This window comes from Shewanella sp. S1-49-MNA-CIBAN-0167, from assembly GCF_040310145.1.
Lineage (GTDB): Bacteria > Pseudomonadota > Gammaproteobacteria > Enterobacterales > Shewanellaceae > Shewanella > Shewanella psychromarinicola.
In genome coordinates this window covers 115,344-173,014 of the sequence record NZ_JBEOPO010000001.1, presented here as the reverse complement: position 1 = coordinate 173,014, position 57,671 = coordinate 115,344, and the positions used below count along the sequence as shown (strand labels likewise).

General features: G+C 43.0%; 50 protein-coding genes (2 of these 50 cut by a window edge). 26 read left to right on the top strand and 24 right to left on the bottom strand.

The annotated features are described in order from the left end of the window. Positions 1-326 carry the 5' portion of a type II secretion system protein gene (locus AAEZ00_RS00775; protein WP_124013177.1) on the bottom strand. It extends 211 nt beyond the left edge of the window, so the window shows 326 of its 537 coding nt (coding positions 1-326); the start codon lies at positions 324-326; its stop codon lies off the left edge, out of view. A gap of 288 nt (positions 327-614) precedes the next feature. Further along, on the bottom strand, positions 615-2,024 hold the full coding sequence (gene glnA, locus AAEZ00_RS00770) for a glutamate--ammonia ligase (RefSeq protein WP_101033104.1): 1,410 nt from the start codon (positions 2,022-2,024) through the stop codon (positions 615-617). Positions 2,025-2,503: 479 nt separating this feature from the next. Here glnA and typA point away from each other — a divergent pair, with 479 nt between their 5' ends. From typA to AAEZ00_RS00740, 6 genes are all read left to right on the top strand, one after another. Continuing rightward, positions 2,504-4,315 carry a translational GTPase TypA gene (gene typA, locus AAEZ00_RS00765; RefSeq protein WP_101033105.1) on the top strand — a complete coding sequence of 604 codons (1,812 nt, stop codon included), beginning with the start codon at positions 2,504-2,506 and terminating at the stop codon, positions 4,313-4,315. Between the two features lie 466 nt (positions 4,316-4,781). Further along, positions 4,782-5,093 (top strand): pyrimidine/purine nucleoside phosphorylase, encoded by a 312-nt coding sequence (ppnP, locus tag AAEZ00_RS00760; protein WP_351088043.1) that lies wholly within the window; start codon positions 4,782-4,784, stop codon positions 5,091-5,093. 132 nt (positions 5,094-5,225) lie between these two features. Continuing rightward, positions 5,226-5,750: a DUF4124 domain-containing protein gene (locus AAEZ00_RS00755; RefSeq protein WP_351088041.1), complete on the top strand. Its 525-nt coding sequence runs from the start codon at positions 5,226-5,228 to the stop codon at positions 5,748-5,750. 139 nt (positions 5,751-5,889) lie between these two features. Beyond that, positions 5,890-6,927, top strand: coding sequence for a nitrogen regulation protein NR(II) (glnL, locus tag AAEZ00_RS00750; protein WP_351088039.1), 1,038 nt, complete (start codon positions 5,890-5,892; stop codon positions 6,925-6,927). A gap of 36 nt (positions 6,928-6,963) precedes the next feature. After that, positions 6,964-8,376 carry a nitrogen regulation protein NR(I) gene (glnG, locus tag AAEZ00_RS00745; RefSeq protein ID WP_101033109.1) on the top strand — a complete coding sequence of 471 codons (1,413 nt, stop codon included), beginning with the start codon at positions 6,964-6,966 and terminating at the stop codon, positions 8,374-8,376. A gap of 135 nt (positions 8,377-8,511) precedes the next feature. After that, positions 8,512-9,741 (top strand): sensor domain-containing diguanylate cyclase, encoded by a 1,230-nt coding sequence (locus AAEZ00_RS00740; RefSeq protein WP_124013174.1) that lies wholly within the window; start codon positions 8,512-8,514, stop codon positions 9,739-9,741. Positions 9,742-9,899: 158 nt separating this feature from the next. Here the strand turns inward: AAEZ00_RS00740 and fieF are convergent, their stop codons facing one another. Continuing rightward, positions 9,900-10,769, bottom strand: a complete 870-nt coding sequence (gene fieF, locus AAEZ00_RS00735; protein WP_124013173.1) for a cation efflux pump FieF — start codon at positions 10,767-10,769, stop codon at positions 9,900-9,902. 203 nt (positions 10,770-10,972) lie between these two features. Further along, a complete protein-coding gene (locus tag AAEZ00_RS00730) occupies positions 10,973-11,467 on the bottom strand; it encodes a Spy/CpxP family protein refolding chaperone (RefSeq protein WP_101033112.1) in 495 nt (164 codons plus the stop codon). 295 nt (positions 11,468-11,762) lie between these two features. Here AAEZ00_RS00730 and AAEZ00_RS00725 point away from each other — a divergent pair, with 295 nt between their 5' ends. The 5 genes from AAEZ00_RS00725 (at position 11,763) to AAEZ00_RS00705 (ending at position 16,677) form a co-directional block, all read left to right on the top strand. Next, complete coding sequence (locus AAEZ00_RS00725) at positions 11,763-13,229, top strand: cytochrome C biosynthesis protein (RefSeq protein WP_101033113.1); 1,467 nt, start codon at positions 11,763-11,765, stop codon at positions 13,227-13,229. 116 nt (positions 13,230-13,345) lie between these two features. Next, complete coding sequence (locus tag AAEZ00_RS00720) at positions 13,346-14,032, top strand: response regulator (protein WP_101033114.1); 687 nt, start codon at positions 13,346-13,348, stop codon at positions 14,030-14,032. Next, positions 14,032-15,420, top strand: coding sequence for an ATP-binding protein (locus AAEZ00_RS00715; RefSeq protein ID WP_351088037.1), 1,389 nt, complete (start codon positions 14,032-14,034; stop codon positions 15,418-15,420). Before AAEZ00_RS00720 ends, AAEZ00_RS00715 begins: the two co-directional genes overlap by 1 nt. Positions 15,421-15,877: 457 nt before the next feature. Then, positions 15,878-16,342, top strand: coding sequence for a tRNA (uridine(34)/cytosine(34)/5-carboxymethylaminomethyluridine(34)-2'-O)-methyltransferase TrmL (gene trmL / locus AAEZ00_RS00710; RefSeq protein WP_101033116.1), 465 nt, complete (start codon positions 15,878-15,880; stop codon positions 16,340-16,342). Then, positions 16,342-16,677, top strand: a complete 336-nt coding sequence (locus tag AAEZ00_RS00705) for a DUF2956 domain-containing protein (RefSeq protein ID WP_351088035.1) — start codon at positions 16,342-16,344, stop codon at positions 16,675-16,677. The genes trmL and AAEZ00_RS00705 overlap by 1 nt, the downstream gene beginning before the upstream one ends. 23 nt (positions 16,678-16,700) lie before the next feature. Here AAEZ00_RS00705 and AAEZ00_RS00700 read toward each other — a convergent pair whose 3' ends face one another. The 6 genes from AAEZ00_RS00700 to AAEZ00_RS00675 form a co-directional block, all read right to left on the bottom strand. Then, positions 16,701-17,315 carry a hypothetical protein gene (locus AAEZ00_RS00700; RefSeq protein WP_351088033.1) on the bottom strand — a complete coding sequence of 205 codons (615 nt, stop codon included), beginning with the start codon at positions 17,313-17,315 and terminating at the stop codon, positions 16,701-16,703. A 163-nt stretch (positions 17,316-17,478) separates the two neighbouring features. Then, positions 17,479-18,930: a M16 family metallopeptidase gene (locus AAEZ00_RS00695; protein WP_351088031.1), complete on the bottom strand. Its 1,452-nt coding sequence runs from the start codon at positions 18,928-18,930 to the stop codon at positions 17,479-17,481. Then, positions 18,927-20,255 carry a M16 family metallopeptidase gene (locus AAEZ00_RS00690; RefSeq protein WP_101033120.1) on the bottom strand — a complete coding sequence of 443 codons (1,329 nt, stop codon included), beginning with the start codon at positions 20,253-20,255 and terminating at the stop codon, positions 18,927-18,929. Before AAEZ00_RS00690 ends, AAEZ00_RS00695 begins: the two co-directional genes overlap by 4 nt. A gap of 462 nt (positions 20,256-20,717) precedes the next feature. After that, complete coding sequence (locus AAEZ00_RS00685; RefSeq protein ID WP_101033121.1) at positions 20,718-21,359, bottom strand: class I SAM-dependent methyltransferase; 642 nt, start codon at positions 21,357-21,359, stop codon at positions 20,718-20,720. 48 nt (positions 21,360-21,407) lie between these two features. After that, the gene (locus AAEZ00_RS00680; RefSeq protein WP_351078956.1) at positions 21,408-21,806 is read right to left on the bottom strand and encodes a hypothetical protein; all 399 of its coding nucleotides are present in this window, start codon (positions 21,804-21,806) and stop codon (positions 21,408-21,410) included. 5 nt (positions 21,807-21,811) lie between these two features. Continuing rightward, positions 21,812-22,423, bottom strand: coding sequence for a tRNA-uridine aminocarboxypropyltransferase (locus AAEZ00_RS00675; protein WP_351078959.1), 612 nt, complete (start codon positions 22,421-22,423; stop codon positions 21,812-21,814). A gap of 88 nt (positions 22,424-22,511) precedes the next feature. Between AAEZ00_RS00675 and AAEZ00_RS00670 the strand changes: the two genes are divergently transcribed. Next, positions 22,512-23,522: a hypothetical protein gene (locus AAEZ00_RS00670; protein WP_351088029.1), complete on the top strand. Its 1,011-nt coding sequence runs from the start codon at positions 22,512-22,514 to the stop codon at positions 23,520-23,522. Positions 23,523-23,602: 80 nt separating this feature from the next. Here the strand turns inward: AAEZ00_RS00670 and AAEZ00_RS00665 are convergent, their stop codons facing one another. Then, positions 23,603-24,808 carry a multidrug effflux MFS transporter gene (locus tag AAEZ00_RS00665; RefSeq protein ID WP_351088027.1) on the bottom strand — a complete coding sequence of 402 codons (1,206 nt, stop codon included), beginning with the start codon at positions 24,806-24,808 and terminating at the stop codon, positions 23,603-23,605. 125 nt (positions 24,809-24,933) lie between these two features. On the opposite strand from AAEZ00_RS00665, the gene AAEZ00_RS00660 reads away from it, so the two are divergent. The 4 genes from AAEZ00_RS00660 (at position 24,934) to AAEZ00_RS00645 (ending at position 30,472) form a co-directional block, all read left to right on the top strand. Then, positions 24,934-25,917 carry a LysR family transcriptional regulator gene (locus tag AAEZ00_RS00660; RefSeq protein ID WP_101033126.1) on the top strand — a complete coding sequence of 328 codons (984 nt, stop codon included), beginning with the start codon at positions 24,934-24,936 and terminating at the stop codon, positions 25,915-25,917. 1,043 nt (positions 25,918-26,960) lie between these two features. Continuing rightward, positions 26,961-28,814: a multiheme c-type cytochrome gene (locus tag AAEZ00_RS00655; RefSeq protein WP_124013165.1), complete on the top strand. Its 1,854-nt coding sequence runs from the start codon at positions 26,961-26,963 to the stop codon at positions 28,812-28,814. Positions 28,815-29,149: 335 nt separating this feature from the next. Further along, a complete protein-coding gene (locus AAEZ00_RS00650) occupies positions 29,150-29,488 on the top strand; it encodes a hypothetical protein (protein WP_101033129.1) in 339 nt (112 codons plus the stop codon). 345 nt (positions 29,489-29,833) lie between these two features. Beyond that, on the top strand, positions 29,834-30,472 hold the full coding sequence (locus AAEZ00_RS00645; RefSeq protein ID WP_124013164.1) for an SDR family oxidoreductase: 639 nt from the start codon (positions 29,834-29,836) through the stop codon (positions 30,470-30,472). A 737-nt stretch (positions 30,473-31,209) separates the two neighbouring features. Here AAEZ00_RS00645 and AAEZ00_RS00640 read toward each other — a convergent pair. The 4 genes from AAEZ00_RS00640 to AAEZ00_RS00625 form a co-directional block, all read right to left on the bottom strand. Continuing rightward, a complete protein-coding gene (locus AAEZ00_RS00640; protein ID WP_351078973.1) occupies positions 31,210-31,905 on the bottom strand; it encodes an AbiU2 domain-containing protein in 696 nt (231 codons plus the stop codon). A 91-nt stretch (positions 31,906-31,996) separates the two neighbouring features. After that, a complete protein-coding gene (locus AAEZ00_RS00635; RefSeq protein WP_351078975.1) occupies positions 31,997-32,509 on the bottom strand; it encodes a hypothetical protein in 513 nt (170 codons plus the stop codon). Between the two features lie 18 nt (positions 32,510-32,527). After that, positions 32,528-32,899, bottom strand: a complete 372-nt coding sequence (locus AAEZ00_RS00630; protein WP_351088024.1) for a hypothetical protein — start codon at positions 32,897-32,899, stop codon at positions 32,528-32,530. Between the two features lie 996 nt (positions 32,900-33,895). Continuing rightward, a complete protein-coding gene (locus tag AAEZ00_RS00625) occupies positions 33,896-35,743 on the bottom strand; it encodes an SLC13 family permease (protein WP_233768586.1) in 1,848 nt (615 codons plus the stop codon). Between the two features lie 577 nt (positions 35,744-36,320). Here AAEZ00_RS00625 and AAEZ00_RS00620 point away from each other — a divergent pair. Together AAEZ00_RS00620 and AAEZ00_RS00615 are read left to right on the top strand one after the other, a co-directional pair. Continuing rightward, a complete protein-coding gene (locus AAEZ00_RS00620; protein WP_351088022.1) occupies positions 36,321-37,331 on the top strand; it encodes a DUF4382 domain-containing protein in 1,011 nt (336 codons plus the stop codon). A gap of 680 nt (positions 37,332-38,011) precedes the next feature. Then, positions 38,012-39,034 carry a DUF4382 domain-containing protein gene (locus AAEZ00_RS00615; RefSeq protein ID WP_351088020.1) on the top strand — a complete coding sequence of 341 codons (1,023 nt, stop codon included), beginning with the start codon at positions 38,012-38,014 and terminating at the stop codon, positions 39,032-39,034. 767 nt (positions 39,035-39,801) lie between these two features. Here the strand turns inward: AAEZ00_RS00615 and AAEZ00_RS00610 are convergent. Further along, complete coding sequence (locus AAEZ00_RS00610; RefSeq protein WP_351088018.1) at positions 39,802-41,241, bottom strand: DUF4145 domain-containing protein; 1,440 nt, start codon at positions 41,239-41,241, stop codon at positions 39,802-39,804. 32 nt (positions 41,242-41,273) lie between these two features. After that, positions 41,274-41,996, bottom strand: a complete 723-nt coding sequence (locus tag AAEZ00_RS00605) for a hypothetical protein (RefSeq protein WP_124012701.1) — start codon at positions 41,994-41,996, stop codon at positions 41,274-41,276. 170 nt (positions 41,997-42,166) lie between these two features. Here AAEZ00_RS00605 and AAEZ00_RS00600 point away from each other — a divergent pair, with 170 nt between their 5' ends. After that, a complete protein-coding gene (locus AAEZ00_RS00600) occupies positions 42,167-42,712 on the top strand; it encodes a DUF2780 domain-containing protein (RefSeq protein ID WP_124012702.1) in 546 nt (181 codons plus the stop codon). A 126-nt stretch (positions 42,713-42,838) separates the two neighbouring features. Continuing rightward, the gene (locus AAEZ00_RS00595; RefSeq protein WP_124012703.1) at positions 42,839-43,288 is read left to right on the top strand and encodes a tellurite resistance TerB family protein; all 450 of its coding nucleotides are present in this window, start codon (positions 42,839-42,841) and stop codon (positions 43,286-43,288) included. A 16-nt stretch (positions 43,289-43,304) separates the two neighbouring features. Here the strand turns inward: AAEZ00_RS00595 and yjeH are convergent, their stop codons facing one another. Further along, positions 43,305-44,582: an L-methionine/branched-chain amino acid transporter gene (gene yjeH / locus AAEZ00_RS00590; RefSeq protein WP_335686724.1), complete on the bottom strand. Its 1,278-nt coding sequence runs from the start codon at positions 44,580-44,582 to the stop codon at positions 43,305-43,307. A 712-nt stretch (positions 44,583-45,294) separates the two neighbouring features. Here yjeH and menD point away from each other — a divergent pair. Genes menD through menE form a run of 4 tightly spaced genes read left to right on the top strand, consistent with a single transcriptional unit; the run spans position 45,295 to position 50,469 of the window. Next, a complete protein-coding gene (menD, locus tag AAEZ00_RS00585; RefSeq protein WP_351088016.1) occupies positions 45,295-47,034 on the top strand; it encodes a 2-succinyl-5-enolpyruvyl-6-hydroxy-3-cyclohexene-1-carboxylic-acid synthase in 1,740 nt (579 codons plus the stop codon). Continuing rightward, positions 47,034-47,840, top strand: a complete 807-nt coding sequence (gene menH / locus AAEZ00_RS00580; RefSeq protein ID WP_351088014.1) for a 2-succinyl-6-hydroxy-2,4-cyclohexadiene-1-carboxylate synthase — start codon at positions 47,034-47,036, stop codon at positions 47,838-47,840. Before menD ends, menH begins: the two co-directional genes overlap by 1 nt. A 2-nt stretch (positions 47,841-47,842) precedes the next feature. Then, positions 47,843-48,937: an o-succinylbenzoate synthase gene (gene menC / locus AAEZ00_RS00575; RefSeq protein ID WP_124012707.1), complete on the top strand. Its 1,095-nt coding sequence runs from the start codon at positions 47,843-47,845 to the stop codon at positions 48,935-48,937. Between the two features lie 2 nt (positions 48,938-48,939). Beyond that, the gene (gene menE / locus AAEZ00_RS00570; RefSeq protein ID WP_124012708.1) at positions 48,940-50,469 is read left to right on the top strand and encodes an o-succinylbenzoate--CoA ligase; all 1,530 of its coding nucleotides are present in this window, start codon (positions 48,940-48,942) and stop codon (positions 50,467-50,469) included. A gap of 216 nt (positions 50,470-50,685) precedes the next feature. Here menE and rpoH read toward each other — a convergent pair whose 3' ends face one another. The 4 genes from rpoH to ftsY all read right to left on the bottom strand — a co-directional run bounded on the left by rpoH (position 50,686) and on the right by ftsY (position 55,048). Then, a complete protein-coding gene (gene rpoH, locus AAEZ00_RS00565; protein WP_101033144.1) occupies positions 50,686-51,543 on the bottom strand; it encodes an RNA polymerase sigma factor RpoH in 858 nt (285 codons plus the stop codon). Positions 51,544-51,773: 230 nt separating this feature from the next. Continuing rightward, positions 51,774-52,739: a permease-like cell division protein FtsX gene (gene ftsX, locus AAEZ00_RS00560; RefSeq protein ID WP_124012709.1), complete on the bottom strand. Its 966-nt coding sequence runs from the start codon at positions 52,737-52,739 to the stop codon at positions 51,774-51,776. Beyond that, on the bottom strand, positions 52,736-53,425 hold the full coding sequence (ftsE, locus tag AAEZ00_RS00555; RefSeq protein WP_124012710.1) for a cell division ATP-binding protein FtsE: 690 nt from the start codon (positions 53,423-53,425) through the stop codon (positions 52,736-52,738). Before ftsE ends, ftsX begins: the two co-directional genes overlap by 4 nt. Positions 53,426-53,428: 3 nt before the next feature. After that, a complete protein-coding gene (gene ftsY, locus AAEZ00_RS00550) occupies positions 53,429-55,048 on the bottom strand; it encodes a signal recognition particle-docking protein FtsY (RefSeq protein ID WP_124012711.1) in 1,620 nt (539 codons plus the stop codon). Between the two features lie 180 nt (positions 55,049-55,228). On the opposite strand from ftsY, the gene rsmD reads away from it, so the two are divergent. Both rsmD and AAEZ00_RS00540 read left to right on the top strand, forming a co-directional pair. Beyond that, on the top strand, positions 55,229-55,846 hold the full coding sequence (gene rsmD / locus AAEZ00_RS00545) for a 16S rRNA (guanine(966)-N(2))-methyltransferase RsmD (RefSeq protein WP_351088012.1): 618 nt from the start codon (positions 55,229-55,231) through the stop codon (positions 55,844-55,846). Further along, entirely contained in the window at positions 55,815-56,144 is a 330-nt protein-coding gene (locus tag AAEZ00_RS00540) for a DUF1145 domain-containing protein (RefSeq protein ID WP_351088010.1), read from the top strand. Before rsmD ends, AAEZ00_RS00540 begins: the two co-directional genes overlap by 32 nt. Positions 56,145-56,258: 114 nt before the next feature. On the opposite strand, the gene AAEZ00_RS00535 is transcribed toward AAEZ00_RS00540, so the two are convergent. Both AAEZ00_RS00535 and AAEZ00_RS00530 read right to left on the bottom strand, forming a co-directional pair. Beyond that, positions 56,259-56,822 carry a NapC/NirT family cytochrome c gene (locus AAEZ00_RS00535; protein WP_351088008.1) on the bottom strand — a complete coding sequence of 188 codons (564 nt, stop codon included), beginning with the start codon at positions 56,820-56,822 and terminating at the stop codon, positions 56,259-56,261. Positions 56,823-57,219: 397 nt separating this feature from the next. Continuing rightward, positions 57,220-57,671 carry the 3' portion of a CueP family metal-binding protein gene (locus AAEZ00_RS00530; protein WP_351088006.1) on the bottom strand. Its footprint extends 145 nt past the window's final position, so only the last 452 of its 597 coding nucleotides appear in the window; the start codon falls outside the window, past its right edge — the gene reads right to left on this strand; it ends in the stop codon at positions 57,220-57,222.

Here is a 57,671-nt window from a genome sequence, read left to right as displayed (position 1 = left end):
TGGCGCGGATATCCATAAGCTAAGGTGATTGATTGGCCCAGTACAATCAGACTGTTACCAAGGCCATTACCCGTACCTGCTGCCGCCGTTTCATCACAATCAGTACTGATTGTGCAAGCTGAATAAACCAATGTTTTACTGCTGTTAATTGCACCAGCTACGCCTTGCATCGTGCTCGCATAAGCATTGCTTTTTAACCCTATAAATTGGGGCGCGACCATAACAGCAAGAATGCCTAAAATAATAATTACCACAACAAGTTCTATTAAGGTAAAACCTTGCTGTTTACGCCACGAAAAATGCCCATGGTTTACTACGCTTGTCACCCTCAACCCAAATTTCCTTAAGCCAAATAGGATACTGTCTCTATATCCCTTTTATAACGTTAGTTAACCTCAACTCGGATTAGTAGGCGAGCTAAGTCGATTAATTAGGTGAATAAAAGGAGCTTATTTTCTATCGGCAATACATTATGCACATCTGTCTATAAATGCAACCGCCGCCACAACAACTTAATAAACTTGTTATCTTTTTTAGCTCAGAAACAAAAAAACCCGATAATCAATTACCGGGTTTTTCTATTACTTGCTTGCCTATGCAATTCGATTCAAGAATTACAAGCTGTAGTACATTTCAAACTCAAGCGGATGAGTCGTACGCGCTACACGTTCAGATTCTGCTGTTTTAAGCTGAATATAAGACTGGATAAAGTCTTCGCTGAACACGCCACCTTTAGTCAAGAACTCATGGTCCGCTTGTAAATTTTCAAGTGCGTTTTCTAATGAAGTCGCAACCTGTGGGATCTCAGCCGCTTCTTCAGCAGGCAAGTCATACAGATCTTTGTCCATTGCTTCACCTGGGTGGATCTTGTTTTGAATACCGTCAAGACCGGCCATTAGCAATGCCGAAAACGCTAAGTATGGGTTGGCATGTGGATCAGGGAAACGCGCTTCGATACGACGACCTTTAGGGCTTGGTACCACTGGAATACGAATTGACGCGCTGCGGTTACGTGCAGAATATGCAAGCATCACAGGCGCTTCAAAATGCGGTACCAAACGCTTGTAAGAGTTTGTGCTTGGGTTAGTGAATGCATTCAATGCACGAGCATGCTTAATGATGCCGCCAATGTAGTAAAGCGCAAGGTCACTCAAACCAGCATACTTATCACCAGCGAATAAGTTTACCCCGTCTTTAGCTAAAGACTGATGCACGTGCATGCCACTGCCGTTGTCACCCACGATTGGTTTTGGCATAAATGTCGCTGTCTTGCCATAAGCATGAGCCATGTTATGAACAACATACTTAAGGATTTGAATTTCGTCAGCTTTCTTAGTCAATGTATTGAATCGTGTTGCGATTTCATTTTGACCAGCTGTGGCCACTTCGTGGTGATGCGCTTCAACCACTTGACCCATTTCTTCAAGTACTAAACACATTGCAGAGCGTAAGTCTTGTGACGAATCAACTGGCGCAACTGGGAAGTAACCCCCCTTCACCATTGGACGATGACCGGTGTTGCCTTCTTCATAGCTTTTAGCTGAGTTCCATGAAGCTTCTTTAGCGTCAATCTTCACGAAACAACCTGACATATCAGTACCAAAACGGACATCGTCAAATATGAAGAATTCAGGCTCTGGACCAATCAATACGGTATCAGCAATGCCAGTAGAAATAAGATACTGTTCGGCTTTTTTGGCAATAGAACGAGGATCGCGATCATAACCTGTCATGGTACCCGGTTCTAAAATATCACAACGAATAAGTGCGGTCGTTTCTTCCGTGAAAGGGTCTAACACAAAAGTCGTTGGATCTGGCATTAACACCATGTCAGATTCATTAATGCCTTTCCAACCTACAATTGAAGAACCGTCAAACATTTTGCCGTCTTCAAAGAAATCTTCATTTACTTGGTGAGATGGGATAGAAACGTGCTGCTCTTTACCTTTAGTGTCGGTAAAGCGTAAGTCTACAAACTTAACTTCTAACTCTTCTAGTTGTTTTAAAACTGATTCAACTGACATTCTCAAGCCTCCGGTAGGGTAAAGGGTTGTCCCTTAATATAATCTTGGTATTCGCCAGATGATGCATCTGCAAAACGAATATTTACATAATAACAGCAGTGAAGCGATATTCATGCCAGTTCGTTAACTAGTTGATTTTATGAAGATGAGAACGTTCCCTCATCTTCTAAATTATGATTTTGCACCAATGACGTGCATTACTATGTTTCATCATAGTGCAAAAGTCCATAATAGTGCGTCATGTTAATGCTGGTGTTTTAATCATGCCACATTTTGCATCACACCTCGATTATGTTTAATATATAAACGTTTTATACTGTTTTTTGAGGCTTAGTAAACGAAAGATTTACATGTGTTCAAAAATAATCCTATCTACAAAAGCTGCTGTGAAGTAGAATGGCACGCTTTTTTACAGTAGCTGTAATAATAAATAGCTTCTGTTAGCTCCCTTTTTTTTTTGATGGTTTAGAGGTTTATCCGTGCTAGAGAATTTACGTAACATCGCCATTATTGCCCACGTTGACCATGGCAAAACAACCCTGGTAGACAAAATGTTGGCGCAGTCAGGAACCCTTGCATCTCGTGGAGAAGCTACTGAGCGGGTTATGGATTCTAACGATCTTGAAAAAGAACGTGGGATCACCATTCTGGCAAAGAATACTGCCATCCAGTGGAACGACTACCGTATTAACATCGTAGATACTCCTGGCCACGCCGATTTCGGTGGCGAAGTAGAACGTGTTCTATCTATGGTCGATTCAGTATTATTGTTGGTTGACGCAGTTGATGGTCCAATGCCACAAACTCGCTTTGTAACCAAGAAAGCCTTCGCTCAAGGCCTTAAGCCAATTGTTGTTATCAACAAAATTGACCGTCCAAGTGCTCGTCCAGATTGGGTTATTGACCAAGTATTCGATTTATTCGTTAACTTAGGTGCCACTGACGAACAATTAGATTTCCCAATCGTTTATGCTTCTGCATTAAATGGTTTTGCAACGTTAGATCCAGATGTAGCTAGCGATGATATGACGCCGCTGTTTCAAACTATCGTTGAGAAAGTAGCTTTCCCTGACGCGGATGCGGAAGCGCCGTTCCAAATGCAAATTTCTCAAATCGATTATAACTCATACGTGGGTGTTATCGGTATTGGCCGTATTACCCGTGGTAACGTTAAGACTAACCAACAAGTGACTATTATTGGCGCTGACGGTAAGACTCGTAACGGTAAAATGGGCCAAGTATTAGGTTATATGGGTCTAGAACGTAATGAAGTTGCCATTGCCAATGCGGGTGACATCGTTGCGATTACCGGTTTAGGCGAGCTTAAGATCTCTGACACTATCTGTGCAGTGGGTGCCGTAGAGGCAATGCCGCCGTTAACTGTTGATGAACCTACACTAACAATGACGTTCCAAGTAAACACTTCTCCGTTCGCGGGTAAAGAAGGTAAGTATGTGACTTCACGTAACATTCTTGAGCGTTTACAGACTGAATTAGTTCACAACGTCGCACTTCGTGTTGAAGAAACTGACAGTCCAGATCGTTTCCGTGTATCAGGTCGTGGTGAATTACACTTATCGATTTTAATTGAAAACATGCGTCGTGAAGGCTACGAATTAGCTGTATCGCGTCCAGAAGTTATTCTGAAAACCGTCGATGGTGAGCTACATGAACCCTACGAAACAGTAACGGTTGACGTTGAAGAAGGTCATCAAGGTACCGTAATTGAAAAATTAGGTATTCGTAAAGCTGAAATGAAAGATATGCAGCTTGATGGTAAAGGTCGTGTTCGTATTGACTTTATTATCCCAAGCCGTGGTTTGATTGGTTTCCAAACTGAGTTCTTAACCTCAACATCGGGTACTGGTCTAATTTATCATTCATTTGATCACTACGGTCCACACAAAGGTGGCGATATTGGTCAACGTGCTAACGGCGTAATGATTTCAAACGGAACAGGTAAGTCACTAACGTTCGCACTCTTTACTTTACAAGACCGTGGTCGTTTGTTTATTGGCCACGCGGCTGAAGTGTATGAAGGTCAAGTAGTTGGTATCCATGCTCGCTCTAACGATTTGACAATAAACTGTCTCAAAGGTAAGCAGCTAACTAACATGCGCGCATCAGGTACTGATGAAGCGCAAGTATTGACGACTCCGATTACACTGACTCTTGAGCAGGCTCTTGAGTTCATCGATGATGATGAATTAGTTGAAGTGACTCCTAAGAATATTCGTGTTCGTAAGAGATACTTAACTGAAAACGAACGTAAGCGTCATAACCGCAGTTAATCAGTATTAAACTGTAGCAGATTACATTTGCTACTCTTGATACCTAAAAAGCCCAGATGCCTGCATCTGGGCTTTTTGTTGCCTAGTATATACAGGCTAAAAGCGAAAGAGCCTAGAACGCTGCGCTGCTAGTACGCTTCGCGGCTAGAGGCTATAAAGTCAACAGCCTAGCAGCTAAGCAACTCTAGCAGTGACAAAGTCACGCCCTAACAGCGAAGCGACAACACTAACAGTGACGAAGTCACGCCCTAACCGCGAAGCGACACTAGCAGTGACGAAGTCACGCCCTAACCGCGAAGCGACACTAGCAGTGACGAAGTCACGCCCTAGCAGCGAAGCGACTCTAGCAGGACGCAGTCCGCCCTAGCAGCGAAGCGACTCTAGCGATACAAGATGAAAATATTTAACTAGATATTTTACGTAAACGCAGATAGATTGAAATCAATATCATTTTTAGGGAGAACATATGAGTATGTTGCAACAGGTAAGCGTCGCTAAAAAAGCCAATGTACATTTTAACGGTAAAGTGATCAGTAGAAGCGTAGTGTTAGCAGATGGAAGTAAACAAACTCTGGGTGTTGTATTGCCTGGTGAATATGAGTTCTCCACTGCTCAAGGCGAAATAATGCAGGTCATTTCTGGCGAGTTTGACGTGTTATTACCGGGTCAAACTGAGTGGGCCACTTACGCTACAGGCAGCCAGTTTGAACTTGCACCAAACGTGAGCTTCAGTCTCCGTACGGCACAAATTTCAGAATACTGCTGCCAATACATCTAGTGTTGTTGCACCTAAATAAACAATAGCGGCTTAATATTGCCCGCTTATATTCAGCTTAATCAAAACAGTTTAAGCTGATTTTTTCTTTAAAAACGTCTACTCTATTGAAACTATCGTTTTATGGAGTGCATCATGCGCCTTATCATACTTATTGGTTTACTATTATTGAGTGCCCAAAGCCTTGCGACGGTATACCGTTGGGTAGATGAAAATGGCAAAGTGCATTACTCAGATGAACCCAAAAATAATGCTGAAGCTATTGATCTAAATGAAAACACGCAAAATAATATAACGATTAATATACCTAAAAAACTCAATGTAACGCCTACAACAGAAACTCAAATTAACTACACTATCTCGATTACCTCCCCTCAACAAGAAGCCACTGTCCGTGATAATAACGGTAATTTTACCGTGTCTGCTAGCGTTGCGCCCAAGTTACCACGTGGAGTGTTGCTGACATTATTAATCGATGGGGTTGTCACTGTTCCACCTCAAGCATCGAATGTATTCCAATTAACAGGCATTAATCGAGGTGAACATTCCCTTGTTGTTAATGCTGTAACGCAAAGCGGCAAAGTCCTTGCATCAAGCTCTCCTAGAAAGATATTCCTTCACCAAGCATCAGTATTTGGGCCCGCAAATAAGTCTAAATAATTAAGATAAAAACCACTTAATTCATTACCTTATACTTTTATGTTTGGCTATCTATCTTTGTGAGTGCTTGAGTGTGCCAGGTTGCAGATCGCACCAATTTGGTGCACCATGATGGTGCAACCCTATACTAGGACGGCTAATGGATACCAATAACCTTCTCAATCATTTAGTTACCGCAGTGCTGGTTATTAATAACCAGCTCAAGCCGTGCTATGCCAATGCCGCAGCCGCACAATTATTGGGAGTCGGTAACCATAAGCTACTCGAACAGACGCTTCCCGAGCTTTATCAACTAATGGGGGTTGAGCCACAACTACTACGCGATGCTATTAATGCTAGCCAAGGACTCACGGTCAATACCGCCGCATTAATTACCTTGGATGGTCAGCATCACACCATTGATATCACCTTGATACCAACTGAAAATGACAATAACCTCAGCATCTTAGAACTACGTCAAGTCGACCAACAACGGCGCATTCATCAGCAGCTTAATATGGACGCCCAACAGCAAGCTGCACAGTTTTTGGTACGTAACTTAGCCCATGAAATTAAAAACCCACTGGGCGGCCTTAGAGGCGCTGCGCAGTTGTTATCGCGAGAGCTCGACTCGCCCGAATTAAAAGAATTTACCAGTCTGATTATCGAACAAGCAGATAGATTGCGTAATTTAGTCGACCGTTTACTTGGCCCACAACGACCAACGCAACATGCTGAACACAATATCCATCAAGTGATTCAAAAAGTGCTTAAGTTAGTCGAAATGGCACTGCCAGACAATATCTGCTTAAAACGAGATTATGATCCATCGATTCCAGATATTCAGATGGACCCAGATCAAATGCAGCAAGCAGTATTGAATATTGTCCAAAATGCGATACAAGCGTTAGAACACTGTGGCGGTGATATTGTCATTCGGACTCGCACCCAACATCAGGTCACCATTGGGACACAGCGTTATAAAGTAGTACTTGCCTTATCCATTATTGATAACGGCCCCGGTATTCCTTGCGAGTTAATCGATACCCTTTTCTACCCTATGGTCACCGGTCGTGACGAGGGTTCAGGGTTAGGATTATCCATTGCACATAACATTGCCCGATTACACGGCGGTCGCATTGATTGTGTTTCGGCACCAGGCCATACCGAATTTATTATTAACCTGCCATTACAATAACTAGCATGCCCTTTGTAGGCAGAATGAGGTAGTAACATGAACATTAGTGAACAAGTTTGGATCCTCGATGATGATAGTTCGATCCGTTGGGTACTCGAAAAAGCCCTTAAAGGCGCATCGCTATCAACGGCCAGTTTTGCTGCTGCAGAATCATTATGGCAAGCTTTAGAAGCATCACAACCTCAAGTTATTGTGTCAGACATCCGTATGCCGGGTACTGACGGTTTAACCTTGCTTGATCGCTTACAACTGCATTACCCGCATATCCCGGTGATCATCATGACCGCCCACTCAGACTTAGACAGTGCAGTGAGTGCGTATCAAGCGGGGGCATTTGAATATTTGCCCAAACCATTTGATATTGATGAAGCGATTAATTTAGTTGAGCGTGCACTGACTCATGCAACCGAACAAACGCCACAACCCGTTATTGATACAACGATAAAAACCCCTGAAATTATTGGTGAAGCCCCCTCCATGCAGGAAGTATTTCGTGCAATAGGTCGGTTATCACGTTCATCGATTAGTGTGCTGATTAATGGCCAATCAGGCACGGGTAAAGAGTTAGTTGCAGGGGCATTGCATAAACACAGTCCTCGTAAAGAAAAACCGTTTATCGCGTTAAATATGGCCGCTATCCCAAAAGATTTGATTGAATCAGAACTCTTTGGCCATGAAAAAGGTGCGTTCACCGGTGCCGCTAATGTGCGCCAAGGTCGTTTTGAACAAGCTAATGGTGGCACCCTATTTTTAGATGAAATTGGTGACATGCCAATCGATGTACAAACCCGATTATTGCGCGTGCTTGCCGATGGGCAATTCTATCGTGTCGGTGGTCATCAAGCCGTGCAAGTCGATGTGCGAATTATTGCTGCAACCCACCAAAATCTTGAGGTGCTGGTGCAAAAAGGCACCTTCCGCGAAGATTTGTTTCATCGCCTCAATGTGATCAGAGTGCACTTACCGCCGTTATCGCAACGCCGTGAAGACATTGCCCAACTCGCCAATCACTTTTTAAACACCGCGGCGAAAGAGATTGGCGTTGAGCCAAAAATACTCACCAAAGAAACCGCGGTAAAACTGGCCAATTTACCGTGGCCAGGCAATGTTCGCCAACTGGAAAACACTTGCCGTTGGCTGACCGTAATGGCCTCTGGACAAGAAATCTTACCGCAAGATTTGCCTCCTGAATTACTTAAAGATCCGATCAGTGCTCAACAAAAATCGGCTGGGGCAACGGATTGGCAGACCGCATTAACCGATTGGATTGATGAAAAGCTTGCTGCTGGTGAAAGTGATTTATTAACTGAAGTTCAACCTGAATTTGAACGTATTTTACTTGAAACAGCCCTAAGACATACCCAAGGCCATAAACAAGAAGCCGCTAAGCGTCTAGGTTGGGGGCGTAATACCCTAACCCGTAAATTGAAAGAACTGTCAATGGACTAACAAGTGAACATTATCTCCAATAGTATAGTTTATCGCGTTTATTCATCACATAATCATGCAAATAACCAAGAGGATTAGAATATTTATCCACTAAAAATGTTACCTTAAAATATAACATTCAAATAAGGACAGATTGTGGATTTTGATGCTCATTCTGGTGTAGTTATTCATCAAGATTTTATACCACTCTATGCTGATGATAATTATGCAAAAATATTCGGTTATAATACAGCTCAAGATATTTTAGCGCTGAAGAGTATTTTAGAGTTAATCGATCCTGAAATGCAGGACGTCGCTGCACACACTTACTACGCATTAATGAGCGGTATCGAAAAGCCGCAGGTACGCAATTACATTAATCGTAACCGTTTAGGCATGCTAATCAACGTATTAACGATTGAACATATTGTCGAATGGCAAGGGCGCCCTGCACTGCAAGTCACGATTGTTGATTTAACCGAATCCACCACGCTTAAACATGCATTAGTACAGAGTGAACATCGCTATCAACAATTAGTTAATGGCTCTATTCAAGGGGTGTTGGTGCATCGTAACTTTAGCCCACTGCATTGCAATCAAACGTTGGCACAGCTATTCGGTTACCCTAATACTCAAACGATTATGTCACTACCCTCAATTTTAGATGTGATTGAACCTGCCTATCAAGAGCAATGGGTAGACGCGAACGCTGTGTTATTAGCGAGCAAAATAAAATCTCACTCTTTTGAAATCAAATGTTTACATTTAAGCGGCCGTTTAATGTGGGTAAAATTACTGGAAAGTGTTATCAGTTGGCAGGGGCAGTCAGCGATTCAAGTGACCATGATAGATGTCACTGAGTCTTATTTATTAACAGAGAAACTTGATAAACAAACCTATACTGATTACCTGACTAATACCCTTAATCGACGAGGGCTAATACATTTTAGTCAACAATTAATGACCGATAGCACCCTTGTACATGAACACCTTTATTGTGTATTAATGGGCCTAGATGACTTAAAGCAAATTAATCATTTATTTGGTCATGATATCGGTGATAAAGCATTAATTCATTTTGCTCAACATTGCCAAAGCAAGCTGGCTGATACCGATTTATTAGCCCACTGGTGTGGTGATGAGTTTCTTGCCATCATCCAAGCTGACAGCAAAAAAATGGCACTAAAAATTGCCGAGAGTATTCGTCATAGTATCAATAATGCAGCCCTAATCGAACCCGCTACGGATAAGCATATTCGTTTTAGTGCCTCTGTTGGGTTATCAAACTGGCAAGCTAACGACACTATCGACACTCTTATTTTGCGTGCAGACACAGCCCTAGAGCAAGCCCGATCACAAATCACTCACCAGCTAGTGTTTGCATAAGCTTACCTGATTACCCATAACACTCAGCTCGGGAGAATAAGCGGTTATGAAATAGGTGAAGTATTGGGCGTTACTCTACTTCCGCCATCTTTTAACCAGAGTCGAGGTTAAGTAGATAAACCTAATGCAACCGGGTAATGTTGACAGAACTCGTCAACTTATACCGGATCTTGGTGAATAATCACCTCAGCATCATCAAACGCCTCTTTAATCATCAACCCCGCTTTATCTGCTATTTCATGAGCGTCATGCAAGGACAAGTCACCGGCTAATTCCATGTGCAATTGAATAAACGTGGTTTTACCCGCTTGACGTGTGCGCAAATCATGAACGCCTTGAACGCGAGGATCTTGCTTGGCTAACGCTTTAATCTTGTCGCGAGTGTCGTTGTCTAACTCACGATCCAGTAAGCTTTGAATTGAACGATAACCTAAACCAAGCGCTTGATTGCCAATAAATAATGCTATGAATACGGCAAACAGACCATCAGCCCACCACCAGCCATATTGTGCCAATACTAGCGCTAATAACACGGCAGCATTGAGTAGCAAATCAGATTTATAATGTAATGAATCGGCTTCAACCAATGAACTATTGGTTTTCACCAGAGCGTGTCGTTGCAGCAACACTAAGGCAAATGTCAGCACAATCGCAATGATAGACACCACAATCCCACTCACTGCATTGGTGACCGGAACCGGGTTAATTAACTTTTCACCGCCATACAATAATAACAATGACGCCGACCCCAAAATAAAGGCGGCCTGGGCTAATGACGCTAACGGCTCTGCTTTACCATGGCCATAACGATGGTCTTTGTCCGCGGGAACAATGGCGTAACGAATAGCAATAAAATTAACAATCGAAGCGAGTGCATCAGCAAATGAATCCGTTAATGACCCTAACATACTGGCCGATCCCGAGTGCAGCCAAGCGATTAACTTAATGACAATAAGGCACAGCGCAGTTGCCACTGACGCGCGGCTGGCTAATTTGACCCAAAAGTCATATTCAGAAGAGGTACTCATAAAGGAATTATCGGCTCTTTTTACGGATGATTTAACTGCGCTTACTATAGCAAGTTCATTGCTTAATTAGGATAAAGTTTACTAAAGTAACTGCTGGTCTTATGCAAAGTGTGACCATTAGCAAACTTGCATGAATGAAAAAAAGCCATTACCTAAAGGTAACGGCTTTTATCAGTTTAACCTGATATTGTATCAATTAACCATTAACGGCGAGGTTTGTGGCCTTTACCTAGGTTAAATTGATCTTGAAACGTTTGTTGCTGTTCAGGCGTTAATAATTGATAGATTTCGTTTTGCATTTTCAAATGCGTCAGCATCTTTTGTAAATGCTTTTGTTGCTGCATTTCAGCCATTTCAGTTGCTTTTGCTTCGTCAAAACCAGCGGTAGTGATTAACGCTAACATTTCTGTACGGTGCTCAGCGCGCTGCTCTTTAGTTGGGCGCTCAGGGCGGTTAGCTTTATACTTTTGCATAATCGCTTTGACATCCGTTTTCTGAGCGGCAGTCAAATCAAGCATATGCATCATTTTATGCATACCCCCTTTACGACCATGATGCATATCACCCTTTTGATACATAGACGCTGTCTTTACTTCTGTATCGGTAGTCGTGTCTGCCGCATATAACTGGCCAGCTAATAAAGCCGAACTTGCCACTAAGGCAACTAAACTCGTTTTGATGATTGATGATGTTTTCATTGTTAAGTTCCTCGGTATGAATGGGATTTATTTTCTGCCTTAGCAGATTTGATACTCAGTTTACCGAATGCAATGTCAATGAGGGTTATGCTTGGGTAAAATTGTGTAAAGAATATTTCCCTTAACACTTTAAACAGCCGATTTCATGATCCAGCTGGCATATTTGCATATTAATATCACCGTAATGCGAGCCAGTTAACGTTATTTTGACTTAGCACTTACAGCGATCATTTAAGGGCATAAAATCATATTATTAGCGATATTTGCGATATTAACGATATTAACGAGATTATTTATGAACAGATTGATTGGCCCATTACTTTTACTTTTTAGTGTCTTCTTACTGGCACCGAGTGCCAGTGCTTCCAACTCGGTTGACGCTGCAGATACCGCAGCAACCACGACTCAAATGCATAACGCAGACGACCCTCTGTGGGTTAGCCAACATGATCAACAAGTGTCGGTAAAGCTGCACTTTTTTTGGTCAAAAACCTGCCCGCACTGTCGAGAAGCGCACCCTTTTATTGACGCCCTAGGCGAACGTTTTGACTGGATTGAATTACACGACTACGCCATTAGCGAACCCGGTAATGTCGATAAACTCATGCAAATGGGCCAACAGACTGGTATTGAACCTAAATCGGTACCCTACTTTGCCATTTGTGGCGAGGCCGTAGTCGGCTATAACAACCATGATGTCACAGGGCGTTACATCCTAGAGCGTTTAGTCAACTGCTACCAACGTCATGGTGGTAAAGCTGATATTGGCGATAAGCTCGATGATTTTCTAGGTGCGACTCCAGTTGAAAATACGCCATTATTTGAAACCTGTGGTGACAACAGTGATGATCCTCAAGCCGAAGGTTCTTGTGGCATGTCATTTGACCAAGCCAGTGACATTACGCCAGTACCATCGGTTCAGCCTGTCAACATTCCACTAATTGGTGCAGTGCATCCTGAACAAATGTCATTGCCAGTACTGACCATAGTATTAGCGGGTGTCGACGCATTTAATCCCTGCGCCTTTTTCGTATTACTGTTTTTACTGAGCATTATGGTTAACGCCGGCAGCCGCAGACGTATGCTATTAGTGGGCGGTATTTTTGTATTTTTCTCAGGCTTTATCTATTTTATATTTATGAGTGCTTGGTTAAATTTATTCCAACTACTCGGCGGCGGTGATGGCGGCATCATTATCACTTGTGCAGGGGTATTGGCCTTGATCGCAGCGATAGTGAATATAAAAGATTACTTCTATGGCCGCGGCGACGTTAGCCTTTCAATGTCAGTCGAAAATCGTGGTTCACTGATAAAACGTATGGGTAAATTATCTAAAGCCAGTTCATTACCCACCATGATTTTAGGCTCAACCATTCTGGCTATTCTAGCCAATACCTATGAACTACTGTGCACCGCAGGCTTCCCGATGATTTACACCTCGGTGTTGTCATTATCAGATCTCGATACCATGCAACGTTACTTATACCTCATTGCTTATAATGTGGTTTATGTTATCCCACTTGCCGTAATTGTGATTGTGTTCTCAATGACGTTAGGTAAACGCAAACTGACCGAAAAAGAAGGCGAAGTACTTAAACTGATGTCAGGTATTATGATGTTAGGGTTAGGCAGCATGTTAGTCTTTAATCCTAACTCACTGCAAAATGCAGTCTTTTCGGTAGGCCTGATCCTTGGATCGATTGTACTCACCTTTATCATTGCCAGAATTAAACGCTACGTAGTGCAAAATAAAGCAGGGTAAATGTAAAACTGTGCAATGTTGATATGATTTAATATTGGCATGCGATAACCTTAATTGATCGAAAAATCTGTATGTTAGCGTTAGCATGCAGATTTTCTTTGTGCCAGAGGACAGTTATGAATCGCATTTTACTTATCGACGATGATATTGGTTTATCCGATCTACTCAGCCAATTACTTGAATTGGAAGGATTTGCCTTAACCCAAGCTTATGATGGTGAGCAAGGGTTATTGATGGCGCAACAGCAGGACTTCGATTTAATCCTCCTTGATGTCATGTTACCTAAGCTCAATGGCTTTGAAGTATTGCGCGCCTTAAGGCAACGCAAGCAAACCCCTGTGTTGATGCTAACCGCCCGCGGCGAAGAAATTGATCGGGTAGTCGGTCTAGAAATCGGTGCCGATGACTACTTGCCAAAACCGTTTAATGACCGCGAATTAGTGGCTCGAATTCGGGCCATCTTACGTCGAGCACAAACCACTCAACAAGATAACCAAGCCAATGAAATGATGCAGTTTGGTGATTTACGCCTCGACCCTTCCCGCCAAGAAACCTATTGCAACGAACAACTGATTATCCTGACGGGCACCGAGTTTTTACTGTTGTTTAATTTACTCGAAAAATCAGGCGAACTGGTCACCAAAGAGTCATTAAGTGAAAACGTATTAGGCAAAAAACTGATGCCATTTGATCGTAGTTTAGATATGCATTTGTCTAACTTACGCAAAAAACTACCAGAGCGCCAAGACGGCCGTCCACGGGTCAAAACCCTGCGCGGTAAAGGCTATATTTGGATACCATAATGCTGAAAAACAATCCATTTAACCGACTGTTTTTTAAATTATTGCTGGGCTTTTGGCTATGCAGTTCGTTGATTATTGCTCTGGTGTCATTATTGCCATTATTGCAGCAAAATCATGACCGCTCACCTTTGCCGCCTAGCCTTGAGCGGATGCTGGAAAACGTCGCCGAGCGGATACAAGAGCAACCTCAATTACTCGAAGGCAAAAACCTACAACGTCTGCGCCATAACCGCAATAAAGACGGTGGCGGTGACCGTAAGCATAATGGCGGCCCTTTGCGTTTATATTTAACCGATGGTGAAGGCCAAGTGTTAAACAGTAAACACGTCTCGCGTGGATTTAGACGCTTTCAACTGATGGCAGAAGAGGCAGATCAGCCGATAAGCCACCAATTTAGAGACGAGCTCATTTTTGGCCCCTATTCTTTTGAGGTCAACAGCAAACCCTATCAATTATTTGGCCGTTTACCCGATAACCATCCTCGGCCGTGGTTTTTCTTTTTTGCTGACAATAAATTACTCACGGCAGGCCTAGCCATTTTATTATCGGGCCTATTATGCGGTTTGCTGGCATGGTATTTAGGTAAACCATTGCGTTCGCTCAAGCACAGTGCCAATGCCCTCGCCAGAGGCGACTTGTCTAGCCGAGTTGATGCGGCTACCGCTAATCGGCGTGATGAAATGGGCCAATTGGCAATCGCTTTTAACGGTATGGCCGACGCCATTGAAGCCATGGTGAATAACCAACAAAGATTAATGGGCGATATTTCCCATGAACTGCGAACGCCACTGACGCGGCTGCAACTATCATTGGCACTTGCTCGTAAAAAAGGTCAGCACAGCACCGAACTGGATCGAATAGAATATGAAGCTCAACAACAAGATGCCTTAATTGGCGAGCTATTAACCTTATCTAGAGTTACCTTAAATGTTAGCGAAAAACGCCTGACAGCTGAACTCACAGAAACCTTAAGCCAAGTGCTCGATGACGCCGAATTTGAAGCCGAACAGCAAGGTAAACAATTACATATAGATATCGACGAGTCTATCCGCTTTAATCATTTGCCTAGAACCTTATCCCGCGCCATTGAGAACCTGCTGCGTAATGCCATTCGTTACGCTGATCAACATATTTATATTGAAAGTCAGCAAACAAAAAACCAAGTTCGTATTGTGGTCAGCGATGACGGTCCCGGCCTTGCAGAAGAAGAGCTCGAAGCGATATTTGCGCCATTTTATCGACCTGATAGCGCACGTGATCGCGTATCTGGTGGATGGGGATTAGGATTAGCCATTACTCAAGCGGCAGTTGAGGCCCATAAAGGACGCATAGTTGCCAAAAATCAACCATCACATGGGCTAATCGTCACCATCGACTTACCCATTTAATGTAAACATTAATCGGTGACCTCACCTCGGGATAATAAACTTCGGCTTGGGATTAGGAGCGGCTTACTGATGAACAACTATGATTAATATCGTCACACGATTAACCATCGTATGAACCATAGTGTATGAAAGACAGCAATATATATTATCCTCGGTACAGTGACCCCTAGTACCGGTATCGTCAGTGCTTATGCCGCCAATAGATTAAATCGCCTTGCTGCAATACTCTGCCATCGACTTTTAGCAATATCATCCATTGTATCGTGACAAATTCAATCCACCGTTTACCAAGGCTAGAGTCATATTTACCCCAAAAAAGATACCTGCTAAAAGTCATATCAGCACGCTAACGCATGCTCATCACAGTAACCGAGTCAGTTTTGATAACGTCTCGCAGTCAAACCCTGCTTAATGTATAATTTGTCATTCTTTTTATACTTCGTACCGTAAGGTTGCTATGTTTCAGATTGCCCTTTATGAACCCGAAATCGCCCCAAATACTGGAAATATCATCCGTCTATGTGCCAATAATGGCTCACAGTTACATTTGATTGAGCCGTTAGGTTTTGATCTCGAAGAAAAGAAACTACGTCGCGCTGGACTCGATTATTCCGACCTAACCAGTGTGACTCGCCATAAAAATTATGCCGCTTTTTTAGAGGCCATGGCAGGAAAACGTATTATCGCCTGCACCACTAAAGGCAGCCGTCCCCATACTCAAATTGCTTTTCAAGAGAATGATGTGTTGTTATTTGGCCCAGAAACTCGTGGACTGCCGATGGATATTATTGATGCGACGCCACTTGCGCAGCGGTTACGTATTCCAATGACAGCCAATAGCCGTAGTATAAATTTATCAAACTCAGTCGCCATTATTAGTTATGAAGCATGGCGTCAACTCGGTTTTGCAGGCGCAGAGTAATGAAAAAAACCCAGTCACCCGAAACCCAACACGATGCTTTGGCCATTGCCAAAGCAACCCAAAGACCCGCACAAACGAAAGAACAAACTAAGCTGATTGCCGCAGGCATTGAGAAAGGGATTACTGAATTTAAAAAGCAACATAAAGTCAAAGCCCGTGATCGTGACAAAGCACGTAAACAGCAACAAAAAACCAAAAGTACCACGCCCACCAATGATGAGCCCGATATGCCTTATATTGTGTCCCAGAGTCGATTCAATTCGCTAACGTGGTCGTTAATGGGCTTATTACTCTTGAGTTGGGCATTGTTTGCCGCTTACCTGTTTTACCGCTAAACCGCATTGGTGAAACGTTCACGCTATTCAGTCAGCTGAGTCTCCTCTGCTGACAGTTTAAGCAGGCTAATGGCTCTGACGACCTGATACTGCTCACTGTCGTCATCCAAATAATGAGCGCTTTGCTGCCACTGCCATCCTAGTATTGCCTGATCGGCACTAGTATCGGTATCGGTATCGGTATCGGTATCGGTATCGTCAATAATGGGATCAAACTGCAACTGCACTAATGCTGGACGTTGATTTATTTCACCTTTGCCTAAAAATGAGTAACGGCCAGCTTGCTCATAAAGCGTTAACTCCTGCGACACGTCATCGGTAACACCATTGGCATACACCAATAAAATATGATCGTTTTGTTGCCTAAACCACCAGGTTTCACTGTTTGTAAAACGACTGCCCCGGCTAACACTGATGAACAAATTGCGCCTATCTGCAGAGCACATCACCGAGGTAGTGACCTTCTTGGGGTAAACATTAGGATTGGCAGCACTGCCCTGCCACTCGCCAGCTAATTGGCTACAAAACGTATTCAATGTCACTTTATCTGCATAAGCTGAGGCTGAATGTGTCAGTAACAACATTGCCATTAACAGAAATATTGATCGACCTTTTTGGGTAAACAAACTTCTTACCATTCAAATGTCCTTTATGATTAGATACATCTACTGCCCAACACCGGTAAGCCGTTACAATACCACATACCCTATAATATCACTGGCAATGAGCACGCTTTGGTGATGGTTAACCATAAAAAATGGCTCACCTTAGTGGGCCATGATATGACTAACCAACAAATACCTACTGGCCAAAACCGGTGGCGGTAATATCCACTGTAGTGACTTCACCGTATTGCGCCGCAACATCAGCAATTTGTTCTGCATTACCAATCAACACAAACTGTAAATTTTGCTGTGGGAAATATTGCTTAATCAAACGTTGGGTTTCAGCTAGGGTAAGTCCATCGACTTTAGCTTGAAATTGATTAATAAAATCATCATTAAAGCCATATAAATACATGTCAGACAATAAACCGGCTAATTGACCACTGGTCTCATATTTAGGCGGAAACTGGCCTTTGACATAGGCTTTAGCAGAATCTAACGTCACTTGGTCAATGCCCTTTTCCCACAAACGAGCATAGGTTTTTAAGGCTAAATCAATCGCTTCTTTAGTCGTCGACGACTTGGTAAACGTACTGATTTGGAATAATCCAGATTGCGCATACGGGCTAAACCCGGAACGAGCACCGTAAGTTAAGCCTGCATTGACGCGTAGTTCATCATTTAACCATGAGGTAAAACGACCACCTAAGATGGTGTTAACGACGGTCAAACCAACATAATCTGGGTTGTTATAACGAATTCCCACGCCACCAATTAAAAAGGTGGTTTCAATTGCATCAGGCTTGTCGACTAACAACACCTGCGGCTTGGTGAGCGTCGGTAAGGCTTGGCTTAAATCTGGCTGAAGCACGGTTTCGGTTGCCTGCCAATCACCAAAGGCCTTATTAAGCTTGGCGGTCATATCGGCAACATTAAAATCACCCACCACGTTAATGGTCATATTGCTTGGTTGATAATAACCTTTATAAAAAGCGCGTAGCTCCTCAATAGACAGGCTCGCGATGGTGTCACTATTACCCGATACTGGGTTGGCATAAGGATGCTCACCAAAGACTAACTGATTAAAGTAGCGTCCAATCACGGCTCGCGGACTTTCTTTTTGCTGTGATAAGCCAACGATTTCGCGCTGTTTTAGCTTATCAAATTCAGTGGCATCAAAGTCAGGTTGACGTAATACATGGCTAAAAATATTGAGCACAGTATCCACATCTTTGTTCATCATATTGGCACGAATATAACTGCCTTCTAAATCGGCACTGGTATTAATGCTGGCACCGATAAAGTCTAATTGCTGCTCGATGTCCGCCTTAGATTGACCCGCGGCACCTAACATTAAACTTTGTGAGGTGATGTAAGCCATACCAGAGGTCAAATCATTGACCGCGCCCACTCTAACCACGGCATCAATGGTCACTAATGGCACTTCTTTTTGCACCATCAACTTAACCTTTAAGCCATTGTCTAACGTGACGGATTGGTAGCTTGGCAGCACAAAGCTAGCGGTTACAGGGTTGGCGGTATCGGCAGTAGTTTTCTGAGTGGTCGCACAACCACTTATCCCTATGCTACAAGCCAATGCGATAGCCGATAACGATAGCTTAATGCGTGTGTGAGTAACGGTTTTCATTGGTCTGACTCCTCAGTAGCAGCGAGCACACCGACAGTTCGATTCGCTTTAATTAGATAGGTTTGCGCCACACGCTGAATATCAGCAGGGGTGACTTGGTTATACGCTTCTGGGGCGTTAAACAGTTTGGTATAGTCGCCAAAATACAGCTCGTATGTGCCTAATGTATTGGCTTTACCGTTAATGGTTTCCATAGCGTGGTAAAAATCCATTAGTTTGATATTTTTTACTTTTTCAAGCTCTTGCTGAGTCACACCTTGGGTGGCAATAAGATTAATTTGCTCAATTAAGGCTTGCTCTAAGGTCTCAGCGCTCACACCAGCATTGGCCACACCCAAAATGTAAAATAGATTCGGGTCGAACGACATCGGCATGTAGGTGTCGGCCGATAACGCTAATTGCTTGTCGACCAACGCCTGATAAAAACGCGAGCTATTACCTTCGCTTAACATCGACGCTAATAAATCAAGCGCGTAATAATCAGCATGGCGAGTGGCAGGTACATGGTAAGCCAACATAATGTTTGGCGTACTCACAGACTCTTTTTTGACAAATACTCGGCGCTCACCATTTTGTGGCGGCTCAACCGTGCGCACAGCTTTTGGCGCTGCTTGGGCTGGAATTGGCGCGAAATACTGATTAGCCAGTGCTTTTACTTGGGCTAACTTCACATCACCGCTAATCACCACTAGCGCATTGTTAGGCGCATAGTAAGTTTTATGATATTGCTGTAAGTCTGCTAATGTCCAAGCAGCAATATCGGACTCATAACCAATCACAGACCAACTATATGGGTGGGCTGCAAAGGCAACACTTTTAAGCGCTTCTTGAATAGTGCGCCAGTTAGAGTTTTCAAGCCCGGTAGTCCGCTCTGACTGCACCACGCCACGTTCACTTTCAACCATTTCAGGGTTGATGTCTAAATTGGCGATCCGGTCCGCTTCTAAATCAAAAATAGTTTCTAAGCCATTTGCAGGAAACCAGTTGGTATACACTGTCATGTCTTCAGTGGTGTAGGCATTATTAGCGCCACCAGCGGCTTCCATGGTGCGATCAAACATTTTCGGACCAAACTTTTTAGAACCATTAAACATCATATGTTCAAAAAAGTGCGAAATACCGGTAATGCCAGGCACTTCATTGCGCGAACCGACTTTCCAAAAAATGTACATGTTGGCATTTGGGATAGAGCTATCCTCAAGTACCATAATTTTCATGCCATTATCTAAAGTAAAACTATTAATATCTTCAGCTTGTGTCGCTGACACCGAAGGCGCACTTAGAACGCCTAACGTCATCAACAACGCCATTATCTTGCGGATCATATCTCGCTCCTTTGAGCACTTGTCCAATAATTAATCTACATTGTGTTTTTTTATGCCGCGCTTAATACCGTTAACGCTACTTGCGCCATGATTTATACGCCAAGTTTAAGGCCACTTTCATCAACGTAAAACCCGCTGAATAGTTGCAGCCAACTTGGCTTATATTCAGCTTCGCTGGTGTTAACGCTCATAAGGCCCCTTGAAAGCAATGTTTCAAGGGAGTACAGAGGAATGCTGATTCCATGTTTAAACCAATGAGTGCAACAAAACTACCCTGTAATGACCCTTTTGTTAACTTTTTTAGCCATTTGCTAACAAGTCAATTGTATCTATTTATTAACGCCTGCCGGTCATGATTAAGCTGGTGATGCCGCAAACCCAGATTTATGTGGGCGAGACTGGCGAGGACTTTATTGAGTTGACCACTATTCATCCAACACGTCATGCCCCCTCATGCAACACTTAACGTAATACGGGCACGTGAAAAAACACCACGTCACTGCCGATAACTTCAAGCTGCCAGCCTTGTTGTAATGCTAGCCACTCGAAGGTTTCAATCGCGTAGAAATTGATGTGGGTCGGGTCGATTTTATAGTGCCAGTTAATGAATCCTTCAAGGTTCGATACCCGTTTGGTCATAATGGCCAATATGCCACCGGGTAACAGTAATTGGCTTAATAGCTCGATAAGTTGTTTGGCATTGGCAATATGTTCAATCACTTCGGTTAAACACACAAAATCATATTGCTGGCTTAACACCTGAGTATCTGGGTGATAAAACAGATCATAGTTAGCCACGCTGATCCCTTGCTTTGCCGCCATTTGGCTTAGCACAGCACCTTCGCCGCAGCCAAAATCTAATCCGCTTGCATTGGGAGCAAGCCGGGTTAACAACGGGGTTAAGGTGCGTGATAAAAAATGCTGATAGCCCGCATCGGCAAAGTCGTTATGGTGACAATCATAATGGGCTTTTTCGGCGGTTTCATCCCAATAAAATGCTGCCGGAACTGACACCAGTAAACACTGTGAGCAACGAACATAGGGGCGATATTTATCTTGATGAAACGCAATAGTTTGATGGTGACACAAAGGACAACACGACAAAATGAACTCCGACACAGGCGAGGTGAAAAGTAATAATAAACACTGAGTCTATTCTGATAGAACCGGTTCTGCCGTTGTGGTGGCCTTGGGGATTTTACGTGTTTGCTTAGCAGCGTCTTGCGCCTGCTGTAAATACTTTTGCTGACGTGTTAAACGCTCATCAGATTGAGCACGGGCTTTTTCGAGCTGCTGCGCTTCCCAATCATTAGACTGCGCCTTAGCTAACACTTTTTGTTCACGTTCCGAGGTTGCCTTGGCTGCTTCACGCGCTTTTTGCAATTGGCTTTGCTCAAGTTCAATTGACTCTTGACGCGCTTGCTCGCCTTTTTCAGCTAAGGTCATTTTTTTATGGGGTTTGTCAGCAGCAGAAGTAGCACCAGAAACGACAAACGTCAACGAGCTTGCTGCAACCACTAAAACAAATAAGCCTATCAGCCCGATTTTCATGTTATCTATCCTTTGATTTTATCGCTGTTATAACGCGCACGAACCTGAGCAGGCATAGCGGTTAACTTATGTTGCACCATTGTGTTAAACACTGCAAATATTGGCGCGATATCAGTCGCAGGATTTAACGCAACCAGAGTATGAGCAACCGCTTCGAGGGTTGACAGGCTGTCGCTGCGTTTCGCTTTACGGATAACATATTGCGACTCATCTGCACACTCAAGATGCAGCGACGGATAATCAACTAACCACGGATTCAACTGCAACATGCGGTACGCCTTGCGCCAAGTACCGTCGATTACAATAATAATCACGGCCTCGCTCGCTCCGGCCTTGGCGACGGTTTGGCTGTGCTCATTGGGGTAAACCACGTACACAGGTTTCGTTTGCGTGGCTAAATAGTGTTGCAACTCAATAAAGTCCTCGGCAGTCTCGCCCACATAAATCTGGGTTTGCGGCAGCACCAGCTTCAATAACCTCACGCTGTTTTTAGCATGCCCCACTTCAGACGGGTGTTGCATCACCACTACCTCGGTTTGGGAACACACCGGTTTGAGCGCATGGCAAACACACGCTGACTGCGGGTATTGGCAATTAATACAATAACTTCTGCTCATTTTTTGTCTTATTATTGTTGCAAATATGTAATATTGAGTTCAATATGCTTGGCTTTACATCATAACATCTCAAGGAAGAACCATTATTATGACAGGAATTATCACAAGAACCATGGCAACAACAATGACAAAGATGTCGATTGCCTTAATGCTCGCACTTTCTACAAGTTCCGTTTATGCCGCACAAGATAATGCCTATCACCACGAAGCAGAAATCGGTTTTTTAGACTCATCAGGTGAAGCGGATGGCCTAGTTAACGCCAACTATCGCTATTATTTTAAAGCGGTTGAACAAGCAGATAAGCCATATGCATTGGCGGGATTCTTTCATCAAGGCTCAACTGTTGCAGCGCGTTATGTCACCACTGACGTCGAAGATTTATATAACATCTCTGGAGAATACGTTTTTGACTCAAAATGGTTTATCGGTGCAGAAGTCAGTCGACTCAATATTGAGGAAGATAATTACTCTAGTAGTCCAGATAGCTTTACCACTTATTCAGCCAATCTAGGCTATTTTTTCACGGACCATTCGGCATTAACCCTTAATTACAGCAGAATGTCTGAGTCTGAATCAAGCAGCTTTGCATCAGCAACCTATAACTCAGAGGGTTATAAAAGCAATGACCTTGATGTTTTTAGCTTAAATTATGAACATTTTATTCCACTGCAATCAACCGCTGGAGTCATGCTCACAGGTGCATTTTCCTATAGTGATCAGAAATTTACGAGTAATGATTTAAGCAGTTCTGTTGATAACTTAGGTCAAGTAACCATCAGAGATTCTAAGATAGACATGGGTTACAGCATCTATAACCTTGCCATCAATGCCGATTGGTATATCAATAATGCATGGTCTGTTGGGGCTAATGTTGAGCAACGTTATCTAGATACTAGTTATAACTTCAGCGGTACCAGTTTTGACAACCAAGGTGATAATGACCAAACAGACACTTATACTGGCATAAACACCCGCTACTTCTGGCGTTTTGCCGATGTATTTTCGGCTAAGTTTGCACTTGAGCACTCATATTTCAATGGCGAATATGATAACGACTCACAAACCAGCTTTAGTGTAGGCATTAACGCCCGCTTCTAAGTCTCATCATATTGAGGTAAAAAAAACCCGCGGAATGTGGTTAGTATTCTGCGGGTTAAAGGTGATATTACTCAAACTAATTACTCATGTTGTAACTGTTCTTGATGCAGATGGCTTAAGTTTTTCATTGCCATAATGATCAGTAATACTGCACTAAAGCCTGCCATAACCAGCGCAATGGCATAAGGTGCGGGTATATCGGTTAGTTGCACCAACGCGGTCAGTAATGACGCACCGCTCATTTGAATACATCCCAGCATAGCGGCTGCTGTGCCTGCTCGTTCACCGAAAGCCGACAACGCCATACTGGTTGCAGGGCCGAGTAAAATGGCAAACCCAATACACAAGATCATCATCGGGGCCATAAAGGCTATCGCGGCTGCTAACCCTTCTTGTGGGCCGACTAAGTACATCCCCGCTTCGAGAAAGGCAGCAACTAACATCAACGATAACGCCAGCAACACACCCGGACGGTTACCAATACGCTTTACCAACACCGGAGCGGCAAAACAGGCTGCAATGTTTACCGTAGCATTGAGTCCAAATAGAACACTGAAGGTGAGTTCAGAAATACCTAAATGACCAATTATCCACACGGGTGAGTACGACACGTAACACAAAATTGACGCCATCGCGATCATGCAGCAACTGGCATAAAACATAAAATGAGGATCACCAATAACCGGCTTATAACGACTCCAACGATATAAAGGACCCGTGCTGTCGGTATTTAACGGACGCGTTTCCGGAAAACGAAATCCCACTAAAAACAGCACTAAAATGGCATACAAAGCCATAAAAATGAAGGTTGAACGCCAACCAAACTGCAAGGCTAATAGCCCACCAAATGTGGGGGCCAGTGCAGGAACCACACAAATGGCCCCATTGAGATAACTGTATATCGACACACTTTGTTTGCGGTCATAGCAATCACGTACCGCACTAAATACCACAATAGAGGTTGAACATGCTGCCAAGCCTTGGAAAACACGCGCAATCTGCAACCATTCAAACTCAACCGCGTAAGCACCTAATAAACTGCTAATGCCATAAAGTACAATACCAAATAACGCGACAGGTTTACGGCCAAAACGATCCGCTAATGGGCCAATTAAAATTTGTCCTACGCCCATAGCAAATAAAAATAACACTAAGGTGGACTGTACTTCACTGTTAGATACGCCGTAATCCAACGCCATTGCAGGCATAGATGGAAGATAAATATCAATCGCTAATGGGCTTAGTAGCACCATAAACATTAATAGTGGCAATAGGTTACGACGCATATTTTCTATCTCTCAAAATTTTAATGCACAAAGGTCACCCTTAATAGGGCGCTATAGTAAGTCAAATGGAGGTATGAACGGAAATGATATAAAATCCAAAGTGAATTTCCATTTGAGAATATCACATGAACTTAGACAACCTCGCTCGAGTCGATCTTAATCTATTAGTCATTCTGCAAGTCTTACTTGAGGAGCAAAGTGTCACCCGGGCAGCCCATCGCTTGCATGTCAGTCAATCGGCTGTTAGTAAAAGCTTAAATCGTTTGCGGGAAACATTAGGCGATCCACTTTTTCAACGTACAGCACACGGCTTAAAACCAACCGCACATGCTGATGCATTAAGGCAACAACTACCATTAGTGTTGCAAAACTTGTATCAACTCACGCAACCGCCAACCTTTCATCCGGCGACCAGTAACCGTCAATTTTCATTCTCGATGGTCGAAAGTGCTTATGAAACCTTAATTCCATATTTTATCGGACCATTATTACAACAGGCACCGTTAATAAAATTGGATTCTTATGTTTGGACTGAAAAATCAATGCAAGATTTACAACAAGGACAAATCGATTTTGGGCTTGCAGGCAGAGACATTCAACCTCATACCGATGTCAATTTTGAACATGTGCCTGAAGGTATTGAATCACAAACTCTATTTAACGATCATCAAGTTTGCTTGGTGCGTAAAGATCACCCTATTTTACAGACTGTCACTGCTGGACACTGGGATCAAGATCACTACCTCAATATGTCTCATGTGCAAGTAAGATGTGAAGGTAACGACTGGTGGGCCTTGGATTACCACTTAGCCAATTTAGGCTTACATCGTAACTTATCAACCACAGTGCCAGACTTTTACGGTGCAGTAAGTGTATGCGTAAACACCGATTTAATTTTCACCTTACCGTCTAGTTTTGCCTATCACGCCCAGAAACTGTACTCACTCGTTTCTATTCCCTTGCCGTTTGAATTTATGCCTATGGCCTATGTGTTTTTATGGCACGAACGAAATAATCAAGAGCCGGGACATCAATGGTTTCGCAATATTATTTTCAGCAGTGTCGAGAAAGCCATTACTCATAATCATATTAGTAAAACTAATCGCTGACATTTCAGCCTTGATTTAACTTTTAAGTCACGAGGCACTAGAATAAAACGAATAAGTAATCGATTACCAAATAAGCAAACCTGATGGGTTATCCATAGGGTTAATCCCGGAGGAGAGAGGATGTTCAGTTCAATTAATCTACACAATATAATTCAACGCCTCCGGAAAATGCGCCCATATACTGCATTAGCAACGGTTGCCACTGTCTTATTGGGCGGTCTGTTGTTATTACCGTTAATATTATTGTTTGTATTTGTCGGTTTCATTGGCATGACGCTCTTGCGTAACCAATATATGAAGCATAATCGCTAAACTCAAGCAAGGACAGATATCAACCTCATACTAATATTGAACCAAAAAACCACATCATGTCACGTGACTAGAACCATTAATCACTCGCGTAAATAATTGTTCTGCCCACACTGACTCAGCTATTTTTTATCATGCCTCTATTTATTTTTTCATATTTACAACCTAACTCGCGACACACTTTATCCCTCGATAACTATTAGGATTTATTCGTAATGGGAGGGCATGTTGATGTTTTAAAATACATTTTGCAGCAGTTTGAGGCCATATTATACAAGGTCGCGCTTACAACGTGCAGTGGTTGTAGATAAATAAGTGATAACGCACTAGCGACAAGCCACCAATGTGCCCTAAGGGTCCAGCTAAACGGGTGCTCTTATTTTTAAGCAAGGGTATTCGTAAGCAAAGATACTTGTAAACCAAGGTCTTTGTTGCAAGGTACTCGCTTAGTTAAAGACTCGATCTGTAAGACTTGCGCCGCAATTAAAACCTGTTTACCTCGAACATATTTTAACCAGAAAATATCTACAAGCCATAGGGATAGTATTATATTGCGATGTTTTTTTAATCGAATTCCCAGCTTATATCCATGCCACGGTCAATTGAACATGCACAAGTCACACATTGGCTACAAATCTGTATCGAAATTTTTACATACCTCTTTTGATATAGGATAATAAACAGTTACAAAATGTAGGGTTTTATTGTTATAAAAAATATATTAGGGAGCAAAGATGAAAACATTTTATTTCATTGCCATATTTGTATTATTTTCCATGTTAGCGTTCAACGCTAATGCGCAATGGGATGATGATACCGGCTGCATGAGTTGCCATAATGGCATCGAACAATTTTCACAAGTTGACGGCATGGCCGATCTGACTTGTGTTGATTGCCACAATGGTGATGGTATCGCCACCAACATGAAAACCGCTCACACAGATATGTGGGCCAATCCGACAGACTTACGGGTTATTAACGACACCTGTGGCAGTTGTCACCCAGATGAAGTCGACAACGCCAAAACCTCACTCCATGCCACTATGGCCGGAGTAATTTCAGGTACTCGCTACAACTTTGCTAGCCAAGATCGTAATGCGATCCATGCCACTTACGATGTTAAAGCACTGAAAACGGGCCGAGAAGGCACAGTTGAAAGCCTAACCCAGATACCAAGTTATGACCCAACTCAACCAGAATCAAACACCAATTCACCAGGTGATGATTACCTCCGCAACCAGTGTTTACGTTGCCATATTTGGAGCGACGGCCATCAACGCGATGGCGATTACCGCGCGTCTGGCTGTGCAGCATGTCATGTTGAATACAGTAACGATGGCACCTATGAAGGTGGCGATAAGGCCATAGATAAAACTCAAAAAGATCGTCCTCGCAAGCATAAAATGACCAAGAAAATGACCGTAGACCAGTGTCAGCATTGTCATAACCGCGGCGGACGTACGGGCGTAAGCTATAAAGGCATGATGGAATCTGACGGATACGGCACACCCTATACCGAAGACGGTGACAAGCAGGGTAAGCTGCATGGCAAACACTACAACTTCCTTGAAGCTGATTTACACTATGATGCTGGTATGAGTTGTATTGACTGCCACACCAAAAACGAAATGCACGGTGATGGCTACTTATATACCAAAAAAGAGCACGCCTTAGAAATCCGTTGTGTGTCTTGTCATGGTACGCCAACCACCGAAGCCACATTAAAAACCTCACGCGACATGCCCTTGAACAACCTCAAACGTGAAGGCAAAACAGTAACTTTAACCACTAAAAACGACGGTAAAAAACTGGATGTTCCTCAACTAAAAGATAAAGAGTTGTCTAAAGAAGGCTATGTTGCGATGGTGAAAATTGCCAGCCACATGGAAAAAATGGAATGTTCTACCTGTCATGCAGCTTGGGCACCGCAATGCTATGGCTGTCATGCTAAGCAAGACATCAGCAAGCCAAATGGCGATTGGCTTAACGGCACGGGTGATGACCCCTCTAAACAAGGTAACAAAGCTAACTTAGCCAAGAATGCCTTCAGCTGGGATGAATCCCGTTCATACGTTCGTTGGGAAATGCCTGCATTAGGGATTAACCATCGCGGAAAAGTGTCTACTTTCGTACCGGGTTGCCAAGTATTTTTAACTCAAGTAGATGGTAAAAAATCGATTGTAAGCAATAAAACTTACACCACCGTCGATGGCACCAGTGGTATTTCACACAACCCGATCCAGCCTCATACCATGAGCAAAAAGTCGCGTACTTGTGAAGAATGTCATACCAACCCGAAAGTATTGGGCTTAGGGAGCGGTGTATACGACATCAACAGAAACTTCCCAGACGGCAAAGCCCCTATCGATTTTGAACTGGAACGTTTTGTTGATGAAAACGGTAAACAACTGCAATCAACTTCACATGAAGGTGCTCGTCCATTTAATAAACAAGAAATGGATCGCATCAGCCGAGTCGGCACTTGTTTAGCCTGTCATGGCAGTGATGAAATCAATGCCACAGGTAAAGCACCAAACGATGTAACCCATAATAAAGTGATTAGAAAGATGGCTGAAAAAGCCAAATAATCGATCAAAGCATTTTATAAACAAGTCATAACCAAAAGGGTAAACATTATGTTTACCCTTTTTTTTGGTTATATGCTTAGTTAACAAGAGCAACCGTTACCCAGACCAATAGAGGGTTTCAAACAACTCTTTTTCCCGCGGTCGAAGTTGTATTGACGTGCTATTGCTAATGGTTCAGCAAAATAGACATTTAATCCCAAACTTAAAACATTAACCAAGTTTAACGTGACATATTATGTCCAGATATTGCAAACTGTACATTAAGTCATCGTTACTAATTTATAGGTAACGTTTTTAGACACCCATTTTCAGACGAACTGCATTCAGGAGCCACTATGAAATTTAATCAATCATTCCACACTGCCAATTTGAAAAGTCGGTTCACGGCAATGAACCCAATTTTGGCATTACTGATGTTTTTTAGCATCGCATTAACCACGATTGTGCTATTACCCTTTTTATTGTTACTGGGCTTATTAAGCTTTATTACACTACAGCTCTTAGGTAAAAAAATATTGCAGAGAAACCAGCCACACGCTCAACAAGGTGATGTCTACCAAGACAGCGCTGATGTGCAGCGCGAACAAGCTGCGCCTTATGCTGAGATGTTTAACCGATCTAAACCGAATCAAACTCAACACACTGGACGCACATTTGAGCATCAAGCAGATTAACTAACCGTTAGATGTGCTTAGTGATCACCTTACCGATCCTAGACATTAATCCAAATTGATATCGGCTATGTTTATCTAAAATTACCGTCATTAGTCCTCATTACCAGCAAGCTATTAACGCTATCTAAGGCGGTAAAACCTTCAATATTCGCCAAAAATATCGGCTGGCTATGTTTATTTTGATGTAAAACATAAAGTGCTGCTAAACACTAGTCACCTCTTAAGCATTGAATCGCGCCGATCAAACCCCAATGTCATTAGAAGGCGGGCAAATAGAGTAGCAAACGATGCTGCCACATTTGCCAGTAATATAAGCCAAAAATTCGATACTGAGGAGAAGATAAAATGAAACAGACACTCATTTTAGGCGCAAGCGGACAGATCGGTAACATGGCAACAAAGCAGCTATTAGCAGAAGGCCAATCAGTAATAGCGTTAGTGCGAGATAAAAATAAATTGGCTGATATCGCCAGTGATAAGAAGCTACGCATAGTTGAAGTGGATTTAGAACAGGACTTTAGCCAAGCATTTAACGATTGCGATCAGGTCATTTTCAGCGCTGGCTCAGGTGGCAAAACAGGTGCAGACAAAACTATGCTCATTGATTTATGGGCGGCCTGTAAAGCCATTGATTACGCAAAAGCGGCTAATGTGTCACATTTCATTATGGTTAGCTCTATCGGTGCTGACGATCCCGACCAAGGTTCAGAACAAATGAAGCCTTACTTAGTTGCCAAACACATGGCCGACGAACACTTGATCAACAGTGGGCTTAACTACACCATATTTAGACCGGCTTCATTAACCGATGATCGCGCCACAGGTAAAGTGCAAACCCAGCGGCCGAGCAGCAAACAAGAGATGACTATTCACAGAGAAGATGTTGCTCGAGCACTGACTTACGCGGTAGGAAAACCGCAGCTAGGCGGCAAAGTCTTTGAATTATTTAATGGCAGCAAATCCCTCACTGATGTCCTAAATTAATCCATTCAGTAGACATTCGCCTAACAACGCCATAAACACTGAAATAAAACGGCCAGCACAACGCTGGCCGTTTTATTTTTAGTATTTTTTCATAGTCTTAGATACAATAAATTAGCTATATTGCGTGGTTAAGCGCACCACTATTTAACCCTAAAATGTAAGCCTGAAATGTAAGCCTGAAATGACATTTCATCCATCGCACACTGCAGATTACCGAACTGACTGGCGATTATCGAGATATGAAAGAGCCACCATTGTGCAAATGATAGCAACTAATGAGCTAGTTCACTTTTGGACAAAAGTGGGTTTAAGATATGGCCTGAGGCCACCAACGTCGTGGCGCTTCGCCCACACCAGACCAAGAGGAAACCAACGGCAGCTCCCTCTTTACTCTTTTTAAAAGAATTGGCCTAGCCGCCCCGCAATATTTTCCCAATTGACTTAAACAACAGATGCGAAAAGGTCGCCACGGGGATTTATCCAGTTTTTGACTTCATCTGTAACCGTCTTCGGCCCATCTTATAATAAAGAGTGAAAATGCTAACGCTTCCGATGGTACATCCTGTACCGCGAAAGCTAGCGGGCCATCCATGGCCAGCTCACGTCATTTTCTTCAACGGCCTCAAGTTCAGAGGTGAATTTAGGCATTTTCAATCAAGGCATCTAAATCATTTATGGACATAAATCAGTTAGTGCAAAGGGTCTAAAAGTTGATCTCAGGATTAGGAAAAGTATCCTTAAATCTTTGTACGTGCTACATGCTTCCAAAAAAAATCAGCATTACTCTTGGCTTGTTGCTCGGATTCTTCAATGGGGTAGCTAACTCGTTGAAATAGTCTGTTAAGGGTAAGTAATATAACTTTCATCTGCCCTAACAAGTAAAATACATCTCCAATTTCGTGACCATTAGCTTTTACGTCATATACACCGTCTTTATGTGCAAGTAACTTGTTTCGGAGCAACTTAATCCTTGTTGCTTGCCCTGAATTCAGTAGTTCCTCAATATTACCGATGCATTCAAGAAAGTCCTGATCAAATTTAGCTACACGCTTGCTAACAAATTCACTTTGACAACGGGATGCTGACTCGTTGAGTTTTACTACATTTGGCTCAGCAATATAGTAGCTTTTAAGATACTTTGTGTTGAATTTAGTATCTTTATCAGTCAACTGCTCAAGCAGGTTATAAAGGCTTAAATTCGATGACCCTTTCGACGGATCAAATAGCCAAGAATGAACATCAACCATTAAAGATGCATACAAAGTATGTTGCAACGTAAGAATACTTCTCCGGATAGGAGAAGATAAGGAACTTAGGGAGTTGCTCAGATTTATCGATACAGACAGAAGTTCTTTGGGTTCCAAAAGATTTAAGTAGCCAATGGTCGCTGAATCAATTTTCTTCTGAAACCTAGGCAATTGCTGTTTTCTCATTGATTTTCTCTAAATACATAACGCTGTATGGACAGTAATCCACTGCCTATCCCAAAACCAGCCGCTGTGACAAACCGAGCCAGTGAATTCACTAATTAAGTGAGCTACTAATTGCTTGAAGTATGTCAAAGAACACCACCTCTGACTTGTCGACAAGACCTAACAGATAAGGATAAATAAGCAAAAGCAACGCTTGCCAAAAAGAGAAAACACTTAAGATGGTGCCAATTAGCATCATCCAAACACCGCACGCCTCCTCAATTGCTTTACTCTTTACTTTTTGAGCTTCACATTGACTAATGATATCGTTACAAAAAAACAAGCCATCACCGTTTATATCTGAGTCATAAGTGACATAACTTGAAAAAGCTTTCAACAATCGATGTTTTAGTGAAAGTAGCACACCAAATAATCCAATAACGACACCTGCTTTTTTAAGGTATTGGAAACCAAAGGCCTTAGAATCAAGAATGATAGCTGCAACGACTAGAAGTACACTTAACATAAGCAATATTGAAAGTTTCAAAATATTACTTAAAACTCGTGTTGTAAATCTAACGTAGAACGGCAAAATCACATCTTGCTTTCGAGTATTACTTGTCATATTGCCCACTATGTAACACTAGAATGATGAAGCCATAATATTTTTTTTAAGCTCATTAAATACTTTAAAGGATGCAGTACCTAAGAATTTCCGACCATCTTTGAACTCACAAATAAAAGTAGTATCTTTGCTCTTTCCACCTAGTATTAACCCCGCTAACAACCCAACAGGACCAAGCAGAACACTACCCGCAACGCCCCAGCCTGCTGCACCACCGATACTTATAACTGACTCTTCAGATGCCTCTTCCAACCTTTCTATTTCCGAAGGATTTATCTTTTCACGAAAAAATTCACCTTCATTTTTCATTGAGAATTTACCATGCACGTACTGGCTTTCATTTCCTTTTTTAAAATCTCCTGCGTGTATATCAACTCTACCAAGCCCCATATTAACTCCTTTATAAATATAATCTTTGATTGGCTAAAGCATAAGATACTCCGAAAAAGTGTTAATCACAAGCCGCGACACCACCGTAAGTCATTGAACAATATGGCGATATTACTATATCGCGATAGTGTTTACTCTAATGTAAATTCGTTAGTGTCTAATGTTATTTAGCGTTCACATCTAAATTCAGGGTTGATTATAGATGTGGGTAAAGTGGTCACTAGATATGGTGATTTAACATTAGCAGGGGTAGGGCTAATCTAGCTAGGCAAAATGGAGCTGAGCATATGTTCTAAATGATAAAGGGGCAAAACCGAGTTGGTTTTTGACTTAAAAATGTACAAATTCAACTTTAAACTTGAGGGCGTTGAAGAAAATAGCGTGAAGCTCACATGGATGTGAGCTTAGCTTTCGCGGTACAGGATGTACCATCGGAAGCGTTAGCATTTTCGAATAAGGCCGAAGAACACTAAATAAAGTTAAAAGCTGGATCAATCCCCATGGCGACCTTTTCGCTGTTCAGAAAATGTTGCGGGGCGGCTGGGAGTTCCAAGAGGGAATAGCCGTTGATTTCCTCTTGGTCTGGTGTGGGTGAAGCGCCACGACGTTAGTGGCCGCAGGCCATATCTTAAAAACACTTTGGGGCATAAACGTGTCGGTATGTTGACGTTAAAAGGGACAAATTCAACTCTAAACTTGAGGACGTTGAAGACTCTTTATAAAAGAATGCGTGAGCCTGACAGGCCTATCGGAAGCGTTAGCATTTTCACTCTTTACTGCAAGATGGGCCGAAGCAGGATTAAAACGAAGATAAATGCTGGATCAATCCCCATGGCGACCTTTTCGCATCTGTTGTTTAAGTCAATCGGGAAAATGTTGCAGGGCGGCTGGCCAATTCTTTTATGAAGATTAGAGAGGGAACAGCCGTTAGTGGCCGTAGGCAATAAAGAATAAACAGGCAAATGATGTTGATCATTCATTATGCCACGGCAAATGTTACCAACTGAGCGAATATATGACCGGCAGTAATAGCGATAAACTCAGCCAGACAATGATCGTTAGGGGAACGCCCACACGGACAAAATCGATAAACTTATAACCACCCGCATGCATTACCAGCAGGTTAGTCTTATACGCCATGGGGGTGGCGTAACTCATATTGGCGCCAAACAGCACAGCAATAACAAAGGGTTCGGGATCAACCTGCAGTTGCTGCGCGATGCTGATAGCAATGGGAGTACCAATGACTGCCGCAGCATTATTGGAAACAATATTGGTCATAATTGCCATTAACAACATCAGTCCAGACACAATAACCGCCGAAGAAGCCCCCGCCGTTAAGGCCACAAAGACTTGGGCCAAATACTCTGCACCGCCGGTTTTCAATAATGCAGCCCCCATCGCCAAACTCGCCGCGACAATCAGAATAACCTGGGTGCTCAGCGCCATGGAAGCATGCTGCCAGGTTAAGCAGCGGGTGATCAGCATCAGTAATACACCACCGACTGCGCTGATCGCAATGGGAACGCCCCCAAATGCCGACACAAGAATAATCCCAGCCATGATCAGCAGAGCCGTTAGCGCTTTATCGGTGTGCGGCAGGTCTGCGGTCGCATCGAGAACCAATAGCTCACCCGCTCGTTTGATTTCACCTATGGTATCTTGATTACCCTGCACCAGCAGAACATCACCGATGCGCAGGCGAGCCTGGGCTATTTTTTCGCGCAGCGTCTCGACTGAGCTTTCCCCCCGATGTATTGCCAGGACCATTAACTGATAGCGATTATAAAAGTTAACTTGCCTTAAGGTCATGCCAAGCAGAGGAGAACCTTGCATGACAACTATTTCGGCGATCTGCTGTCCCTCACCGGATAATGGATGCTCTTCATCCACCGGGTTATCGCCGACATAGAGCATGGCCTCCAGAGCACTTTCCAGCTCCTTAAGATTGTCCGGCGTTTCATTGACCATCAACCTGTCCCCTGCCTGAATTTGCGCATCCGGCAAGGGGACAATATAGGTTCCGCTACCCCGCATGATGCGTGATACTTCCAGCAACCCTGAGGTCTTTTCGGTCAGCTCTGTCAATGTCTTGCCGACGGAAAAACCGTCTTCCAATATCACCAGTTGGGCGGAAAATATTCTTGGAGAGGTATCGCTGAGTATGGCCTTACGTGCAGGCAGTAGGCGTGGTGCAATCAACCATAGATAAACAATGGCAATGCCGGCAACGATTGCTGCTGGTACAAAAAAATCAAACATCTGCAGTCTTCTCAGGCCCATATCAGCAGCCACCGAGACCACTAACAAATTCGTCGAGGTACCTATACTGGTACTCATGCCGCCCACCAGCGTCGCAAACCCCATTGGCATTAACACCCCCGAAGCAGGCGCTCCGGTTCGCAGCGAGACACTGATCAGAATAGGAAGCAGCAGCACGACTATCGGCACATTATTGACAAATGCACTGAGAAAAGCGCCAATCAGCAGGGTCAGCAACATACTCAATACAGGGCTTACTCGCCATAAACGCGCTAGAATTCGGCCAAGAGGCACCAGGGCTCCCGTGCGCACCAAGCCGTTTCCGGCAATCATCAATGCACACACAGCCACCAGCGCTTCATGGCCAAAACCACTGAAAAATTGCAGCGCCTCAAGATGTTGCCCCTGGGCGTTGATGTAAGGAAAAACAGTAAAACCTATGCTCAGCACTGCCAGAATAAACAGACTCGACGTCTCAATGGCAATAGATTCTCTGGTAAACAGAAACAGAGCAAGCAAGACAAGCAATAGCACTGCAAGTGCATGCACATCAGGAAGCGGTGGCAAAGTCATGATATTCATTGCTGGCACCTGTCAGTTAACCTTTTTTATTTGCATATGCATGGTAAAGCAGAGGCTTGCTCTGAAGATCTTTTCTACGACGCTCTTCAGTGCAGGTTGGCGTTTGTTTGTTGACCCTATATCACCTAAATATTAGGCTTTTTTTCTAATAAAGCTAATTGAAGAGAAACAAATCAGCAAGTTATGGGTTATGTCTTATTGTATAACCCACAGGCAAGCATGAAATTGAAGATTCAGCGGCCTAACATTGTCATTTAACGCCATGTCAAAATTGAATTGTTTTCCTGACGAAACACAAGCTGTAGCCATGTCGCAGTAATGTCATCATCCAGTAAGAGGTATTTTTTGTTTGATTTGCAAGACTTATGCTGGATATTGTTACTAGTCATATGATTTTTATAGCGCCATAAAAAACCATAGAACAACAATTAATAACCATTATTTTCAATATCTTAATCTTAAACAGCGATTTTTACATCTTGCATCTGGCTCAGGATCACATTTATATCTCACCAATTAGCATTACTACCTCCAAAGGATTAGCATTAGATAAATTTCATATATTCAGGGCGGCTTTATGACGATTTGTAAAACAATGTTGGTCTTATCCTCAATTTTTTGGCTTGGGGCTTGTGGGAGTGATAGTGATAGTACTGTCACGGCGCCGGAACAGGTATTGCCTCAGGGGCAGTTCTCTCTAGCCATTTCCGACTCGCCTATGGCTGGCGTTACCCATGTGGGCATGGTCATGGGGGAACTGGTCATGACAGATGCCGCGGGCGACATCCATAGGCATGACTTACAGGATATGGCATTTAACCTACTCGATTTCCAGGGGATGGACAGTCATCTTATGGTCGATAGCATCGACTTGCCCCCAGGGCAGTATCATGATGCCTATGTCACCACCCAGCAAGGCGATGGCAATGACGGCTGCTATGTTGAAGATGGCCAGGGTCGCCACGGTTTGCATATTACCAATGGACAGCTGCCCGTTTCGGATTTTGAGGTCGTCGCTGACCAGCATCTTGCCATCACCATGGAAATTGATTTGTATCGTGGCTTGTCTAACGAGCAGGGGCAATACCTTTTAAATCATGAAGCCATGTGGTCTGTCGATAATAGTCATATGGGTCACTTGCTAGGTGAGGTCGACCCCCAGTGGATTGCCGATTGCGAAACAACTCACTCCGATCTGGCTTCGGCGGGAGGGCAATTTAGCCATATGGCCTACCTGTACCCCGAAGAGGTCACCGATATTAACCAAATGGCAGATATGGGAACCAATCCACCAGCGGGTTTCATCCCCCCTACGGCAGTCAGTCCTATGATGCAGGATACCGACGGCAACTGGCACTTTGCCATGGGCTACTTGCCAGCCGGAAACTATCGGGTCGGCTATAGCTGTTTAGGCCATGTAGATGATCCAATCACCGATGAGATCACTAGTGGTCCATTTGTTATGTTTAAAGATTCAGGTTCAATTACCATAGAAGCAGGTACACAGGGTGGCCAGCAGACGGTACATGAGTGCGGTAATGGCAATGGTGGTCATCACGGCGGCATGGGTATGGGTATGGGCGGCTAGCGATAATAGTCAGGCTCACATTCAATTTGGGAGCCTTCACGCCTAAAAGCATGGTGAACTAAGTTAACGGTAATGATGATTGAGTTGAAGTATGAGCAGATACCTCGTTAATCATTGTTATCGTTGCGTTGAGGTAGAGCCGCAGCTCTTCACATAAAAGTGGCAATCGGTTTTTCTCTCTAACACACAATGGCCGTTTTGAGTCAGCAAATATCCACTGACGGGTAGATGGACAGGAATGAGCTAGGGTTTTTACTCCATTATCTACGTTCAAATAACAACAAGTAATGTATTACTTGTCATTACAACACCACGATTTAGGATCTAATGCTTATCTAAATGTCTATTATTAAGGGTACAGATCATTTTAAAACATAGTCTTAGTTTCGCTCAGCAACGACACCGCCAAACAATTTTCTGAACCCAAATCTCATTGTATTGAATAATTAATCTTTGCGGTCCTTGGTAAATTTTGGGATAAAAACATTCTATCTTAATGACTTTAATAACAATAAAAAAGTATCAACATACCGTCTGGCATATAACGCTAAGCAATTGACGCGTTCCAAAATATTGACGCTTGTAAACTGAACAATACTCGATAAAGTTAGCTAACGTTTAAGACAAGAGATTGTTTTTTCACGACAACGCCATCCCTCCAATGAATAAGAAGGTCCACCATGAAAACAGTAAAAACACTGATTGCGCTCTCCCTATCGGGCTTGCTTGTCGCCTGTGGTGGTGGTGACGACGACACTTCCTCGCCGCAAATGGGAGAGTTTAGCTTAGGCGTGTCAGATAACCCGAGTGACGCAAAAAACGTGACTATCGCTTTTAAGCAAGTCGTATTGAAAAATGATACGGGCAGCATTTCATTTGACGTGTCTGACGACGGCGATTTAAAACAAGTCAATTTACTCGAATATCAAGGTACAGCTGTTGAAACTTTAGTGAGCGGTCAAAGTATCCCCGTTGGCGAATACCAAATGTGTATTTACATGCAAAGAAGTGAAACGCCAAATGCCGAGAGCTCTTTTGTTAAAACCATAGATGATAATCTCTATGGACTGACAACCAACAGCAATGGCTCTTGTGGCGGTGTTGGCGCAGACGATGCTGATACTGGCCGTTTATTTTTCAATAAAACATTTACTATCGCAGCCGGTACAAACAGCTTTGTCGCCGAATTTGACCTAAACAGTGGCTTACAAGACCCCCACGGCAATAAAGACTACTGGACCTTAAAACCAACATCAGTTCAGTTACATAACAATGCTGAAGTCGGAGCCATTAAAGGCAATATTCCCTCAGAGCTCGAGACACTATGTGGAACAGCAGCAGGTGGCAGCCTCTTTAGTCATGCTGTCTATCTTTACTCAGATGCAACAGCACTCGACAATATGAGCGATTTCAGAAGTGATGCCGTTGTGGCACCACAAATTGCGCCAATTGCTTCTGCTAGAGTCAACGATATTATCGATCAGAACGGTGAAGTCATTGGCCAAGGCTATGAATTTGGTTTCGTCGTTGCAGGCAACTACAGTGTGGGTTACACCTGTGTAGCCCAAAATGACGATCCTGATCTCAATAACAACCCTGATGATTTAGAGCTACCTTTCTTTATCCATGCGGATAAACAAACAGTGACAGTGACCAATGGCACTGTGGCTAATGGTGATTTTGCTAACACGCTTAATCCATAGTCTTGAGCCATAGTCTTAAGCCATAGACTTAAACCATAGTCTTGAGCAACTCGCTTAACACCAAATAAAGCTGACTTATAAAAAAGCATCCGTAATGGATGCTTTTTTTTATGACTCGGCTCATTCATTTAACCGTAAAAAACCATTAACACCCAGTAAGATCTGCAGCCATTAAGTAGAAAAGATACTTTACAAAAATAGGCCATCAATGGCTATAACATTCGCGGTTGTAGTGATAACCCCTAAATAAACCTACCTTATTCCTTAACGATCCAACCCAATATGGGCATAAACATATTAATAAATCCAACCCGATTACTGGACAACATTGAGCTAACGATTTAATCCTAACGTAACCTCAGCAGAGGTTAAGGGATGGGATAAGTTAGCCAAGATCAGAATGTTTGGTCTATTTCATATCAAACTTGTTACTTTTTTGCTCTTTTTTTGCGATTAGTCTTGCTAATAATGCCCATTGACGCATCAATAGCTAGCTTATTGCCAATCAACATCGCCATCTAAATAAGCGCCTGTTTAATAACGTTTTATTATCTAGATCTGAGGTTCGTTGAGGCGGTGATATCGACTAAAGCTATGGTATGCAGTTATTTAAATCGTGCAAATTCGTTGGTGCGATCCGGGTTTAGTAAGGACTCTATTGCAATAACGATCTATTGAATAAATGTCACTTTATCCCTTTAAGTCGGGTGTCGGCGAAATGCCACGACCGTAAGGTCACACGCTCTTATTTGGAAACAAAACATGACTTATTCGAGTAAGTGTTTGGCTTGTTTCAGCGCGATCATTTCATCTTCACTTGGGTTAAGTGCGATCACACTGTCGATTTGCATTGCTAATGATTGCCACAATGGTTCGATTACTTGTAAGTGATCGTCATTGGCGTGTACCTTAGCTAATGTGAGTAAATACGCTGCTTGCACCACATCGATACGGCCTAGAATACCGTCGGCTAACGCCACGCTTAGCTCTATCATTGCGCTAACATTGTGACCGTACTTTATAGCTTGATGTAAGTAATGCTCGGCTTTAGTGCGCTGTTGTTGGCTGGCATTGTCGTCATGCAAAATATCACTGCCGCAATATAACATTGCATCGACTTGACCTTGCTCGGCAGCTTCGCTCATCCATTGCTGACTCGCAGCCAAGTCTATTTGGCAGCCCAAACCTTCGCTCAGCATCAGGGCTAAATGATATTGTGCATTCGGATAGCCTGCTTGGGCTGCTTTATTAATCCATACAAATGCTTGTTCAAACTGCTGAGCTTGATAAAACAACACCCCAAGATTAGACATAGCCTCGGCATTTTCCGCATTGGCAGCAAGGGTCAATAAACGCTCGGCTTGAGTTAGGTCGACGGTAAATTGATTACTGCCGATAAGGTAGAAAAACCCCAGTAATGCTTGTGCTTCAACAATGTCTTTTCCGGCAGCTTTAGCAATAAGTTGCTCACCTTCGATTGGATTTGGATCGCTGCAATAGCCATGCAATAAGCTCACACCGTGCTCAAATAATGCCGCTTGATGTTGAGTGGATGCAACACGAAACCAATGTGCCGCTTGTGCAAATGCCTCTGCTGATGTTTGTTCAACGGATGCCGACGTCGCCGCGCTTTCTGTCGCGGATGTGTCAATGGTTTGCGCCAACGCGCGCTCCTGCTCTTGTAACATTAACCCTTTGGCTTTGAGTGACATTGCCACTAAATACTGTGCTTCAGGATCATTCTTCATCACTGCGCGATAACATAAATCGCGGCCAGCGTATGAATCAAATGCTTCAAATTGGTAGCGGGGTGCAGTGCCTCGATGTAAAGAGGGGTATAGCTTTACAATTAACTGCAAAATATGACGAATCGACTTTTCTGCGATGCTAATGAGCTGAATTTGGGTTAAATGATATTTTTCAGGATGGGCACCACGATTACCGTCACTGCGCAGGCGATGTAACGCCCGCACGGCAGCAACATCAATCACGCGCAGCTGATTTAACTGTTCGATGCGATCATATAAGTTGGCAGAGGTAAATGTTACATCATGCTTCTGAGCTAATTGAGCGGCTAACTTATGGGTAAAGCTTCTAATATAAACTAACGCTTGGGTTGGAATGTCGCGTACATAGCTTTTGGCTAAACGGTAATCATTGCCCAACTCAATAGAGAAACCATCAATAAACTCAATATCATTTAACAATGGTCTCTCCTTTTTGAGTATCTATAACATCTTTATCCTTCAGAGTTGTCAGCATCCGGTGTTTTACGATTGATCATATACAATCTAAACAAAGCAATATTAACGAACAAACCTAAGAACGAAAAAGTGGTTTCAACGACCAGTTGTAGCGGAAAGCCAACTTGCATCGCGAATTGTGAAAACATACCGCCTAATAGAGACAATGGCACGTATAGCATTAATACCGCAATGGTTTTAATGGTGATAGGGCCACTAAATTTAAAGCTGCTCTTAATCGCTTCAAATGGCGTTAAACGCTCAACCACCACCATAAAATTGACATAGGCTAGGCGAGAGAATAAGTACAAGCTCACTATTAAGCCAATTAACCACAGTGGCCCAAACGCCGCAAAAATCATTACTGGCGCTAAAATCGCTAAACCAGAAAATACCCCAGCCAGTAATAGCGGTGGTACAAACGGAAAGCTGGCTTTTAGTATTTGTGCCGGCGCAAGATCGTGGCCTTGAGAGCGTAACTCTAAATATAAGGTTAAGGCGGCAATTAAAAATGAAAACACCAACAATAGCACCATCATTGCAGCAGCATGAATAGCACCAAATTGCGGGTTTTCAACATCCGCTTGGATCATTTCATTACCCAGCCAAAGTTGAATCGCGACTTGGATTAACAAAAATGGCAAAGTCAGTACGGCAAGCTGACGGATGTGGTTTCGAAAAAAGTTAAATGCTTCAGCCATAATTGCAAACAATGACATGTGGGTTCCAGTAATCTATTAACGACGAATATGGCGCTTAGGATACCCAAAAAAAACGTATTTTGCACAAATCAAATTATTAAAAGATGCGATCATTTGTCGCATTTATGTAAATTAGGCTAAAATAGCATCTAAGTTTTGACATTTAGCCACATAAAAGGATACCCATTATGAAATTGGCATTATCATTAGCGATACTTTTTAGCGCCTTTATATTCTCAGCTCCAGCATCGGCGGGCTGGTTAGATAACGTGACTGAAATAACCAAAAAACCGGCAGCAGAACAAGCTAAAACAATTGACCAATCCCAAGCAACTGAGCAATCAAGTGTTTTAGTGGCTAGCGTTATGTCACAACTGGGGTTAACTCAACCCCAAGCAGAAGGCGGATTAGGGTCACTACTTAGCTTGGCCCAAAGTAATTTAGGTGCAAATGATTTCAGTCAATTAAGCGACAGCATCCCTAATACAGACGGTCTACTTGCTGCGGTACCTGCGTTAGCATCAGACAGTGGTATGTCAGGATTATTATCAAAAACGGGTGATTTAGGCACTGCGTTACAAGGTAGCGCAATGGTATATGATGCTTTTGACAAACTAGGTATCTCAAAAGAATATATTACACCTATGGTGAATATCGCTAAAAACTATCTACAGCAAAGTGGCGGTGACGGCACGGTTGATTTATTAATCAAAGGCCTAGGCTCAGTTTTATAATCAGCCTTAAGACGGTCTGACAATCATAGTGAACTTACGTTAACATTATTTAATCCCATGCTATTCGCTTGGGATTATCATTTTTGCTAGCATCGGTATGTCTAATGTCATTATAACGGAGTGATTATGATCGCTAAACTCAAGCAGTTTCTCCAATCGCATGCTCAAGAAAGTAGCCCTGAAGATAAACAGAAAAACCTCAACCTCGCGGCGGCAACCCTATTACAAGAGGTTGTGTATGCCGATGAAAATTTGGCCGCAGCTGAAGCAGCTTTACTGCCAGAAATGCTCATCAACACTTTAGGCATTAGCTCAGAAGAAGCGATAATCCTGATAGACGAGGCGAAACAAAGCCGTAAAGACGCCACATCATTATTTGAATTCACCGCCGAAATCAATGCTCAATTTAGTATTAATGATAAACAAAAATTACTGCTGTCAATGTGGCAATTAGCCTATTCCGACGGTGAACTGTCTCAATATGAAGACCAGATTATTCGTCGTACGGCAGAGTTACTACACTTAAAACACAGCGAACTGATTCAAATGCGTAATATTGCCATGGAAACTCGCTAAATAAAGCCCATTATCCTTAGTGATTACTCACTAAATACTTACGTGTAAGATGTGCTTTTTGCCACCACATAAAAGGGGCAACAACAATAACCATTACAATGGCATAAATCATATTGCTTCCAAGAGCAATACCTAAACCGATACAAAATAAGCAACCCGCAACCACCAAAGGTAAGTAGCGTTTGCTGAGTAACTTAGCAGCAGACAACATGGCCAACAGGTAAATAATCACAAAAACCCCATTGCTCCAAGCGATTAAATCTTCTAGTTCGTGAGCGCCATAAAAGGTGACAACAATGACCACTGCCATCGAGCCTAAAATAGCAAACAAGGCTCTAAAAGGCACGCCATGTGGATTTAACTTATCAAAATAGCGTGGCACTATGCCTTCTTTACTAAAGCTCCACAACAAACGCGCAGCGCTGGCAGCATACACATTCACTGTCGCTAACCCGCTAGCAATACCTAATACTCCGATAATGTAGCCACCATAGCCGCTCAATACGGTGTTTGAGAGTAAGTAATCAAACGCCGATATCATCGCTAAGCCGTCACCCTCTGTTGGCACCATAAGCAATAAAAAAGTACAGGCCAAATAAATAATCCCCACTAATACCGTCCCCATCATCATCGCAGGCAATAAGTCTTTATCGGGTTGGCGGAAATCGCCCGCAAGATGGGTCATGGCTTCAATACCTAAAAAGCTCCAAAAACCAATGCCCATGGCGAGCATAACCCCACTAAACTGCGGGTGGCTGGTATGAGCGAAGGTTTGTAGTTGATCAACATTTAACCCGCTAGCACCAAATAATATCGCTACTACCGTAACTATCAGCAACGTGAGGGCAAATTGTAATTTAGCCGACACCTGAATGCCTTTAATATTGAGCAGCAATAACACAACCACAATCAGCAATTCAGCCACTAACTGGCCAATCCCAGATATCGACACCAGTGCATCTAAAAATTGAAAGGTCATTAAAATGGCTGCTGGCGCGCCAATGGGGATGACTAACAAAAAGATTAACCCAATTGTTCGGCCTGCTGTGGCACCAAAGGCTTTTTCAATGAAGTAAGCCGGGCCAGCGGCGTGAGGGAAACGACTCGCTAACAAACCAAACACTAATGCCACCGGGATAATCGCAACCGTCAATAATAACCATGCCAATAACGAACCTGAGCCGGCTACCTCTATGGTCATTTGCGGTAAAATAAAGACCCCCGTGCCTAACAATGTGGTGGCCATTAAGCCTGCGCCTTGCCAGCGTCCGATTGTTGCTGTTATTTGATTCATTATTTTAATCTTGTGAGATATATGGCGACATTATAAGGGCAAACAGGTAAACATGATGCGGATTAATTCGCGGCTATCAAGTTTTGCTTAGGGCGTTACAAAAAAAACGGGTGTCAGCATACTTTTTAAATTCAACACAGTGGTGACCATGGTACTGAATCAATTAATATTTTAACCGCCACAACGCAAATGGTTACCGGCCAAAATATTACGATTTAAATGAATTGATGAGCCTATATGCATCCCCATTCAATACAGTAACAGTATCAAATTCGGCAGGTTATTCCTCCTAAAGCTGACATTATTACAGGATTTTGAACCACTTTAGTTAACATCCTTTTTAGCCTCGAATGCTCATTATCGACCGCATAGCATCGAGCCGTTCACTCACTCCCTTGGGGCGATGGGGCAATTTATCGACTCTCTGTAAATAATACAGCGGAAGCCATCTTCTGAAGGATTTTGTCGTTATTTTTATTATTGTTATTATTGTTCTTATTATTGTTGTTTTTATTGTTTTGATACCTTATCAAAATCATCTAAGCAACCTTATCGCAACAAAAATAATACAAGCATGAATACCGCAGTTGCTTGCTTATAACCACAAGCTTTATTTCGCAGATTTCCGATAAAAATTTGCGCTAAATCTTAGATATATAGCGAACTTGACGTTACACTAATATTTGTTTATTTATCTTTGATATGAGCCAATATGCAACAACAGACCAGCGCCGATATGAATTTGTTATGGGGTCAATTGATCTTGGAAGAACTTGCACGCTTAGGGGTTAAGCATGTCTGTATGGCGCCAGGTTCTCGCTCAACTCCGCTAACATTGGCTGCTGCTAGTCAAACCAAGCTTACGCGTCACATTCATTTTGACGAACGAGGCTTAGGTTTTATGGCACTTGGACTGGCAAAGGCCAGCAATGCCCCTGTCGCTATCATAACCACCTCAGGTACCGCAGTGGCCAATCTTTATCCAGCGATTGTTGAGGCATGGTTAACCCATGTACCACTGATTATTTTGTCTGGCGACAGACCGCCTGAGCTGATTGATTGCGGCGCCAATCAAGCCATTATTCAGCCGGCTATATTTGCTCAATACGCCAAACAAGTTAACTTACCAACGCCTGATCTTGGTTATCCGGCTAATGCATTATTAAGTACAATTGATCATGCGGTAGCGAACCAGCATCAACCTGTGCATATAAACTGCATGTACCGCGAGCCTCTATACCCAGCAGAATTGGTGACATTAGCCCATGTAAAGAAAACGGCTAGTATTATAACATCAACGTATCTTGCGCCATTAAACCAATGGTTTGAAAACACTAAGCCATTAACTCGTTATGCTCGACTAACGAGTGCAGACTTACCGACAACAGACACCTTAATGCGCTTTGTTCATGGTAAGGGCGTGATAGTGGTTGGCACCTTAGCCCCTGAAGATAATCCACAGCAAATCGTCGCGTTAGCGCAAAAATTAGGCTGGCCGGTTTTAGTCGATGCACAATCACAGTTACGTCAACATCCTGGGGTAATAGGCCACGTTGACCAACTGTTATTAAACCCTAAAGCCAACAAAAAACTTGAACAAGCTGAGCGGATACTCGTCTTTGGTGGCCGTTTTGTTTCCAAACGTTTAACTCAATATATTGCCCAGCAAACTTGGCATAGCTACTGGCATGTGGGTCAATACGGCGATCGTTTAGATCCGACCCATCAATCTAAAGAATTTTACCAGGCAAGCGTTCAAGCGGTATGCCAATTACCTTGGCCGCGATCATCACAAGCCAACTGGGCATTACAATTATTACCGCTAAATGAATCATTGGAATCACTGTTTAAACAACAGATCGACAATAAAACCTTTGGTGAAGCGCAAGTCGTACGCGCCATTGCATTGGCTCAAACGGATCAACATATACTGTTTATCGGTAATAGTTTACCTATCAGGCTCTACGATATGTATGCGCCAATTGCGACCAACACACCAGCCATTTATACCAACCGTGGCGCCTCTGGCATCGATGGGTTAATTGCAACAGCTTGTGGCGTTGCCGCAGACAAAAATGCACCGACCACTCTGGTTATGGGCGACTTATCCTGTTTACATGATTTAAATTCACTGGCACTGTTAACACAAATGACCCATCCATTTGTGCTGGTTATTATCAATAATGATGGCGGTAATATCTTTAATTTATTGCCCGTACCCAATGAGGAACTTCGCAATGACTTTTATCGGTTAAGCCATGGTGTAGAGTTTGGCTATGGTGCGGCTATGTTTGGTTTGGCCTATCGGCAAGCCGATGACATTGAATCGTTTAATCAAGCTTATCAAGAAGCCTTTGAGTTCAATTGTGCCTCAGTCATTGAAATCAATGTCAGCCCTACTCAAGCCAGCGATCAAATCGCTCAAATCAGCCAATGGGTGAAACAACATTAATGGTTATAATCAGTCGTTTTGGCCAACCACACTTACCTGCATTGTTAATGCTACATGGCTTCCTTGGCAGTAAAGACGACTGGTCTATTTTAATGCCCCGTTTAAGCCAATATTTCCATTGTATTTGTATTGATTTACCTGGGCATGGCGGTAACGAAGACACCTTAACCTCACCGGGTTTACACCAAGCTGCAGAGCTGATTGTCAGTAAAATGCACCGCATGGGTTATCAACAGTTTCATTTGTTGGGCTACTCTCTTGGGGGTCGGATAGCGCTGCATATTGCAGCTGATTTTGCCGATTCGCTACTGAGTTTAACACTCGAATCAGCCCATCCTGGGTTACAAGATGCTCAGCAACAAGCCTCCCGAGCTAAAAGCGATCGCCTCTGGGCTAACAAACTCCAGCATTTAGCCCTAGCGGATTTTCTGGCACTTTGGTACCAGCAAGCGGTATTTAGCGACTTGAGCGAACATCAAAAGCAGCAACTTATTTCAATACGCCGTATTAACGATCCGCAACGCTTAGCCAATTGTTACATGACAACCTCACTGAGCTTGCAACAAGACTGTCGAAATGTACTTGAGCGGCTCAACTGCCCATGCCATTTTATATATGGTGTTGATGATAAAAAGTTTGCTCAAGTGGCTATAGATTGGCAGGCGGCACTTGCAGGTTCAGTCAATTTACAATTACACCCATTACATGCTGCAGGACATAATATTCACAGCCTGCATCCTCAATTGTTTATCGATACCCTACTGACGTTATTGTGCTTAGATCCGCTAATGGGTTCAAAGGAGTAACAATGTCATCATCAGACGACTTAACGATAACCAGTTGCACCCTGTATCAATATCAAATTGAACTCAATCCGAGCTTACCCGTGGGTATACAACGAATTGATTTTCGCAAAGGATTAGTACTTGATATCCAACTTAATAATCAACAAACGGCTTGGGCTGAAATAGCGCCATTGTCAGGCTTGGACATTGATAGCCAGATGATAACGGGGTTTAGCCAAGAATCGCTTGATGAAGTGAAATCAAAACTGCAGCAGATATTACCCTCTTTGATAGATCAACCCTTAGTGGTATTAAATGCCATTGCCCAGCAGATATCGCTGCCATCATTGGCATTCTCATTAAGCTTATTGCATGCAAAATCAACCCATTGCCTGCCTATTATTATCGAAAATACACCGATTCAATCAGCAGTGGTGCCGTTACTTTATGATGGTATGTCGACAGCCATTATCACCCAAAAGCTACTGACACAAGCCAGCATAAACAGTGTTAAAATTAAAGTCGCTCAGACTAGCATGGCAAGCGAGATCCAATTTATTTATCAAGTACTGGCCATTGCACCACATGTCACATTACGTTTAGATGCCAATCGTGGTTTTAGCCTTGAACAGGCTATCGATTTTTTAGCGTGTTTACCAAAACACAAAATTGAATACATTGAAGAACCCTGCATTAACCCAAATGATAATCCGCAAATATACCGCCAACTAGGCATTAACTACGCGTTAGATGAATCACTCAACTTGCCTCAATTTGATCTCGATTTAGCCTTACAGCAACCCGGTTTGGGGGCCTTAATCATCAAACCTATGTTATTGGGTTCGCTGGAAAAATTGCAAAGTATGATCAGCCGAGCTCATCTCGAGGGAGTGCGTTGTATATTAAGCTCAAGCTTAGAAGCTGATATGGGCATTAACGACTTACGCTTAGTAAGCCAAGCATTAACCCCTGATGAATCGCCAGGCCTTGATACATTAAGCGCCTTTACTCAGCCAGTACTGTTAGCAACCTCAGGCTTATCGCCACAACTAAACCATCAGGTATTACAGCAACTCACTCATATTGGCCCAACACGTGATCCGAACAAGGTAGGTTAATAATGATGTCACCTTTGCATCAAGCAGCATTAACAACCCCAGATGCCATTGCGATTGAGACCTCGCATGATGGCGTAAACACCAGCACCAATTCTCATGTTAATTCTCGAATAAACTATGCTCGCTTAAGTGGTTTAGTCCGCCATGTAGTGCAACAGCTGCAATCTCAAGGCGTCAAGCATGGCGACATTGTGGCTTGTGTATCACATAATAATATTGAAATGATTTGCCTATATTGGGCTTGCGTTGATGCGGGATGGATATTTTTACCTCTGTCGCCTCGATTTGCCGATGTACAGATTAATCAGCTTATCAAACGCTTTGCTCTTCAATGGCTCTGGACCGATACCCCAAGCAAAAAAACGACCATTAAGATTAACCATTGGCTCGATATTGATTTACCTCAGAATGTACCTCAAGCAGCCAGCAGTGTTACAAAGATACCAGCGCATCAAGCTTCAAACATTATTCTCACCTCAGGCTCAAGTGGTACACCCAAAGCCGCAATGCATTGTTTAATTAACCATGTGAGCAGCGCCAAAGGGGCCGCAACCTCGATCCCTTTAACAACAACCGATGCTTGGCTATTATCGTTACCACTGTTTCATATTGGTGGGTTAGCCATTATTCATCGTTGTACCCTCGCGGGCGCCTGCATTGTATTGCGAAATCCTTCACAGTCACTGGCCGAACAGCTGCGAGGCAGTTCTATTACCCATGTGTCATTAGTGCCCACCCAAGCAATACAGATACTGCAGCAACAACCTGAAGCATTTAGCCATATTTCCGCGTTACTGTTAGGCGGCGGGGTCATAGAGTCTGCACTGATTGAGGAATTACAACACCTGCACATTAACGCTTACACCAGCTATGGTATGACAGAGATGAGCTCGCAAATCACCACAGCTAAAGCGAATTTATCCGGCCATCATGGTCGCCCTTTACCGTCAAGACAGCTTAGCCTAAAAGAGGGAGTGATTTGGGTTAAAGGTGACTGTTTATTTTTAGGCTATTTAACCGAAAATGGCTTAACACTTCCCGTAGATGAGCAAGGGTGGTTTTGTACCCATGATAAGGGCCAATTAGATTCCGAGGGTCAGCTGAGTATTTTAGGTCGAGTAGATAACATGTTTATTTGTGGTGGTGAAAATATTCATCCAGAACAACTTGAGGCGGTGTTATTAAGCCATCCTAATGTTGCCCAAGCCATTGTATTTCCGATAGACGATGCAACGTTTGGCCACTTACCTGCCGCCATTATTGATTATTGTGCAGTAGACAACAGTCATGGCGTTGATGCAGGGCATATTGCAGCCTTTGATGCTAAAAACATTGAAGTTGAAGCGATTGATATAGACGCCATTAATTTACAGCTGAGTCAGTTAGTTGAGTCAACGCTGGCACGCTTCAAGCGGCCTAGACAGTTTTTTATGTGGCCAAAAGAGGTTATCTCTGGTGGTTTAAAAGTGCCAAGAAAAAGTATTATTAGCGCGATTCTAACTCAGATAGCCGCTTCAAAAAAAGCGCAATAAATGGGGTTATTGATTGCTCAGCGACGATTGAACAACCCTTGCATCGGTCACTTTTGAATAGACTAAATTAAATTAGATTAGATTGGATTAGATTAGAGTAGATTGGAGTAGATTTAATTGACACAGATAAAGCTTCGCAAACAAAACGTCACTTTTTAGTCATAAAAAAACCTGCCGTTGCAGGTTTTAATTTATCAAAATCGAATAGGCTAGATCTTACGCTATACACGATTTAAGTTTGTTCATAGCATTCTTTTCTAACTGCCGAATACGTTCCGCAGAGACTTGGTAAGTCGATGCCAGTTCTTGCAAAGTCACTTTATGATCATCTAACCAACGCGCACGTAATATATGCTGACTACGTTCATCTAAGGTTTTGATTGCTGATAATAAACGTGTTTGAGAATCGGCTTCCCAATTGGCATTTTCAACCTGCGATGCCACATCTGAAGAATGATCTTCTAAGAATAATGCTGGGGCAAAATCTTGATGGTCGTCGTCACTGTCACTGGCTAAATCAAAAGCCGGATCTTGTGCTGCCATGCGAGACTCCATCTCAGTCACGTCAGCTTTAGATACACCCAGATTCTCCGCGACCATAGTCACTTCAGCGTCACTAAACCAACCTAAACGCTTTTTAGACTTCCGGATATTAAAGAATAATTTACGCTGTGCTTTTGTGGTCGCGACTTTCACGATACGCCAGTTTTTCAGTACGTATTCATGAATTTCAGCTTTAATCCAATGTACCGCAAAGGAGACCAAGCGAACACCAACATCAGGATCGAAGCGTTTAACCGCTTTCATCAAGCCAATATTACCTTCTTGAATAAGGTCTGCCTGTGGTAAACCGTATCCAGAGTAGCCTTTCGCAACATGCACAACAAAACGAAGATGCGACATAATTAATTGTTTTGCAGCGTGTAGATCGCCGTTTTCTTGTAAACGCTTGGCGATGCCATACTCTGTATCCGCGTCCAACATGTTAATGCTGGTCACAGACTGGATGTACGCCTCTAGACTGCTAGTGCTGTGTGGAACAGTCAGCGCCATTGATTGCGTTTGATCAGTCATTCGCTCTCCTACTACATTCAAAAATATATTTCAGCTATCTTAATACGATAAGTGAAGCTTCTTGGTTCACAACACAAGAATGCTCACCCTATTTAGCTGATGAACTATCAACTATACGACATCATATGTCAAATAAGGTTCTACTGGATGAACATTTTTACCGCTAGGTAATCACAATGCAAGTGAACAAACGTTCATTATTGGGATTAAGCATTATTATACGCCGGCTATTATGACGGTTCAATGCTACGTAAGTGCTGACGCACAGATAAATACGAACCCAACCAGCCTAAAAATGATGCCAGTAACACCAGTTTAATTAATTCTAAAAATGTTAACGACTCAATGGTTAATTCACTGCCATATAAACCCAATAATTCGGCTAAGGCACTATCGATATACCACACTAACAGGTTGATAATTAGCCAAGCCAAAATGCCACCTATAACGCCATACCAAATCCCGGTATACAAAAAAGGACGTTGAATAAAGGCTTCCGTCGCGCCCACTAACTTCATCACTTCAATTTCAGCTCGACGGTTCATAATCGCAAGACGAATAGTGTTGCCAATCACTAATACCACCGCGAGGATCAGCAAGGCGGCAATCGCCAGCACGGTTTTCTCAAGTAATTTAAGCAATGCTTGCAAACGCTCTAACCATTCAATATCTAAACGACCAAAGCTGACTTCTGGTTCGCGCTCTAATTTTACCAGTAGCTCACGCGCCCCTGCCGGACTCGAGTATTTAACCGAAGGGGTTACGGTAACCACTGCAGGTAAAGGGTTCTCATCTAAGTATGCAAGTGCCTCACCAAAACCTGATAAACGCTGAAACTCTTCTAATGCTTGCTCACGACTAATATACGTCACGGATTCAACTTCTCGGAAGACTTTAATACGCGACAATAAACTTTGAATAGATTGCTCACTGCGGCCTTTATTAATGAATAACGAAATTTCAGCAGCACTGTTCCAAGACTGGGTGATGTTTTCAGCATTTTTAACCAGCACCTGTAATGCGGCCGGTAAACTTAAACTCACGCCCAATACTGCCATGGTCATAATTGATGACACTGGATTACGCCAAAGTTCACCCATACTCGAGGTGCCTTGCTGCACATGACGAATAAAAAACATCACAATACGGCCACTTAAGGGTAATTTACTTTGAGTAATATTCGGTTTTTTACTCATCGTATGTACTCCCCTTCAGAGGCAGAGCTTTCTCCACCGAGCATGCGTCCTTGACGCAGAGTAAAAGTACGATACTTCATTCGCGCAATAAGGCCTAAGTCGTGGGTGGCAATGAGGACACTGGTCCCCGAGTCATTAAAGGCCTCAAATAAACGTAAAATATCCATCGATAATTTAGGGTCTAAGTTACCTGTCGGTTCATCAGCCAATAATAATGGTGGTTTGTTAACAATGGCGCGGGCAATACCCACACGTTGCTGTTCACCACCAGAAAGCATTATCGGCAAATGACGTTCTTTGCCATATAAACCCACCATGTCGAGTGCGCCAGCCACCCGTTTACGAATTTCGCCATGGGTGAAGCCTTCAATCACTAACGGTAAGGCAACATTGTCAAATACGGTTTTATCCATCAGCAAATGATGGTTCTGGAAGATCACCCCAATATTACGGCGTAAATATGGCACATGTTTAGGTCCCACATTGGCAATGTTATGCCCATTAATGGACACCTTACCTGCCGTGGCACGTTCAATTACGGTAATGAGTTTGAGCAAGGTACTTTTACCGGCACCTGAATGGCCGGTTAAAAAGGCCATTTCACCTTGTCGAAGATGAAAATTGACATCCATGAGGGCCTTTTGACCACCAGCATAGATTTTACTGACCTTCTCAAATTGGATCATAAATTATTGGTCCGTTTTATCCTGGCTAAATAATGCTTCAATAAAGTCATTGGCGTTAAAGGTACGCAAATCATCAATTTGCTCACCGACACCGATATGACGGATCGGAATAGTAAACTTATCGGCGATCGCAAAAATGACCCCGCCTTTAGCAGTACCATCTAATTTACTGATGGTAATACCCGTCACGCCAACGGCTTCTTTAAACAACTGTGCTTGGCTAATGGCATTCTGACCCGTGCTGGCATCTAAGGTTAACATGACTTCATGGGGGGAATCTGGGTCGAGTTTTTTCATGACACGCACGACCTTCTTCAACTCTTCCATTAAGTGACTTTTGTTTTGTAAACGCCCCGCGGTATCGGCGATTAATACGTCGACTTTACGCGCTTTAGCGGCTTGTAAGGCATCAAATATGACTGAAGCACTATCAGCGCCGGTATGCTGTGCCACTACCGGAATATTATTGCGCTGCCCCCACACTTGTAACTGTTCAACAGCCGCCGCGCGAAAGGTATCGCCCGCAGCTAACATGACAGATTTACCTTGGCTTTGATACTGTTTAGCCAGCTTACCAATAGTGGTTGTTTTACCAACACCGTTCACTCCGATCATTAAAATAACAAACGGACCGTTGGGATTTTCTGGGACCAAAGGCACTGCAACCGGATCGAGTATTTTTTGCATTTCTTCCCGCATTAAATCATAAAGCGCTTCCGCATCTTTAAGTTGTTTGCGCGAGGCATGCTCGGTCAGGCTTTTAATTAATTTAGTGGTGGTTTCTACGCCCACATCGGCAATTAATAATTGTTCTTCGAGTTCTTCAAATAAGTCATCATTAATTTTTTTACCGCGAAATAAGCCAACAAAGCCCGATCCAACATTCTCGCTAGTGCGCATTAAACCGCGTTTTAAACGCGCAAACATGCCTTCTTTCTTAGGCTTAGCTTGAGGTTCCTCTTGCTCTTCTAATGCGATTGACGCTGTGGGGATATGTTGTTCGGCTAACTGCAGTTGCTCTGCTGCTAATTGTTCTGTCGCAAGACGATCCGCTTCAATGCGAGCAAGTTCTGTCGCTTGAGCTTGTTGCTCTGTTGCCAGCTTTTCGGCTGTTAATTGTTCTGCCGCAAAACGTTCCGCTTCAATACGAGCAAGTTCTGCCGCTTGAGCTTGTTGCTCTGCTGCCAGCTTTTCGGCGGCTAATTGTTCTGCCGCAAGACGTTCCGCTTCAATGCGAGCAAGCTCTGCCGCTTGAACTTGTTGCTCTGCTGCCAGCTTTTCGGCTGTTAATTGTTCTGCCGCAAGACGTTCCGCTTCAATGCGAGCAAGTTCTACCACTTGAGCTTGTTGCTCTGCTGCCAGCTGTTGTGCGACTAATACTTCAGCGGCTAACGTTTCCGCTGCAATATGCTCGACATCGACACGGGCTTGTTCTGCACGTTCATTTTCAAGACGCTCGGCTTCTAAGCGCGCAACGTCATCCGCTTGCTTTTGCGGCTCAGCTTGTTGGGTTTGATCTTTAGCCTCTGTTGCAACGTCATGCTCCGCATCAACGTGTTGTTCTTCAACTTCAGGGGCGGGCTTATCTTTACGAAACCAGGAAAAAAAACCTTTCTTTGCCATGTTTGCTACCAGTTTTATATGCTTAAAAATTCAGTTGAAACCGTTTGTTGCATCTCTCACCAGTAAAATGATCAATACTCACATTTAATCACAAGTTTGATATAAAATAACGACGGTTCAGATTGTGGCATAGTCTACCACTTTCTTTTTTCTTTGTTCAGGCAAAATCACGAGGATGAGATGGCTAAAAAAAATACCAGCAGCGGTCAGGTGCGGATTATTTCAGGTCAATGGCGATCTCGTAAGTTACCGATCCATGATCTTGAAGGTTTACGCCCAACAACTGATCGCGTACGCGAGACCTTATTTAATTGGCTTGCAACCGATATTCGTGGTGCCAGAGTGCTCGATTGTTTTGCTGGCAGTGGTGCATTATGCCTTGAAGCATTATCGCGTTACGCCAGCTTTGCCAAAATGATTGAACTGCAAAAAAATGCGGCCAACCAACTTAAGCAAAACCTCGCTACGCTGCAGTGTCATAACGCTGAAGTGATTAATGCTGACAGCTTACAAGTCCTTGCACAAGGCTCGACTGAAGGATTTGATGTGGTTTTTATCGATCCCCCTTTTCGCAAAGCATTAGCCATTAAGACCATTGAGCTATTGGCGGCACATCATTGGTTAAATAATCATGCGTTAATTTATGTTGAAACAGAATCAGAGTTAACAACCTGTAATGTCCCAGCTAATTGGATCCCCTTAAAAGAAAAATTTGCTGGACAAGTATGCTACCGCTTGTATCAATATCAACAAGCTGGATCACTTAATGCAGAGGCCAATGAAAGTGTCCAAGATTAATCAAGGTTTCATAATAAAACAAAACCGCTTGATCACAGATATCGTCTTAATCGGTAAAACCACCACATTATCGATGTGGATCTTATTTACCTATAGCTGTGTCATCCCTTTTGACCCGGGCGCGACGGCACTGCTGCTGGCCGTGGCAAGCATCACTGCACTAATGCACATCTTGCTACTTTTGCTTGTGTTAGCGCGTAAACCCTTAAGGTTTCGCCACCAATATAGGGCCATCCTATGCTGGGGTGTTTTCGGCTTACTCTCCCCTACAGAGCCGGCCACAACAGGCAATCTTTAACAGATCATCTCTACCAGACAATTCGTAAAAGGCAATCCCTAAAAGGTAATCCCTAAAAGACAGTGATAAAAAAACCCACTTCGATGAGTGGGTTTTTTGGCCTAAAAACTAAAACTAGCTTTTAGGGTAAGGATGCGCGACGCCTTTATGACAATCGACACAGGTCTTTCTAGATTCAGGTGCTTTTTTAAAGTTCATACTGTGCATTCTTACGGCCATTTTCTTCATCGTATCGGGTTGATCTTCATAAATACGAGTGTGGCAATGCTGACAGTTAGCAGAATCATTACTGCGGAAGTATTCTAAGGCAAGATCCGCTTGTTCTTTACGGTTCTCATCTAACCATTCTTGAGTCATAAAACCATCGATGGTCATTAAACCAATCACATCTGCAGACACAACGATTTTCTTCAACAAATAATCAAACGGTCCATGAGGTAAGTGACAATCTTGACATTGCACGGTAACACCCGCACTACCGCCACCATGAGCTGACGCCATAACTTCATCTCTTAACGAATGGTCTCGGTGACATGTCATACAAAAAGCATCACTACTTGTCGCATGCAAAGTCTGTTGTGTTGCAAAATAGCCGACTACCCCAACAACTACACCCACCACAATAAGGGCAATAATTGAGTACTTCGCGCTTGGTTTAAATAGTGCACGCCAGTTCATTGTTCAATCTCCGTAATAGCAAAAAATGGAATTCTAATATTTATTTGTCTAGTTTAGGATTTTTAGAAATTAGAAAATTGATTTTAGTCGCTATTTTGATGATTGCTTATCGAAAATATATCGAAAATGCGAGCTAGATCGCTACTTTAGTTTGTGCTGCATCAAAAAAGGAGCCGATTGATCCCTGTAGGAACTTACTTGCTAGAAAGTGGATCAAATGCAATGACTGTAACTTGATAGCTAAACGTGCCTCAAATGTAATGGTAAAAATTATCTTGTCAGTAACACCAGCCTATATCCTAAGCTGATCATGACAAAAAATGCTGGTTTTAGGTTTATGTGCCAAAGGCTGCAATTACATACAGCCTTTGGCTCCATTAACCTTTAGCGCTAATGCTTAATGATGACTGTGTTTTGACTCCGTTGCAGGCTGATCATTTTTAGCCAATAACTTCATACTGGTAATGCAAGTGCGGCTGTTTTCATCCGTTGATATGACTTCTTTAGCTTCACGGTATACGCCATTTTTGTCACCATGATGAAAAGTGAACGCTAACTTGCGATCCCTAGGGACCCAAAAATCAATAAACCCGTCGGGTTGAGTGGTGACCATTTGATTGAGAATTTCCTCTCCGGTGGCGACATCAATAGCCGACATATGCATTTTTTCGCCGACCAATTCACCAGTACATCCCGTTGGAACATGGTTGGTGCACGGGTGAGTTTGACTTAAGAAAGGGGCAATAGATAAGAAAAATTGATCTTGTGGAATAGCAACCGATGCAGAACTGCCATTAGCAAATGAAGCCGTGATCTTATTGGGTAGCACTTTAACAACAATACCTTGAT

Excerpts from the sequence above, each read along its gene's own strand:
- glnA (WP_101033104.1), bottom strand. The coding sequence starts at position 2,024 with ATGTCAGTTGAATCAGTTTTAAAACAACTAGAAGAGTTAGAAGTTAAG.
- ppnP (WP_351088043.1), top strand. The coding sequence starts at position 4,782 with ATGAGTATGTTGCAACAGGTAAGCGTCGCTAAAAAAGCCAATGTACAT.
- AAEZ00_RS00755 (WP_351088041.1), top strand. The coding sequence starts at position 5,226 with ATGCGCCTTATCATACTTATTGGTTTACTATTATTGAGTGCCCAAAGC.
- glnL (WP_351088039.1), top strand. The coding sequence starts at position 5,890 with ATGGATACCAATAACCTTCTCAATCATTTAGTTACCGCAGTGCTGGTT.
- glnG (WP_101033109.1), top strand. The coding sequence starts at position 6,964 with ATGAACATTAGTGAACAAGTTTGGATCCTCGATGATGATAGTTCGATC.
- fieF (WP_124013173.1), bottom strand. The coding sequence starts at position 10,769 with ATGAGTACCTCTTCTGAATATGACTTTTGGGTCAAATTAGCCAGCCGC.
- AAEZ00_RS00730 (WP_101033112.1), bottom strand. The coding sequence starts at position 11,467 with ATGAAAACATCATCAATCATCAAAACGAGTTTAGTTGCCTTAGTGGCA.
- AAEZ00_RS00725 (WP_101033113.1), top strand. The coding sequence starts at position 11,763 with ATGAACAGATTGATTGGCCCATTACTTTTACTTTTTAGTGTCTTCTTA.
- AAEZ00_RS00720 (WP_101033114.1), top strand. The coding sequence starts at position 13,346 with ATGAATCGCATTTTACTTATCGACGATGATATTGGTTTATCCGATCTA.
- AAEZ00_RS00715 (WP_351088037.1), top strand. The coding sequence starts at position 14,032 with ATGCTGAAAAACAATCCATTTAACCGACTGTTTTTTAAATTATTGCTG.
- trmL (WP_101033116.1), top strand. The coding sequence starts at position 15,878 with ATGTTTCAGATTGCCCTTTATGAACCCGAAATCGCCCCAAATACTGGA.
- AAEZ00_RS00705 (WP_351088035.1), top strand. The coding sequence starts at position 16,342 with ATGAAAAAAACCCAGTCACCCGAAACCCAACACGATGCTTTGGCCATT.
- AAEZ00_RS00700 (WP_351088033.1), bottom strand. The coding sequence starts at position 17,315 with ATGGTAAGAAGTTTGTTTACCCAAAAAGGTCGATCAATATTTCTGTTA.
- AAEZ00_RS00695 (WP_351088031.1), bottom strand. The coding sequence starts at position 18,930 with ATGAAAACCGTTACTCACACACGCATTAAGCTATCGTTATCGGCTATC.
- AAEZ00_RS00690 (WP_101033120.1), bottom strand. The coding sequence starts at position 20,255 with ATGATCCGCAAGATAATGGCGTTGTTGATGACGTTAGGCGTTCTAAGT.
- AAEZ00_RS00680 (WP_351078956.1), bottom strand. The coding sequence starts at position 21,806 with ATGAAAATCGGGCTGATAGGCTTATTTGTTTTAGTGGTTGCAGCAAGC.
- AAEZ00_RS00675 (WP_351078959.1), bottom strand. The coding sequence starts at position 22,423 with ATGAGCAGAAGTTATTGTATTAATTGCCAATACCCGCAGTCAGCGTGT.
- AAEZ00_RS00670 (WP_351088029.1), top strand. The coding sequence starts at position 22,512 with ATGACAGGAATTATCACAAGAACCATGGCAACAACAATGACAAAGATG.
- AAEZ00_RS00665 (WP_351088027.1), bottom strand. The coding sequence starts at position 24,808 with ATGCGTCGTAACCTATTGCCACTATTAATGTTTATGGTGCTACTAAGC.
- AAEZ00_RS00660 (WP_101033126.1), top strand. The coding sequence starts at position 24,934 with ATGAACTTAGACAACCTCGCTCGAGTCGATCTTAATCTATTAGTCATT.
- AAEZ00_RS00655 (WP_124013165.1), top strand. The coding sequence starts at position 26,961 with ATGAAAACATTTTATTTCATTGCCATATTTGTATTATTTTCCATGTTA.
- AAEZ00_RS00650 (WP_101033129.1), top strand. The coding sequence starts at position 29,150 with ATGAAATTTAATCAATCATTCCACACTGCCAATTTGAAAAGTCGGTTC.
- AAEZ00_RS00645 (WP_124013164.1), top strand. The coding sequence starts at position 29,834 with ATGAAACAGACACTCATTTTAGGCGCAAGCGGACAGATCGGTAACATG.
- AAEZ00_RS00640 (WP_351078973.1), bottom strand. The coding sequence starts at position 31,905 with ATGAGAAAACAGCAATTGCCTAGGTTTCAGAAGAAAATTGATTCAGCG.
- AAEZ00_RS00635 (WP_351078975.1), bottom strand. The coding sequence starts at position 32,509 with ATGACAAGTAATACTCGAAAGCAAGATGTGATTTTGCCGTTCTACGTT.
- AAEZ00_RS00630 (WP_351088024.1), bottom strand. The coding sequence starts at position 32,899 with ATGGGGCTTGGTAGAGTTGATATACACGCAGGAGATTTTAAAAAAGGA.
- AAEZ00_RS00625 (WP_233768586.1), bottom strand. The coding sequence starts at position 35,743 with ATGAATATCATGACTTTGCCACCGCTTCCTGATGTGCATGCACTTGCA.
- AAEZ00_RS00620 (WP_351088022.1), top strand. The coding sequence starts at position 36,321 with ATGACGATTTGTAAAACAATGTTGGTCTTATCCTCAATTTTTTGGCTT.
- AAEZ00_RS00615 (WP_351088020.1), top strand. The coding sequence starts at position 38,012 with ATGAAAACAGTAAAAACACTGATTGCGCTCTCCCTATCGGGCTTGCTT.
- AAEZ00_RS00605 (WP_124012701.1), bottom strand. The coding sequence starts at position 41,996 with ATGTCATTGTTTGCAATTATGGCTGAAGCATTTAACTTTTTTCGAAAC.
- AAEZ00_RS00600 (WP_124012702.1), top strand. The coding sequence starts at position 42,167 with ATGAAATTGGCATTATCATTAGCGATACTTTTTAGCGCCTTTATATTC.
- AAEZ00_RS00595 (WP_124012703.1), top strand. The coding sequence starts at position 42,839 with ATGATCGCTAAACTCAAGCAGTTTCTCCAATCGCATGCTCAAGAAAGT.
- yjeH (WP_335686724.1), bottom strand. The coding sequence starts at position 44,582 with ATGAATCAAATAACAGCAACAATCGGACGCTGGCAAGGCGCAGGCTTA.
- menD (WP_351088016.1), top strand. The coding sequence starts at position 45,295 with ATGCAACAACAGACCAGCGCCGATATGAATTTGTTATGGGGTCAATTG.
- menH (WP_351088014.1), top strand. The coding sequence starts at position 47,034 with ATGGTTATAATCAGTCGTTTTGGCCAACCACACTTACCTGCATTGTTA.
- menC (WP_124012707.1), top strand. The coding sequence starts at position 47,843 with ATGTCATCATCAGACGACTTAACGATAACCAGTTGCACCCTGTATCAA.
- menE (WP_124012708.1), top strand. The coding sequence starts at position 48,940 with ATGATGTCACCTTTGCATCAAGCAGCATTAACAACCCCAGATGCCATT.
- rpoH (WP_101033144.1), bottom strand. The coding sequence starts at position 51,543 with ATGACTGATCAAACGCAATCAATGGCGCTGACTGTTCCACACAGCACT.
- ftsX (WP_124012709.1), bottom strand. The coding sequence starts at position 52,739 with ATGAGTAAAAAACCGAATATTACTCAAAGTAAATTACCCTTAAGTGGC.
- ftsE (WP_124012710.1), bottom strand. The coding sequence starts at position 53,425 with ATGATCCAATTTGAGAAGGTCAGTAAAATCTATGCTGGTGGTCAAAAG.
- ftsY (WP_124012711.1), bottom strand. The coding sequence starts at position 55,048 with ATGGCAAAGAAAGGTTTTTTTTCCTGGTTTCGTAAAGATAAGCCCGCC.
- rsmD (WP_351088012.1), top strand. The coding sequence starts at position 55,229 with ATGGCTAAAAAAAATACCAGCAGCGGTCAGGTGCGGATTATTTCAGGT.
- AAEZ00_RS00540 (WP_351088010.1), top strand. The coding sequence starts at position 55,815 with ATGCAGAGGCCAATGAAAGTGTCCAAGATTAATCAAGGTTTCATAATA.
- AAEZ00_RS00535 (WP_351088008.1), bottom strand. The coding sequence starts at position 56,822 with ATGAACTGGCGTGCACTATTTAAACCAAGCGCGAAGTACTCAATTATT.